The following is a 57,671-nucleotide window of genomic DNA, read 5'->3' as shown; positions in this document are numbered from 1 at the left end:
CTGTGCAAAGACAGAAACGGAAGAGGTCCACATACTCTCCAGATCCAGCATGCCAGCAGGCATTCCCTCTTTATCCATAATATCCGTCTGGCCCGTGCTGAAGAATTGATCGTTAAAGTATAATTCCATCTCTGATCCGCTCCCTTCGGTTGCTAGCCATATGGAATAGTACGTTGGAAGAGTCGAAGATGTTGCATAGGAAATGAATCTCATAGAAATGTTGATTTTTTTGAATAAAGTGTAACAAGTGGGAGAAATGCTGACGAAAGAAAGAATAAACAGGTCGTGAAAAATGGCAGGGACTGATCATATGAGCGTGATGAGATATGAAAGAATAAAGAATTCGATCGCATTGGATTTTAAGGAGTATATAGAGGAAGGGTTAAATGTGGCGCAAGTATCCGCCAGAACATTGGAAGAAGATTGGCAAAGAGTAAATGATAGTTTGTTTACTACAACACTATATTTTGTCGCCATTGCAATAGAGAGCTTGAAATACAATGAAATTGCTGATTTTATCTATATTAAACTAGACGGCTACTTGGACCATACTGAGTTTGAAGAGACAACAGATAAAGATGACATTGATCTGTTGCTGCAAGATATCCGGATTTGTAAAGGGCTCATTGCTGCAAAAGAGTACAAAGTCAGGGAGACAATCTATTCTGCAAAAGCAAGAATAGAATACATTTTAGGCTTGAAGATAGATGAATAGGGGAGCTGTTAATGGACAAGGGACAAGTAGCGAAAGAGATACGTTTGGCTATCAAACGGGGTCATTTAGAAAAAGTTTCCGAACTCATTGGCAATGATAGTGAAGTATTAAACCTCATGACAACATTCGGAAACTGGTTGCATGTGGCTGCATCCGAAGGGCAGCTTGAGATCGCCAAAAAATTAATAAACTTAGGAATTGATGTTAATGGGCTTGGCGGTGTGTTTGGTGGCGGAGCGCTTAATGAGGCTGCTTCGGAAGGACATATAGATATCGTTAGGTATCTATTGTCATGTGGTGCAGAGTTGGATGTTAGTGAGCCTGAAAGAAATCCCTTGTTTGGAGCGATCAGCAATGGACATACAGATATCACCCATTTATTAATCAAAAGTGGCATTGATATGAGTGTTAAATATAGCGGTGAATCTATGAAAAATATGGATGCTCTGCATTTCGCTCGAGAAATGGGGCAAATGGAAGTTGTGAAATTATTGGGAGGCAACAGGAAGTCCTTTAACTCGAAGGAGCAATGATAATTCCGATAAACTGGGCTATCCAATGCTTATTAGTGGATTAGGCTTGAATTAGGAGGAGTACGAATGACTATCGACAAAGAACTCGTAGAGAGAATTAGCAGCATCACTTGGTTTTCAAACTGTGGCAATCCGCTTGGGGATAGGATTCAACTTGAGGTTGTTTATGAATCCAACTGGAAAAAGGCTGCAAAACGTGCTCAAAGCAATCACTGGGAAGCGGTCACTCTGGAGGCAGGAAACGAATTAACTGAATTTCTATCCCTGAACTACCCGGATCTATATAAGCAGTGGAATCATCTGGTTAGAGAAGGGAAAGAAGTAATCGAACTCCATATAGTTCCTAAAATAAATGAATACATAAAGGTGAGGGAATTGTCTCCCGCCCTATTGGATCATGTGAAATGGGATATGGTTAGTGCGATTATGGAGCATAACTATATGGCTCAAAAAGAGCCAGGGTTTTTTATAGAGTTGCTTAAAGTATATGAATCGGGCAACTTCCCATGTGGATGGAAGGGAAAGTGGCCAAAAGGTAAACTCATTATTTATTAGTTGTCGCGGACAAGCCATCTGGCGGGGAGCCGCAGTATCTTGAGCTGAATTAGCCATAATCCGGCCGATGTTACCATTTGAATATAATTGATCTTTCCATACCTGAGGTTATATGGGATGTGGTAGGTTTAACCTATATGACAAGGGTATCGGGGGAGTTAGATGAATATTGCCTTGAGGGAATGGATTGTAGAAGCGGATATGATGAGCCTGCAATCTGCGATGGAATCGGGTCAGTACAGTTCGGAGCAGCTGACCGAGGCTTACTTGGAGCGAATACAAGAGATGAATTCTCTTATTAACGCTGTTCTGGAGCTGAATCCGGATGCTATAGCGATTGCAAGGTCGCTAGATAACGAGAGAAGAGAGAAGGGGAGCCGAGGCAAGCTGCACGGCGTTCCGATTCTGCTGAAGGATAACATCGATACAGGTGATCGCATGCATACGAGCGCTGGATCCGTCGCATTGGCTAATCATTTGGCGGCGAAGGATGCATTCGTGGCGGCCAAGCTTCGTGAGGCAGGCGCGGTATTGCTAGGAAAAGCGAATATGACGGAATGGTCGAACTTTATGTCCAGCTGCATGCCGGCAGGTTATAGTTCCCGAGGCGGGCAAGTGCGCAACCCTTATGGTCCGGGCGAGGTGTTCGTCAGCGGTTCCAGTTCGGGATCGGCGGCAGCCGTTGCTGCCAGCCTGGCGGCAGCTGCAATCGGAACAGAGACAGCAGGCTCAATTGTAGGGCCGGCTTCTCAACATGCGTTGGTTGGCATTAAGCCTACCGTAGGACTTGCAAGCAGATCGGGTATCATCCCAATCTCGTTTAATCAGGATACGCCGGGGCCGCTTGCCAGAACAGTCGAGGATGCGGCTATCCTCTTGGGAGCGATAGCCGGGCCGGACGAGCGTGATGAACGGACAGAGGCGGGGAAAGAAGCGGTAAGTTTGGACTACACGGCATTCCTCGACGCAGCATATCTGGCGCAAGCACGAATTGGGATTCCGCGTCCCTACTATGAGCATCTGGATGAGGAACGGCTTGCCATTATGGAAGATGCCATTGCGGCGCTGAGGCGCGAAGGTGCAACGATCGTAGACGATGTTGCTTTGCTGGTGGAAGACAGCAATTGGAATCAAGGGGTAGTAGGTTATGAGTTCAAGCTGGGAATCAACGCTTATTTATCGCAACTGGATGATGATACGTCTCCCGTACATTCCTTAGCAGAATTGATTGCGTATCATCAGGATCATGAGGAATTGGCATTGAAATACGGTCAGGATACGCTGGAGCAATCGGAAGCTGTGGAGATGACCGCAGAGCAGTATGAGCGGGAGCAAACCTCGTATAAGGAGAGGGCGCGACGCGAAGGAATCGACTTTCTGATGAAGGAGCATCAGTTGGACGCGTTGCTTTTGCCTGGCGATGCGGATGGGAAATATATGGCGGCTCGAATGGGGTATCCGCTAGTGTGCGTTCCGGCAGGATATTCGGCGAATGGCATCATGGATCAAGATGGCGATTCAACAAAGGGGCCATTTGGCGTAATCTTCTCCGGTACGGCCTTTAGCGAGCCGACATTAATCAAGCTGGCGTATGGATTCGAGCAAGCGACGTGCCACCGAATCCCGCCGAAGCTATAGAAGAGGAAGTGAGCGGGATGAATCAGGTTTACAGCCTGCCCATTATTTTTGAACATGGCGGACAACGGCAGACTATTACACCCGTCATTCTGCGGGGGGATCGCCATATGGTGCTCGTAGATTGCGGCTATCCCGGTTTTTTGCCGCTGTTGGAGGAAGCAGCCGGTCTGCAGGGCTTGTCGTTCGATGATTTGACGCATGTATTTACGACTCACCATGATATGGACCATATCGGAGCTCTTGCCGAATTGCAGGACGCTTACCCGCAGACGGAGACTGTTGCATACGAGCTGGATGCGCTCTATGTAGCGGGCAAGCGCAAGTCGTTGCGCCTGCTCCAGGCGGAAGCCTCGTTGGAAGAGATGGCGGGGGAGGACAAGCTGCAAGCCGAGGGATTTATCGCCTTCTTGAAGGACATTAAGCCTGCGCTTGTGCATCGTACAGTTGCCGATGGTGCGCTGTTGCCATGGTGCGGCGGCACGGAGATCGTGCATACGCCCGGACATATGCCGGGCCACGCTTCCTTATTTGTACGGGAGAGCGGTACGATGATTGCAGGAGACGCCGTTGTAATCGAGGACGGCAAACTGGGCATTGCCAATCCTCAATTTACACTGGATTTGGAGGCAGCTTTAAGCTCTGTCGAACGAATGTTAACCTATCCAATTCGTCAGCTGATCTGTTATCACGGCGGCCTGTTCCAGGGCGATGCCAGAGCTGCCCTGATTGATTTGTTGAAAGCACACGGCTTGACGCATTCGGAATGAGGCGGTCGTGAGTGCTTTTGGATATAGTGATGGGATCGATACGGGTCAGCACTTGGATGCCCGGTAGTTAGAACCGGTTTATGAGTTTTTTCTCATGGGAAGGAATGATTCATCCTGATCGGGTTGGGTTAAGTAGGGAGAGAAGACGTTAAGCTCTACACCCCAAAAACAATCAATCAGGAGGAAGATAACGATGAACAAACTTATGAATAAACAAAGAATGACAAAGGTGCTTTTGACTGCTACGATGTGTGCGATTATGATTTTTACGGCAGCAGCCTGCAACAGTGATACGAACGGTGCTTCCAATAATCTAAACAACAACGCGCCGATAGTGTCGGATGATCCCATTGTGACAGATGATCCTATCGTACCTGGCGATGACGATGATTTGGTGACGGAATAACCATAAATGAGACAAATGTAAGAGCCTCCCTGCGACAGGGAGGCTCTTTGATCGTTCATGATAAAGTCAGCTGGTGTGAACAGGAGCGAAACTAAGTCTACTATATGAAGGTTGTAGCTCTTCTTACCCTCGGAGCGGGCTGTTGAATTGCGTTGCCGATCCGGTTTTTGCCCGGATACTTGTTTCAAGCTACTCTGAACGGGTTAAGAACAAACAAGCCGGCGAGCATAATCGCCAGCAATCAGAAAGGCGGTGATTCCTATGCTGGGATGGACGTTGATGTTCTTTATTTTCGCACTGATAGCTGGAATCTTCGGTTTCATGGGTATAGCTTCTGCTATGGCAGGAATAGCCAAAGTCCTTTTCATTATTTTTGTAGTCTTGTTCTTGGCTTCCCTGATTCTAGGTAGAAGAAAAGTATCATGATAGCCAAGCGGCAGATTGAAGCAGCACGACTATTTCAATTATTCGGGAGGGATTTATATGAAAACAGCAAATACAGAGCAAACCAAAGTACGTACGGTGATGACGCGAGATGAAGTGCAGGAGCAGGTAAGACAATTCAGACATGAAGGTTATGCCGATGATCGTATCTTCGTCCTGACGCATGACAAGACGAGAACGAAGCGGTTGGCAGAACGAACGGATGCTGAGGAGATCGGAGTAGCCGAGCAGGGACTGGGCACATCGATTGCCAATATGTTCCGCTCTACAGGCGACGGATTAAGAGCCAAGATGAGGTCGCTCGGTGTTGCGAAGGAAGAAGCGGAGAGGCTGGAGTCAGCCATGGACCGGGATGCGATCGTCGTTATCGCTTGGGGAGGCAGGGAGTATGAGGACGATGACTTCGATCGTGAAGTCTACTTCTATCCTTATGTATTCCCGATGCATAACCAGCCGCCTTACAAATAGGTTGAAATAGCCTGCCCACAAGGGTAGGCTATTGCTATATACCTCTCTCTAGCAACTTGTCATAGGAGGATAATCTGTTGAGTATTATAATCGTAGACGACAATGTGACCAACCAGATGATTATAAGAACGATATTAAGTAAGGAAGGCTATACGGAGTTGCGGATTGCCTCATCCGCACGTCAGTTGTTCGGCATGCTGCACTTGGATTCGGATTGCCGCGCAGAGGAACAAGTAGATCTCATATTGCTTGATATGATGATGCCGGAGATTGACGGCCTTGAAGCATGCAGACGTATCCAGGCGGATGACCGCTACCGTGACGTGCCCATTATATTCGTAACCGCGGTTGGCGACTCTCTGAAGCTGGCGGAGGCGCTTGATGCGGGCGCTACCGATTATGTGATGAAACCGATCAATAAGCTGGAATTGCTGGCGCGCATTCGCTCTGCTCTTCGCCTGAAGCACGAAAAGGATTGGCATAAAGAGAGAGACAAGCGCATTCGCTATGAGCTCGAGCTGGCCAAGCAAGTGCAGAGAAGTGTACTAAGCTCGCCCATTCAGGATGAGCGAATCAGCATCGTAGCTGATTATCGGCCATCTTTTGAACTGGCAGGCGATTATTACGCGTGGTTCCGCATCGATCGGGACCGTTATGCCGTCATTCTGCTGGATATGATGGGCCATGGCATCTCTTCTTCGCTTGTATGCATGTTCATCTCCTCCGTTCTGAAGGATATGATGCTGCGCATTACCGATCCGGAGGAAGTGATTCTGGAGCTGAATCGTTATATGGGGCAGCTTTATCGCTCCGATGAACTGATGAATTATTATTTTACAGCGATCTTCGTATTGATTGATACGGCGAACCATACGGTGGAATACGTCAATGCCGGGCATCCGCCAGGTCTTGTCGTCTCGGGCGAGTCGCATGCGATGCTGAATCCCAGTGGTCCGGCGATCGGGCTTTTCGAGCATATCCGTGTGAGCAAAGGCGTTGTTCCCTATGAGCCGGGAACCGTCATTGCGCTGTATACGGACGGGCTGTTGGAGTCGATGGGGCAAGAGGATGATGACTCGCTTATATCCCGAATCGCAGAGCATATCCGGATGAATCCTGGCGTCGAGCCGGCTGATCGAGTGGAAGGTTTGATTCAGCGAGAGGATGGAAGCAGCAGGCAGCGCGACGATATTTGCTTGGTGCAAATGACACTGAAGTAGTCTAGCGGGATGTTTCAAAAGACGTGGAATGGTTTATACATGATTATAGGAACCTTGAAAGCTAAGCTAAGCAAAAGCAGCCATAGCGGGAGGGAGTTCATCATGAGAGCGATCATTCTTTACGTTTTTATAATAGGCAGTGTTGTTGTAATGAGCATTCAATCGTCAGAGCAGTCCGTGGATGCCCAGATGTCGGTAAAGGGGGCTGTACAGGTGCCTTTGAAAATTGTGCCTGTCCTGCATGAAGCAAGCGGGATACTGAATCATGCGGAGGAAGTGGCGGTTCACTTGCAGAAGGCCGAGGAGTCGGCACCCGCGGTGGAGTCATCGGACAAATCTAGCGTTGAAGTGAACGGCGGACTGGAATTGAATAGTGTGAATGGGATCAGCTTATACGATAGTCCCGAAGCCGTCGTATCCAAGCTCGGCGAGCCAGTGAGCAAATCGGTAGATCAGCTATGGGGAGATTTGGCTGTCTATGAATATCCGGATATGGAGATCGCCTTCTACGGATCATTTATTCAGTATGTAAATATTGAGAGGGATCAACCTTTAATGATAGATGGCGAGACGCTGTCCATTACGGAGTCCTCTCTCCATAAGGTCTTCGGTCAGCCGGATTATATCGCTGAGGACGGTATCGTATACCAGCGGGATGACGCGGTCCTTAAGCTATTTCTAGATGAAGAAACGCATGAACCGCAGTATGTCAGCTACTATCATATCGCAACGGTATAGTTTGTCTAATAGGGATTCAATTAGTAGGATCAATATAAGGTTAATCAGAGCGGAGTGAATGGATAGAATGAAAATGGAACCTTTTCGTATGGAGCAATATGAGACGAATGAACAGTTTGTATTAAAGCTTGGCGGGGAGCTTGACCTGGCCGTCGTTCCCCAGCTACAAGTGGCAGTAGAGCCTTACTTGAGACGCACAGATCTTGCCATGGTTCTGGATCTGGAGGGATTGGTCTATATCGACAGCACAGGCATCGGCATTATCGTCTCGATTCTGAAGACGAGGGATAGCGTAAACGGACCGTTCTATGTGCGGAATATTCCGCCGACCGTACGGAGGCTGTTCGACATGACGGGATTGACGGGTTATTTGAAGTAAGAGGCCGGGGCATGAAAGCTGTTCACTTGCAAATACCGGCTGATGCGGACTACATCGATTTAGTTCGGAATTGTCTCCTGGGTGTTGCGACCAAGCTGGGCTTCTCCTACGAAGATATTGAAGATATGAAGGTCGCGGTCTCGGAAGCTTGCAGCAATGCTGTCTTGCATGGAACAAGGGAGGATGGAGGCGGCAATGCTGTGATCGATGTCGCATTCGAAGCCAATGGAGAGAGACTCATGATCCGCGTAGTCAATTACGGCAACCCATTTGCCCATGCAGATGCCAGAAAATCCGCTTCAAGCATACAGGGTGATCAACCGAGCGAGCTGCGCGTAGGCGGGCTGGGCATATACTTGATGGAAGCGTTAATGGATGAAGTACAGATGAATTCTGACGAGCAGCGGACGGAAGTTCGTTTGATGAAATACCGAGGATGATCAAAGCTGCCACCATGCTTTGTGGTCGATGGCATGCAGGAGCAATTATCCTAGTTATAATGGAATGGCGTGCGATTGGATGACCAATACGACACGCCATTTTTTGTTGTGTGAATCGTTTTATAGTTTGCGGAAGATCCGCTCTTCCGGAGCATGCTCCGCGAATCTGGATTTGTACGGGGACAGGAACGATTCCTTCCCGCCTAGTGCAAGGAAGCCGTCAGGCGCGAGGCTGTCCGTTAGTACATGGTGTACCCGGCTTTGCAGCTCGGAATCGAAGTAAATTAGCACATTGCGGCATAGAATAACGTGAAATTCGTTAAAAGAACCATCCGTCGCCAAATTATGTTCGGCGAACATCATATGTCGCTTGATGTCAGGTTGGAAGAAGGCATAAGAATGGTCGGTCTTGTAGTAAGCGGAAAATTCGCGCGTACCGCCCGCCTGCAAGTAGTTACGCGTGTAGGTTTGCATCCGCTTGAGCGGGAATTCCCCTTGCTTGGCTTGTGCGATAGCAGCCTTGCTCATATCCGTCGCGTAGATAATCGAGCGCTCCAGCAGCCCTTCCTCCTGCAGCAGAATCGCCATGGAGTAGACTTCCTCGCCCGTCGCACATCCGGCATGCCAGATACGCAGCTCGTCTAGTCCCTGCAGCTGAGGGACGACCTTCTGACGGAATGCAAGGAAAAATTCGGGATCACGGAACATCTCCGTTACCTTAATCGAGAAATCCTCCAGCAGCTTCTCCAAAACGCCATCCTCATGCAATACTTTGCCCAGCAATGCGGAGATCGTCGGAAGCTTCTCCAGGCTCATACGGTGCCGGACGCGTCTACGCAGGGAAGAGCGCAAATAATGGCGAAAGTCAAAGCCTCTTAGCCGAAAAATAGCCTCTAGCAGCAGATCGAGCTCAAGCTCCTCGACCTCCCCATACTCCGTTAGCTCTTCTTCCATGTCCTTTAAGGAATCGTCATGCCGCAATATGCTATCGTCTACCATGTTAATGTTCCACCTGCTTTGTTAGCCAAACCCTCATCAACGAGAATAATTGCTCCATTTGGATTGGCTTGCTAATATAGTCGGACGCGCCAGCTGCCAGGCAGCTCTCCTGATCGCTCTTCATCGCTTTGGCCGTTAGAGCGATAATAGGCGTATTCTTCATAAGCGGATGCTTCCGCAGCGCTTTTGTGGTCTCGAAGCCATCCATGACTGGCATCATAATATCCATTAATACCAGGTCATAGTTGGCGTCAGTGTCGATAATCTCCATGCACTCCTGACCATTGCGTGCGACGGTTACTTCCAATCCCTTGGTCTCCAGCGCTCTTACAATGGCGAAGACATTGCGCGCATCATCTTCTACGAGAAGGACACGCTTATTTAGGATGGTGGAGTTGCCTTCCGGATGCTCTGATCGTACCTCATGTGAATGTGCCGGAACTTCTGAACCCGAAATATCGATTGGCGGTGCGATTAATTCCGCTTGTCTTGCCGGTGATCCCATGGAGGAGGAGGCGGCTTCCAGCCAAGCCTGATGAAGCTCCAATTGTGCTTCATCAATCTGATACGGCAGATACAGTGTGAACGTGCTGCCCTTATGGGGTTCGCTGTCTACTACGATGCAGCCGCCAAGCAGATGTGCGAACTCACTGCATATCGATAGACCCAGTCCCGTACCGCCATAGATGCGGTTCGTATTGCCATCGACTTGCTGGAACGCTTCGAAGATCAGCTCTTGCTTATCCTTCGGTATTCCGATCCCTGTGTCGATAACCGCGAAGGCAATAAAGCTGTCCGTATCCGCACCCGGCAATCTCTCCTGAATGATGGCGGGGTCAGCCTGGTGAAGCTTCAGTGTAACTGTACCGCTCTCGGTAAATTTGAAGGCATTGGACAGCAGGTTTTTCAAAATTTGCTGCAGACGCTGGCCGTCCGTTCGGATGATTGGCGGCAGCACTCGCTGCTGCTCGATCAGGAAGGTCAGTCCTCTCTTCTCGGCAACAGGATCAAAGCTGAGCTTCAGCATTTCCGGAATTTCCGAGACATTGACTTCATCCACTACCAAAGTGAGCTTGCCTGCTTCAATCTTGGACAGGTCGAGAATATCATCAATCAATGCCAGCAGATCGTTGCCTGAGGAGTAAATAACGCGCGCATAACCTTCCTCCTCGGAAGAAAGCGACTTGCCGTCATTCTCGTATAGCATTTGGGATAGGATGAGAATACTGTTGAGCGGCGTTCGCAGCTCATGGGACATATTCGCAAGGAAGTTCGTTTTGTACTGGGCGCTTTGCCTTAGCTTCTCCGCATACTCCTCCAGCTCCGCTTTGGCTTGCTCCAGTTCCTTCGTCTTCTGCTCGGCATACAAGTTCTGCTCTTCCAGATGCTCGGTCGTCATGCGCATCTCTTCCTGCTGCATCTGTAGCTCCTCGGACTGCGCTTGCAGTTCCTCTGTTTGGGCTTGCAGCTCCTCCGTCATGGCTTGGGATTCGCCGAGCAGCCGCTCGACCTCCATGCGTCCCGCTACATTATCAATCGCAACGCCGAAGTGATCCTCAATCGCCTCCAGCAGCTTCAAATGCTGGGCAAGGAAGGGCTCCAGCGATGCGAACTCGATTACGGCAATGACCTTATCCTCGAATTCGACAGGAATGACGAGTACGCTTCTCGGTTGCAGCTCCGTAAGGCCGGTTGTGATGCTGGCATTGTAGTGCTCAGGTTCAGGCTGGTTGAGCAGAAATGGTCGCTTGTCCTGCGCACACTGCCCGACAAGCCCTTCGCCGAAGCGGAAGCTGTCCTTCGCCTTTTCTTCCCCCACAGCGGCGTACGCTGAGAGCTTGTCCAGGCGCACATTCTCGCCTGTCCCTCTGCGATAATAGAAGACACCGTAGGAGGCGCCTATCATTGGCGCGACCTTGCTGAGGAATGAAGCAGCAAGCTGCCTCAGGTCGTTCACGCCGTGATTCATCGTTGCTACTTCAGCGACATGCTTCTGTACCCAGGACTGCGCTTCAAGGCTCTCCAACAACACATTGGTAGCGTTGGCCAAATCTTTGATCTCGTCTTTGGACGTGACGTTGATCCGTTTCGTCAGGTCGCCTCGAGAATCGGCGATCTCGGTGATCGTGGAGGATACTTGGCGTATCGTACGCACGATCGCATTCGACACGTAAGCCACGATAAAGAAGGATACGACCGCTACTGCAATAAGGATGCCGATCAGGCTGAATGTAAGCAGCTCGTTCCGCTTATCGAGCTTCTCGATATAAACCCGATTGGATGCCAGATGTTTAAGACGCAGTTGCTCCAGATGCTCGCGCAGCTGGTCAACATCTTCCTTGCCGGGATCTGTTTTGAAATAATCAATGATTGCTTCGGTTTGGTTCTCCCGCTTGAGCGCAATGGTCGGTTCTCCGGATGCCTCGATCCAATGCTGGATCGTGGCCCGAATGTTGTCCAGGTCTTTGCGTTTCTCGGTGTCGTTGACAAAAAAGCTGCTTAAACGATTTAGATTGTCTTCCCATTCGGCCTTGCTCTCCGTGTACGGCTGCAAGTAATTCTCGTCGCCAGTCAGCAAGTAGCCTCGCTGGCTGGTCTCCATGTTAATGACGTTGTACCGGATGCTCGTAATTAAATTATGAATATCCATATCTCTTGTCGTAATCGTCTCGATCTCCCTCTGGAGCGATTGGATTCGCTCCGTGACGGCAATAACTGCTGCTCCCAGGCAGCAAATAATGAGGATATAGCCCATTGCTATCTTGAATCGAATGCTTATATGGCGTGGCGTAAGCATGACAGCCTCCTTTTTGTGCATTCTCTTATCGATATGTCCGCTCGAAGTCGAGTGTTGTTTATCTCCTAGTATAACATGCGGGGCTCGAACGGAAAAATTTGCGAGATTGGAGAATTCATCGTTTCAATGCATGGATTCAGGGGTAATACGAGATAAAGGAAGGTTTGGAAGGGGCCATAATTGTATGAATCTAGTTGTTGAAATTAGTATTGTCGTTGTTGCCATAGCTACGGTTGTCATGCTCTTGGCAGCTTTCAGAACATTGAAGCTGGCGGGAGCGGCAATTGAGGATGTTCAAAAAACGCTTGGCGATCTTCGTGTCGAGATGCTGCAAATTAGCCATGATGCCCGCGAGGTTGTGCGTAATACAAATGCGGTGACAATGGATGCGCAGAAGAAGATGAAGGAGCTGGACTCATTATTTTCCAGTGTGAAAGAGATTGGCCAAGCCACTCGTGCGGTGACGCAATCGGTTAAGGAAGCCGCGACAGGAGCGGTTTCGAAGGTGCAGCAATCCGGCAAGAATAGGGAGAAGTCAGAAGGCGGAAAGATAGCGGCTATTGCTGACGGTATCGCTTCTACCATTCGGATATGGAACCGATTGAAGCAGAATTAAGCTATAATTGAAGGTATGGGAAAGGAATGTGGAAGATGAATCCGTTGCCTATTGTTATTCGTATACCGGCACAAGCCGACTATTTGGATATTGTCAGAGCCGCTTTGTACGCTATTGCGAGCAAAGTCGGGTTCTCGTATGAAGCTATAGAAGATATGAAGGTTGCCGTAACGGAGGCGTGCACGAATGCGATTCGGCATGCCTATGAAGAGAGAGGCGGCTGGATCGAGCTGTCCTTTCTATGGGATAACCACGAGCTGCGCATTACGATCAAGGATGATGGAAGAGGGAAAGAGGAGATACCGACACAACATATGACGCGTTCGGTGCTTCATCAATCACCGATTGCTGATGTTACTGTTGGCGGGCTTGGCATTTTTCTGATGGAGGCTCTGATGGATGAGGTTCACGTACGCTCCGAGAATGGTACGGAGGTTGTACTCATGAAGCGCATGAGCAGAAACGAGGAGATGGTATGAAGGAGTATTCCTCGGGATTGACGCCAGAGCAAGCATCGATGCTCATGGAGCGCTATCGTACGCAGGAGTGCAACGACAGCGCGACTCAATTGCTCCATCATTATGAGTCCATTGTCCGGATGGCGGCAGGGAAGCTGTCGAGGAGCAGACCTGATCTGTACGAAGATCTGTTCCAGGTGGGGCAGATGTCGATGCTCCGGCTGTTCCGGCAATTCGATTCAGACAAAGGCATTCCATTTGAAGGTTACGCGATGAAGAGCATCATCGGCCATCTGAAAAATTTCCTCCGAGATAAATCCTGGTACATCCAAGTACCAAGGCGAATTAAAGAGAAGGGCTTGCTTCTTCAAAAGGCCATCGATGAGCTGACGGTCAGGCTGGGTCGCTCGCCAAAGGTCGAGGACATTGCGGAAGCTTTGGAGCTGAGTGTGGAGGAGACGATTGAAGTCATGACTTCGCGCGAGGCGTATCAATATGTATCGCTGGACATGCCCTTATCCTCTGAAGGGGAGAGCGCTGCCACAGTCGGTGATATGATTGCGGGCGAGTCCGATGGCTTCCAGGCGCTGGAGGGCCGGATGGATCTCCGAGAAGCATTCGGACGCTTGAAGGAGCAGGAGCAGCGTGTGCTGACTCTCGTCTATACGAACGGTTTGTCGCAACGGGACGTAGCCGAACAGTTGGGTGTCTCGCAGATGAGCGTCTCACGGATTCAACGCAGAGCGATCGATCGGTTGAAAATTTTTCTAGCGGATGAAGAAGAGGCGGACGGGAGTTAAGGCTGGCACGAACGCCAGCAAAATGATGAAAGGCAAGCAGTATTCTGTCACATCCAGCATATCCACAACAAGGTACGTCGCTGTATGGCGATAGAATTCGGATTGACCTGTAAGCCATGTATGGCTTACAGGTCAAATGTTTCTACTTTGCGCAACCGCGAAGGCTCAAGGTACAGTTAAGACGAAATGCTGTGTGAGAATTTGAACGGATCAGAGTAGTATCGGCGCGGCTACCTGAACTTCTTATTTATCCGTAGTTGTAAGGTTATACATAATAATTTGGCTTTTCATAACAGGAAATAAGAAGGATTGTGAAAACGACTGTTTTGTATGGTAAGAGTGATTACCTATAATGACGATTGTGTTATTTTCTTTATGTTCTTTATCGGAGAGATACCTTCGATATTTTTTAGTCCAACGATAAAGTTCTATTTTGGGAAGGTCAAATTGAAAATTCAATTGAGAAAAAGTGTCTGGACTATTAGATAGGGATAAATAGCATGCTTCCTTAGGTATAGAAAGTGTACCAGGTTGATTGGCGTTGTTGATTTGCTCAGCTTGTACAATTAATTTACTTGATTCATTAACTAAGTTCATAACGGAGTGGTATGAAGATAGTTTATCTTTGAAGTTATTCCATATATTCAGCTCGGATTCAATTTTTGTTGCTCTAAAAAAACTCAAAGTCATATCCGTATTGGTCGATAATGGTTTAGAACCAATGATCTCTTTACACGAATAACTGTTATAAGTCGTGTATTTGGGATCTTCTTTTTTAGAAAGTTGAATGAGTAAAAATACGGAAATTATTAGTAGGATAATTAAAATCCCTACTACTGATACTAGTCGTTTGTTTTCAAATACGTAATCACGTATTCTATCGTAAAAATTTTCATGTGGGTTATAGAACATACTGCACCCCCTGGATCAATTTTGGGAATATTATACTTTAGATATAGATACGTTCAATTTCTGAGAAGGTAGCAGAGAGTCATCTGTTTTAGCATTGTTAAAGTGAAATAATTGGAAAGTAGACAAACAAATTATGCTTATTCATTCTATGACCTTTAGAAGACACACAAAGATCTCAAAAAAAGGGCCTTGTCGACAATCTGGCCTGCAAGCTATTCTTTTGGCTTGCAGGTTTTTTAATATCTAATCAGCTTGTGACTGTTGGATCGTGTAGTGGAGATTGGTGGCGATTCATGAGTAGATAGAGTGCTTTGGATAGACGTGAAAAAGGAGCGCCTTGTCGGCGCTCCTTATTTTGAAAGGACACTCTATTATTGAGCCGGATCGGGGGTGCGTCCCTTGCTCTCGACCTCTGAATTGGTAGGCATCTGGTCCATTTCCTTACCTAGCTTGACCATATCTTCCTCTGTCGGCGCCATTGAATTCACGTCCGCCTTTACGCCCTCTACAGCTGCTTGGGCGCTGTCCTTAGCTTGCTCGCTAACACTCGTTACCAACTCTTTTGTATGTGTGCTTACGCTTGTTGCCAGCTCTTTGGCGCATAGTCCGATCGACTCGAGCCCATTTCCGATATCTGAGCGAAGCTGCTGGCCTGACTTCGGCGCGAACAATAGAGCTGTGATGGCTCCGACCGCTCCTCCAACCAATGCTCCGACTACAATTCCGCTTGTGGATGTGTTTTTGGACATAGTATCTCTCTCCTTCGATTCCTATTGGGCCATACGAATCTGCATATCGCCTCTTATAGGTAATTAACCCGATGAGGGGCGATCGAAACAGGAAATTCTAGGTGACTGACTATGGGCCAAAGTAAAAAAGCTGTCTTACGCACCGGAAGCGCGAAGACAGCCTGTTATCCAATTATTTGATGACGCCGCAGGCGATGCGAGCGCCGGAATTGCCGGAAGGATCGGTGACGTAGTCATCCGCCTTCTCATGAATGATGAGTGACGTGCCGCCCTCTTTCACCAAAGAGTTCGGTTTGCCCGGCAACAAAGTGACGGTTTCGCTTTCCAGCATGGCGGTGACAGTACCGTCGGCACTTGCCTTGATATTCGGGAGATCGCCGCTGTGGAAGCCTTTCGGATTTTTGAAGCCGTGCTGCTTATGATGCGGATTGAAGTGGTCACCTGCAGACTTGAATTCCGGCGGGTCGCACTTGCCTTCGGCATGGAAGTGAATGCCGTGAACGCCTGGAGTCAAGCCTTTCGCTTCCAGATGAATCAACACTTTATTGCCCTGCTGCTTCAAATGGGCATTGCCGATCTCCGCGCCTTTGCTGTTCACGATGGAAACTAATTGCTCGGTGGGCGAGTTGCTTTCTTCAGCACTGGCAAGGGCCACTGACTGGGAAAGCAGAAGAACGCTTAAGAGCATTATTATTTTTTTCATGGGTTCCTCCTGAAGTAGGGACATGTAGATTTAACCGTTGCTCGAACGGCAATAGCTTTAGGATGTGCATAAATATGGAAATTATTCTGTAGGAAAAAGTTAAAGTCAGATCTTCATTAATTTCCAGCATATTCCGATAGTATTGTATAAGTAGGACTATACTACTAGTGAGGTATGCCATGAGAATCATGTCTAATCTATCTGCGTTGAATGCTTCAAACAATATGAGAGTGACCAATAATAATAAATCAAAGACCATGGAGAAACTTTCTTCAGGTCTTCGGATAAATCGAGCAGCTGATGATGCGGCTGGATTGGCGATTTCTGAGAAGATGCGCGGTCAAATTCGCGGACTTGAGCAAGCTTCGAGGAATATTCAAGACGGCATGTCACTGATTCAAACTGCTGAAGGTGCGATGCAAGAGATACACGCGATGTTGCAACGGATGAATGAGTTAGCCATTCAATCTGCTAACGGAACTTATAGTGATAGTGATAGATCCAACATCCATACTGAGTTGGAACAACTTCAAGAGGAAATGAATAATATTGCCGAGAATACTAAATTTAATGGAATCAAACTCTTAAATGGGGATTTTTCTATTGGTACCGAGGGGAACCATACTCAAATTTCGGGTAGCAAAATATTATCTGGAATAATAAAGGTAGATACAAGCAACGATACCTTTCATTTTAGTCTGGATAATGGAAGCTTTTCAATTGCTTTAAATCATGGAAGTTATTTTCCTGCAGATCTTATTAGCAATATTAACGCACTATTATCAGGTAATAATATTGATTTAAAGGCTTCGCTTATTAATGGGAGGCTAAGTTTTAATCAAGTACTCCCTGGAGATTATCCTATTTATAATATATCGGGCAATGGTATTAATCATATGCTTCTCGGTCAAGTGGGAACGCAACCTCAGTATGTAGTAGCAGGTGAGGCCTTGCTCACTCCCTCTATTACGATAACTGCCGGGGTTAATGATAGATTAACATTTGATGTAGACGGTACAAGTTATTCAATTACGTTAGATGACGGTATATACGAAGTACCTAGGTATGCCGATGCGAAAACATCGCCCCTAACTGTTCAAATAAATAGAAAGCTGGCTGAACTGAATGTACCTGTTGTTGCAGGGTACGGTGGATTTGTCGGAAGGCATCCAAGTATACCGGGAGAGGTTTACAGCACTTGTTTAACTTTTAAGGGGCATGTGGGCAGCATTGACAATATTGGAGGTTCAGCAAGTGATACATTATTTGGAGATCTGTGGGTGGACAAGTTGGAAGGAGGGACACCATCCAAAGTATTTGGCGTCTCGAACCTATCAAGCGGAATAGAAATAAAAAGCGGGATTAATGATGAAATCGTCATTGACATAAATGGCACAATTAAAACTTACATATTATCTGCAGGGGACTATGATGCTGTAAGTTTGATTAATGAATTGAATAGTGAATGGTCTATGGATAATGTTGTTGCAACATTATCAAATGGAAAGATTGAGTTAAGTCAAAATGATGGCTTCAAGATGACTATTGAGGGAGGCGCTCTCGCCAAAGAGCTGTTTTTTTCTTATGTAGGAGGAATTGATGAGGATGAGCAATCAAAGCGAGGAATAGTCATTCAAACTGGCGCGATGACTGGAGAAACTCTAGCCCTTGATATGCCTGACGTAACCAGTGTGTCTTTAGGGATGACAGGTTTGAATGTTTCAACAACGGCTGGTGCCACATTCGCAATTGAGACATTGCAAAACGCAATTAATCAAGTCTCTGCAGAACGTGCTAAAATGGGAGCTTATCAAAATCGATTAGAATATACAGGGAATAACGTAATGAATTATACTGAAAATTTATCTATGTCTGAATCCAGAATCAGGGATGCGGATATGGCAAAAGAAATGGTTAAATTAACTATAAATCAGTTGTTATCAGATTCCGGACAAGCGATGTTAACACAAGCGAATGCTCTTCCTAAGAGCATATTGAATTTATTGAGTTGATTTTTTATATTATCTACATGCTTCCCAAACAGAAGACCATTCCACATTGAGTTAAATAGTGTGGAATGGTCTTCTGTTTCTATAAAGTTTCCGGATTAAAGACTAAAGAATACAAATTGATTAATATGATCTTGCTTAATTTCTATTATATGAAGTAGTTAAATATGTGTAGGTATCTGGAGTTATCGTGGCGATTCATACAGTACTTGGCCTGTCAGGGACAGATCGTAACCGGATATAGCCTGTAGTTCTTGAACGAACTTCTCCGAACGAATAATGGTCAGCAACTCGTGAAGCCATAGCTTGCTGCGGTCATTCTTCAATATGACCAAGTCGTAACGTTCTTGCGTGAGCGGGATAAAATCGACGTGTTCCACAATGGCTGCGGCGCGGGCGGTTCCGACCCCAACATCAGCTTCTCCCGCAGCTACCTTGGAAGCGACAGAAAGATGGCTGGTGTGAATGTTATCATATCCGCTAACGCTGCTTGGCAGGATACCATTCAGTCGCAGCTGCTCATCTAGCAATACACGCGCCCCCGAACCAACCTCTCGATTGGCCAGCCTGAGACCGGGGCGGCCCAGTTCTGTCCAATTCGAAATGCCATGAGGATTGCCCCTCCCCACATATATTCCCGCAGGACGGCTTAACAGATTGACCACGATATAGGGCATGCCAATGAGTAAGCGGCGGATATAGGGGAGATTGTACTCTCCGCTGTCTCCATCAAGAAGATGCGTGCTGACAATATCCGCTTCACCTCTATACATGCTGATCAAGCCTTCGAGACTCCCGACATGAGAGCGCAAAGGGCGCAGTCCCGGCATTCGCTGCTCCAGATGACTGGATAGAATGTCCAGACTGATATCCTGGCCTGTCAACACGGGGGCGCCACTGATTCGTTCTGTGGTGATTGGAGCGGCCTGAGCCAGCATCGCATGCTGCTCACCTGCTCCCTTGGCTTTACTGCGCTGCTTGTAGGCGTCCAGATCGGCAGCGTCAATTCGCATTTGCTTGCCCACCCGATAAGAGAGAATTTCTCCCTTCTTGATCAGATCGTAGACGGTCAGCTTTGATATTTTGAGCAATTGAGCGATTTCTTCCGTAGTGTAGGAGATATGTTGAGACATGAGTGAGTCCTCCTGTTCCGTGTCCAAATTCGATATTGCCATTGTAGCATATGGAAGCAGAGAAGACGGAAGGGGGAATGTTATTTACAGAAGCAAATAGCGATAGGTATAATGCTAAATAGTTATATTTAAATATAAATAGATATAACTAGTTATTGAGATGAGGAGAATGAATGAAATGAAAAGAAAAGCTTTTGCACTTATGATGGCGATTGTAATGGTAGCCGTATTGGCTGCCTGCGGGAAAAATAGTGCTGACACGAAGGTAGAATTGACGATTTCTGCGGCAGCCAGCTTGACTGATGCGCTGAACGAAATGAAAACGAGTTATGAGAAAGAGCACCCAGGCGTCACGCTTCTGTTCAATTATGGAGCTTCCGGTTCGCTGCAACAGCAGATTGAGCAAGGAGCACCGGCGGACTTGTTCCTGTCTGCTTCAAAGAAGAACATGGATGCTTTGGTGGAGAAAGGGCTTATCGATGCCGCTGATCGCGTCAACTTGCTGTCTAACGAGCTTGTTCTGGTGACGCCAGAAGGTAAGGGAGATAGTCTGGGCAGCGTGCAGTATTTGCTGTCGGATTCCGTGAAAAAGCTGGCAATTGGCATACCGGAGAGTGTGCCGGCTGGAGCTTATGCGAAGGAAGCTCTGACGAACGCTGGTCTGTGGGACCAGCTTCAGGAGAAGTCGGTACAGGCTAAGGACGTTCGGCAGGTGCTTCAGTATGTAGAGACAGGCAACGTGGATGCGGGCTTTGTCTACCGTACGGACGCTCTGCAAGCGGAGTCGAAGACAGACATCGCTTTTGCGGCGGATCCGGACAGCTACGCGTCAATTCTGTATCCAATCGGCATCATCAAGGCGACTAAGCATGAGAAGCAAGTCCGTGAATTGTACACCTATCTGCAGACCGAAGAGGCGCTGAATCTGTTCGTGAAATACGGTTTCAGCCTGCCGAAGCAGCCTTAATGAATTGGCAATCGTTCTGGCCGCCAGTCGTTCTGTCACTGCAGGTAGCGCTGGTCGCAAGTGTGATTGCTGCAGTGGCAGGCATTGCTGCTGCCTGGTGGATGTCTAGAAGATCGTTCCGGGGAAAGATCATACTGGAGACGGTTTTTATGCTCCCGCTTGTACTGCCGCCTACAGTAGTAGGATTCCTGCTGCTCGTTCTATGGGGCAGGCAAGGGGTGTTGGGGCGTGCGGCGGAGTGGATATTCTCCGCTCCGGTACTCTTCTCGCCATGGGCGGCTATTATTGCCTCAATCGTAGTGGCGTTTCCGCTGGTGTACCAAACGATGAAGGTCGCGCTGGATTCGGTGGATAAGAATCTGGAGGATGCTGCGAGATCAGCGGGGGCAGGCGAGTGGAACGTTTTTCGCTATGTGACGCTTCCACTGACAATGCGGGCGGTGGTGACTGCGTATATTCTCGGCTTTGCCCGCAGCTTAGGCGAATTCGGGGCGACGCTGATGATTGCAGGCAATATTCCAGGCAAAACGCAGACGATTCCGACTGCCATCTACGTGGCGGTTGATGCCGGTAATATGGCAATGGCCTGGGCATGGACGGCCGGCATGGTCATCATCTCATTTGTGCTGCTGCTAGCGACGGGCGGTCTTCGGAAAAAACAATAAATAGGGCTCGCCTGGAAACTTTTAGCCCACTTCTGCCGTTATAGAGACGAGGGAGTGAAAGAGATGAAGCGCGGAACGAAGATTGGATTATGGGCAGTATCGGCTGTGGCAGTGATCGTATTGCTGGGATGGGCAGGAGGCAAGTTTCTAGAGGATGGCGGACTGATCCATTATATGCGCGAATTTACTGTGCAAGTAAAGAATAACACGGAGCATGACATTATTATCGTAGAAGCGGGTTTGGTCAGCGGGAACTCCAAAGATATCATTAATCGTACGCTCAAAAGCGGGAAGAGCTTCTCTTTTAAACCTAGTCTTAAGATTGAGGGAGAGAACGGCGTCTACATGAGCCATACCGATCCCGGCGGGAAACTGGTAACGACTAGCATATGCGGTTATATGGAGACGCTGTCTGGCACCTCTAAGGTTGTTATAGGCGACGTGGTTACTGTAGAACAGAATTGTTATTAATGGATACATAAACATACAGCCCATCTGTTATGGATGGGCTTTTTTTATTGTGCGCAGGGGAAAGATTCTAATGCGGGTGAGAGGGGTAGTTTTCATCTAGCAGTTGCGTAATCAATAGAGAGAAGCTGCAAAATGAATGTTTGTAAAAATATATGTAACCTAATTAATCATTAATCCGTTTAAATACTATCAACATATTTTACAAACGAAGGGAATGGTTAGGATGGTAAAAATCAATCGTTTCTCAAAAACAACAATTAGTCTCATGCTCGCAATTGTACTTATCATGGTCCCACAACTCGCTGCCGCCGGAGAAGCAACCGTACCACAGACCTCTCCACCCCCTATGATGGTGCAACCTATGGCTGTTTTTGACGGCTATACTTATTTGCATTCTTCGACTGCAGATCTAACAATCAGTACTAACCTTACTGCAACAGTTTCAGCTACCACGCATGCTAGAACGGCCGTAGCAGAGGTTGGAGCGTCTATACAGCTACAGGAATGGAATGGCTCTAGCTGGATTAATCTTGTGCCGGTATCAGCCTATTCTTCGAAGAATACAAATTGGTCATTCGGTGGGATGAACAAAAGCGTTCGAAGCGGCTACTACTATAGAGCGAAGGTAACGCATTTCGTGAAGCATAACGGTATTACGGAGTCAGCGATTGAATATTCGGAGACGATCATGGCTCAGTAATTGATTTGAATAAGTCTACTCTACTTCAAAAAAAGGAAGGGCCAGGCATTGAATCCCGGTCCTTCCTTCTTTATTTGGTCATGCTTTCAATAATCTCCTTGGATATAATAAGCGTTTCCTCACGGCTAAGTGGACCTGATACCGATATATGGATGTCATCAATCAAAAATTCTTGGGCAATGTATCCATCGTTTGTTGTGAAAATATAAGTATCCATAGTACCCATTTTTAAAGTTTCAACATGTACAGATGAACCGCCTCCGGATTGAAATACCGAGTTCTCCATTAATCTTTTGAAGGTGATGGTGTAAACAATCCCTTCCTTATCGGTATAGGTGATCACTGCAATACTTGTAGATTGATTGACATTAAAATAAGCAGATATGTCATGCAGTTGATAGCCATCTGCTATATAGGTGATTGTGGGTGTGCGGAAGTCCATATATTGGGAGGCTTCCTCCCACGTTGAGTAAGTGAAACGATCAAATTTTGTGACTGCTGATAAATCGCCCTCGTTAGAGTGTGTTGTTGAATTAGTTTCGATATAGCCAGGCGGCGGTGGTGTTTTGGGTACAGTCTTTGATGAATTAGGTTGACCAAACACAATTCGAACGACATCGTCCTTGATGGTGACGACGGCTTGGAACAAGGGCTGGAAAGCGTTTGACGCAGTAGGGGTACCGAACAGAAATGCCCCAAGAAGAAAAGAGGCGGCAACGTAAGGCAATGCTCGTAGCTGTGATTTTCTGCGTTTCCTCTTGGCAAGCTGCTTCTGAAGCCGCTCCCAGGACAGCTCAGGACTCGGGGTGAAAGGATGCTTCTGAACACTCTCATCAAAAGCTTTATCAAATAACTGATCGAATTCTTCTTTGTTCACCCTAGTCACCCCATTTCTTGGAGAAAGTTCGTTTCATCGCTTCTCTTGCCCGATATAGTTTATACTTTACTCGCTCTTCGGTCGTCTCCAGCTCGGTTGCTATTTCTCGATAACTGAGATCTCTTTTCCATCTTAGCTCGATCAAAGCTCTGTATTCCGGACGCAGTTCGTTGAGACATTGACTGATCGTCTCTGTCATGAGCTTGATTTCTACTTCCTTCTCGAGCGAAGTCATCTCCGTGGACATCGGTGCGCTCTCATTTATATAAACACTTTCCGAATCGATCTCGTTGCGATTTTTTTTCGTTTTTCGAAAATAATTGTACACCATATTCCGTACAACAACTTTAAGCCAGCTCTTCAGCTGAACTTCATTAGCCGCGCGCGGTACACTGTCTATAATTTTAATAAATGAATTTTGGATAATGTCTTCTGTCGCAGCATGATCCTTCACCATATAAATAATAGGAGAGTAAACGAATTGGTAAAACTCCTCGTAAATCTCCTTTTGAAGCTGCGGGCTGAGCGCATGGTAGTTTGCGCCTGACAAGAGGAATAGCTTGCTTTCCACAGGTAATGCGACCCCCTTACGAATGCATATGAAATTCGATTGTTTGGAAGATCATGCCATCCTTGTTTCTTTTGTCATTATACCTTATATACGAACCAATGTATTACAGAATTATTCGACAATAGGGAGGCTCAGACTTGTACTGGGAGGAGAGATGAGTATGCAAATGTTGAATTTCAATTCCTTCTCCGCAAAAAAATCCCCTCCAAGTAAATGTAGTGTGTCTAATCACACTGTTTTACTTAAAGGGGTAGCATTCGATTTAACGGAGATGAGAGTTATTCCATTATTCTGTATGTACTCTTGGCGCTAGTGTAGCAATCGGATTTTTATTCTCAGGCGGGGGCAATATTTTGTGAATTGAGTCATCTTTATGTAGTTGCTTAGTTGGAGTCCCATATATAACCCTCGTAACATCATCCTTTATGGTGATAACAGCATGTAGGAAAGGCTGGAATGCATTGGATACAGTAGGGGTCCCAAAGATCAATGCTCCAAGAATAAAAGCCGCTGCAATATAGGGAAATAATTTGAACATCGAAGTTCTTTTCATTTTATTGTGTCTTTTTTTGGAATATTGTTTCTGGATCTGTTCCCAGGAGGAGGAAGCGTCAGGGACAAAGTGATATAGCCGTACACATTCTTCAAACGCATGGTCGAAGTTTTTATCGAACTCTTCTGTTCTCACACTACCCCTCCATTCGAAAATCAAGCAGTCCCTTTGCAATTTGCAGTAAAGATAACAGATAATGGATTGCGTTCATTATATAAACACGCAGTGAAAGTATTTCGTTGCAGTTGTTTTAAATATTTTCGAAAAAAACGAATGGCATTTATACAGTCTCCATGTTCATTGGAGATGTGATATACAAATTCTTTATAGTAAGAAAAATTATTCGACAAATTTCTGCTACTTTCTTGTAGTTTCGCGTGTTATAGAGATAAATTATGCGAAGAGACGAGCTGCGGGGGTGAATTATGAAGAGATGGGTGCTGCTGTTGCTATTGATCCTCTTTGTGTGTCTACCCATCGTGTACGAGCAGGATGAAGATGATCTGATCCAGGATATGTTGGCTGAAGAAAGCGGTTTTTATCATATCTATGTCTTTTGGGACGATAAAGATGGAGAAGGAACGTCCGTACCCGCATCCATACTGGGACCATTCCATTCCGAGGCGTACCGCCAATCCTTACATATATCGAGACTTCAGATTGTCCTATCCAACCCTGAGTCCCCGAATTACCGTTATGCTAAACTCTTTGATTTGAAGCGCTCCCCTACTTATCTATTATTGGATCATCAAAGAATCTTGCTGGAGACTGTGCAAATTGAGGATATTCCCTCGTTTATAAAAAACGAGGGTGTATTAGGGCTAAGTTCGAAGTGAGAAGCAAGTGGTGGTGCTGTACACTCCAACGAATGACCTAAGAGCCGTTGCAATTCAGGCAGAATCCTGAGTTTGCAACGGCTTTGCTATGGGGAGCGGAGAAGTGGTTCTCTATCTTTTCCTGGAGGGGAGGGGAGTCAGAATGTGCTATAATAACGAACGACATGGTTTGGGTTCGGAAGGGAACGGGGAGATATGGGCAAGCTGGCACCATTTTTGGAGCGCAAGCATAAGGAGCTTGGCGTCCAGTTGAATGAAGTACAGAGACAGGCTGTAGAGCAGGCAGAAGGACCGTTATTGCTGCTGGCCTCGCCTGGATCGGGCAAAACTACGACACTTATTATGCGAATTGGCTACTTGATCGAAGAACTGGGGACGGACCCGGCACGAATCAAGGCTGTTACGTTCAGCAGGGCATCCGCAAGAGATATGAAGGATCGCTTTACTCGGTTTTTCCCTGGGCTGCAGCCGGTTGATTTCTCGACAATTCATAGTCTAGCCTTTGAGATTGTGCGCACACATTTCTACAAGACGAGAACCGCATATGACATCATTGAAGGAGCTCTGGAGATTGAAGAGGAAGATGAGGCGCAAGGAACGGTGAAGCCGCTGCCTCTTCATAAACGAATCATTTTGCGTAATCTATTCAAGGATATCGTTGGCGAAAATGCAACCGATGATGCCATGGAGGAACTGACCACCTATATTAGCTACGTAAAAAATAAAATGCTGCCTCCAGAGCAATGGGCGAGTGCAAAGGTGGATGTGCCGCAAGCTGATCGCATCTTGCATGAATATGAGGCATTCAAGCGCAGCGGAACGCCCAAGCTGCTTATAGACTTTGACGATATGTTGACGATTGCCAATGATGTGCTGGAGAAGGACGGGGCTATGTTGCGCAAGCTGCAAAGCCGCTACGATTATGTGATGACGGATGAAAGCCAGGATACATCGATGGTTCAGCATGCGATTATCGAGAAGCTGGCGATGGGGCATCGCAATCTGTGTGTTGTAGCGGACGACGACCAGTCTATCTATAGCTGGCGAGGAGCGGAGCCATCCTATTTGCTTAGGTTCAAGGATGTGTATCCGGACGCGGTCATGCTGTACATGGTGCAAAACTATCGTTCCTCGCCAGAAATTGTTCAGACGGCAAACACCTTCATCAAGCGTAATAAAAAACGCTACGAGAAAGAAATGTTTACACATAATGCATCTCATGAGCCCATTGCGTTCAAGACGCTTCGTGATTACCGGGAGCAGGCAAAATACGTGGTACGCGAGATTGCGAAGATGGAGAAGCTGTCGGAGGCTGCAGTGTTGTACCGGAACAATTCGTCCTCAATTGCGCTTATGAATGATTTTGACCGGGCCGGTATTCCATTCTATATGAAAGATGCAGACAATCGCTTCTTCTCCCATTGGGTAATCGAGGATGTATTGAACTTCATGCGCATGTCCTATACGGACAAGCGAGCGGATATATTGGAGAACATACACCTGAAATTTAATGGTTATATCAGCAAGCACCAAATGTCCGTGTTGAAGTCGATTGATAACGGAGAGTCGGTCTTCGACAACTTATTGACGATCGTACAGCTTCATGACTATCAGATTAAACCGCTACAGGAAGCGAAAGAGACGTTCCGTGAGATGAATAGCATGCCGCCTCTGCCTGCTATCCGTGTCATTCGGACGCGGCTCGGGTACGAGAAGGCATTAGAGAAGATATGCGAGCGGCTGGGCTTCCGCAAGGAGTATCTGATCGGCATATTGAACACGCTGGAGGATATCGCAGAGGGACTGGAGACGATGGCTGATTTTGCGGCTCGCTTGAAGTATCTGGAGAAGGTGCTCAAGGGGGCGAAGTCGAGGAAAGGCCAAAACGCGGTGACGTTCTCTACCTTCCATAGTGCCAAGGGATTGGAGTTCGATCATGTCTATATGGTGGATTTGGTTGAAGGAATTATTCCGGGCTCGGAGGATGGTAAGAAGGAAGCGAACGGAGAGTCTTCATCTATGGAAGAAGCGGTTCGTCTCTTCTATGTGGGAATGACGCGCGCACGAAAAACGCTGGAGATGGTAACGTATGGGCAACGCGATGGTGAGCAAGCGACGGAATCCTCCTTCATGACAGCGATAAAGGATATCGTTGATCCTGAGCGGATAACGGCTCGTACGACTGCAGCTTCAGAGCGTCGGTCGGCTTCATTTTCAGAAGGAGAGAGCACGCGCGCGCTCAAGGGAATGAAGAGTACAAGCTTTACGGCCAGAAGAGAGCCCATACAGGCAGAACTGAATCCTCATGCCGTCAAAAACCCCGCTGAAGTGACTGTTGGAGCGAATGTGCGGCATCGGGTATTTGGAGTAGGGTGTGTAGAACGTGCCGATAATGAAAGTATCATGATCAGATTCAGTGAAAACAATGTGAAGACGTTAGCTATGGCTATGTGTATGGAAAGAGGGCTTCTGGAACTGGTGTGAGAAGCGGGAGAAATAGGTTATGCGGTTGAACTTTGGCGAATAGGAAGCAATTTGGGGAAAGAAAGAGGGACGGAGCAGGCTGAGGCCTGTTCCGTCCCTTTTCGTTCAATGATTATACTTTGTCCAGATTATGAGCTTCCAGAATGCGGATGACGATAACAGCTGCTTGAGCTCTCGTCAGATCCGCTTTCGGATCAAAGGTCGTGCTGGACTTGCCGATCATGATGCCTTCTTGAACAGCCAGTGCAACTGCAGATTTTGCGTATGCCGCAATATCCTTGGCGTCAGCGAAGGCGTTCAGCTTCGCGATATCTCCAGTTCTCGTAACGCCCAGGTGAGAAAGGACGTTCGACAGAATAACCGTGATGTCTTGACGGCTAATGGAGCTGTCCGGATCAAAGGTTGTTTCGGATTTGCCTTGAATCAGTCCCAGCTTCTTAGCCGCGGCAATATCTCCCGCGTACTTGGAGTTTGCTGCGACATCTTGGAATGGAGCTGTGCCATTCTCAGGCAGGATGCCTAGACCTTTGATGATCACGGAAATGAATTCAGCACGAGTAATGCTGTTGCTTACGCCAAATGTGTCTGTTGTTTTACCATCAAGCAGCAACTTGGCTGCTGCGCGGGCTACGGAATCTTTTGCCCATGCAGCTGTTGCGTCCTTGTACGTAATGTTGGATTGTACGATGGTGTAAATGCTGTTGCCGCTGCGTTTCAGCTCGGCTCTAACCTTGTCAGTAGACGGCTTAGTAAATAGCGTTGGAACTGGACGGAATGTATTCGTTGTTGGGTCATAAATAACGCCCGTCGCTCTTGCCGTATTCACGTCCGCAGCATCCAGTGTAAAGATTCTGCTGAGCGAATGCTTGCCGAAGTTTGTAATTTCCTCCAGCTTGCCATCCGTTGTATATTTCGAAATTTTGAAGTCAAGCGGTTTAACGAGCAGCTTCAGTCCGCTGTCCTGAGCCAATTTCTCTGCAGCTGTAGCTGCATTTGAAGTTGCTGGTGTAATCGAGATCTGTAAATCAACACCTAGCGGAAGCGCATGTGCAGGAATAACATAGGTTACTCCGTTCCAGATAATGGACAATTGAGACGTAGAGTCTTTAGCCGCCAGAGCAGCTACAACATCTTTCGGTAATTCAATTTCAATTGCTTTTGCCTCTTGACCTACTGTGACTCTGAAGGATGCTGAATTAGAATCTGTAATGTTTTGAATTGATGGACCTGCGTCTACGCTAACCACAAGCTTGCCGTCTTTTTCGAAAGCAGAGAATTGAAGCTCACTCTTGTTTGTGCTTGTATCTGGTCCTGGTGATGGAGTGCTTGGTGATGAAGTTCTTGCCTCAATCTTACTAGCTAAAGAATCATCGATGATGCTGTCATCTTTAACTACAATCGCTACAACTTCAATTGTATAAGCCGTATTTGAAGAGAGTGAGCTAAGTGTATAGCTTGTATTATTAGTTGTACCTGCCAACTGTTCATTTAGATATACTTCATAATCTGTTGCGCCAGTAACAGCATCCCATTTGACTTTAATGGAGCTAGTTGATCTGCTTTCTACGGCGAGATTTGCAGGCGGTGCAACACTACGTGTTACCACGTTAATCAAACCTACTCGAGTCGATTCGTCCGTTACTTCATCCTCGCTTAGAGCAGCAGAAGCAATGTAGAAGTCATAAGATTCACCTGGTGTTAAATCTACAAATTTATAATGTGTATCAGTTGTGTATTCAAGTAATTCGTCAAATAAGTATACAGCATACGTATCTACTTCCGGTGCTGCATCCCATTGAACATCAAGGAAATTGTGTCCTCTAGTAACCACTTTAACGTTAGATGGAGGAGTCAAACCTTCTGTTTTAATGGTTGCATTTTTGCTGGCAGGAGAAACCTCAACGATTTTTCCATTGGCTTGTTTAATGGCATAAACATTAAATATATATTCTGTGCCTGTAATCAAGCCTTCGAAGGATGCTTCAGTTTCAGCTCCGTCAGTTGAATCTACATAAGAATGATTAATAAATACCTCATAGGAAGTGGCACCGGCAACGGCATCCCATGTAATTGCAGCTTCCTCATAACCAACGGAGGCTTCTTTTACATTTTGGGGAGATTTCAAGGCATCTGTATTAACCACGCCATCTATTGGCAAGTCCTTAGCTAGCTGTGGAATTAACGTGTTATTTCTATCTCCACTAATATCCCATGACATAACACCTGCAATATCTAATGTTTTTACGAGTGAAGCGGTGTACATCATCGTTGTTTCGTCATTATAGGAAATAAATTTACCTGTGTTCTTATCGAAAACATAAGATACCTTAGATGCAGGGTTCCAGAAATGCTCGTACTCTGCTTTAGTTAAATAATTGTCTTGAATATCATTGAAGTCGAATAGACCTTTATCGCCTTTCCAAGTTCCCTCAGGTATAGATTCGCACATCTGATATTCTCCTGGTTCAGGACAGCCTATCCAGCCTTTTCCGTAGAACGGAACTCCCAAAACTAACTTATGTGTTGGTACCCCGCCGTTAAGATGGCCAACAGCACCGCCCCTTACATTATTACGAGCTGCAGATGCAGCGGGATGATTCTGATCATAATAGATTGGAGAGTTATGATGGGCTAGCAAACTCCAATCTCCACTATAATCATAGGTCATGATATTAATGAAATCTAAATATTGCACAGAATTTGGAATATCCGCATTGGCAATAAACCGATCTGCTTGCAAAGAGGCTATTGTAAGTAGATAATACTCTCCGTCTTCAGATCCGGCAGCATCCAGTGCTTCACGAACTGTTTTCATTAATAATGTGAAATTCACATTATCTTCTGGACTACGAGTATTACCGTCGTCGCCACCCTCAACTGGGTATTCCCAGTCAATATCTATTCCATTGAGATTATAAGTGCGTACGAATTCAACGGCAGATGCTGCAAAAGTTCTTCTGGTTTCTTCTGTAGCAGCCATATTAGAGAAATATTTGGATAATGTCCATCCCCCTACAGAAATAAGGAGTTTAAGGTCTGGATTATTCGCTAAGACAGGTTTCAACTCTTCAAAGTTTTTAAGTGTGAATTCAATATCTGTTAAAACAATTTCCCCGTCATACACATAATCGGACTGTAAAGGAACCTCATCTGTTTGGCAAACAAATGCTTTCGAAGTTATCTTTTTCCAGCATAGATCTGCAAAAGCATAGTTAATATGTGTCACATTTGAGAAGTCCACGTCACCTGGCTTAAGATCTCTGCCAGTGTCTGATCTAGCCCAAGCGGTATAGTAACTTACATTTGTATAATTTGCTCCAGGCACTAATGTAATAGGTGAACTCTTCTCGGAAGCCCATAGGCTGTTTTTAGCTAAAACAGAAATGGAATAGGATTGTCCTTCATTTAAATCTTCCAATACATATCGAATGTCATTAGTTGTAGCAGCAAGCTTGTCATCTACATAAATTTCATATGCAGTTGCACCATGACTTGCAGCCCATGCCAATGCAGCCGATGTACGTGTGGCTGTTACAATTTGTACAGCTTTAGGAGCTTGAAGCTCTCCCCATTTAAACGAAATATTATTACTTTTATCCGATGCTGTTTTTTCTGTACTATTTTGGGCGGCAACTCTAAAAATATTTGTTGTTCCTGGGACCTTATCAGCATTTGTGAATGAATAAACAAATGTGTTGGAGCCATCCCATATACCGTTCCAGCCGGCGTTTGGATAAAAGTCATATCCATCTGCTCCAGGACTGCCCGTCCACTTAAATGTAGCGGATGTTTCAGAGATGTCGGTTAATCTTAAGTTCAGGGGTGCAGCTAATGGAGCTTTTTTGTATTCATCTGTATCTGCTGGGGTTGTAAATTCAATGATATTACTCTTGTGTTTTAATTCGCCCTTGTCACTATCCCATACAATCATAATTTTATATTCAGTTTCTGGTTCAAGTGGAATGGTTCTGGACCAAAAAGTACCCCAAGTAATGTCTTTCCAATAATATTGGCCAGTAGCGGGGTTTATAATGTACTTATAAAAGAATATGTTGTTATCATCTTCATCTGCTCTAAAATCCCACGTAACATCGACTTTGTTATGTGCTAGACTTCCTTCAACTATTTTAAGATTTTGAGGAGCCAAAGGATCTTGATCCGGTATATCTAATGCCAGTTGTGCCAGTTCTTCATTAACTTCTTCTTCCTGAGGCTCTGTTGATTCATTGACAGGTTCAGTTTGTTCCTCTGTCTGGCCTGGCGTTTCATTGTCTGCTGCATAAGTAATGGATTGCAGTAATGGGCTGAAAAGTACAGCCAGCGCCAGGAATACGATAAATAGCATTTTCAATTCTTTCTTGCGTGCTGCAAAGTACACCATATCACCTCATTGTAATAGTCTGTCCTCGCGGCATGACATGTCAGCCGCTGGCAGGTGTTGCGGCGGATCTGATGAGGGTTTCACTCATGATGTTAGATTCGATGTAATAGGGAATGCTGCTTTGTGTGGTTTACTTTCATGGTGTGTGCTAGCCAAGTCTGTACATGCTGCGATCAAGTCGCGAGTTTGGGTCATGTACCGTTGTTGCACGAGTTGGACAGAAGATGTGACTTGTCCTTTTTTTAATGGGGAGCGTTGTGTGATAGCGTTTTCTTTTCTGAGAAGTTTACTCTGGCTAGCAGGTAAAGATGATCCGCTAACGGTTCATCGGATGCTTGCTTCGCCCCTCCTTCCCAATCCTTTTTTAGTGGACTTGCGGTGTTGCTACTCCTATCATGATTCCAAGTTAGAACAAGCGGAAGGGGTAAATTCGTGGAATAGAAGGGGTAAATTTTTACAAAATATACACACTATTAATGATTGTGTTTATTTCTGTCAATATCGAATGATTTATGATAGAAATCAATTGTGTTTTTGAGCAGTGCAGGGCTGTGAAAGCCGTTCCGGCAGGGAACTTAGATTCACTTGTTCAAGATATGTTACTATGGACTGATCAGGATTACAGGTTTTGATCTACTGAAAAGGAGTGAGAGCAGGATGTCTACCGCATTAAAACCGAAGCTCGATCGGGAATATATGACTCGTCAGCTAAGCCATCTTCTAAGTATACCGAGCCCGAGTGGCTATTGCATGGCGATTATGGATGAATTGCGTAAGGAAGTTGAAAGCATGGGTTATACCATGGAGCAAACGCCCAAAGGAACGGGTATCATTACGATTCCGGGAGAACGAACGGATAAGGTCATTGGCGTGTCCGCGCATGTGGATACGTTGGGGGCGATGGTTCGTTCCATTAAATCGAATGGAATGATCCGTTTTACACCTGTTGGCGGTTATGCGATGGGGACGGTAGAGGGTGAGTATTGTGTCATCCATACAAGGGATGGACGTAAGTATGAAGGGACAGTACTCACGACCAAGCCTTCGGTGCATGTCTACAGCGAGGCTCGCGATATGAAGCGGGAAGAACAGAATATGGAGATTCGTATCGATGAATCCGTTGCATCCAAAGAAGATACGCTTAAGCTGGGCATTTCGGTAGGCGACTTTATTTCGTGGGATCCCCGGACTCGTGTATTGCCGAACGGCTGGATCAAGTCCCGCCATCTGGATGACAAGGCAAGCGTAGCGGCGCTGCTCGGATTCCTCGAATGGCTTAAGCGAGAAGGAAAGACGCCGATGTACACCGTAAAGCTGCTGATCTCCACTTATGAAGAAGTAGGACATGGCTGTGCTTACATTCCGTCAGATATTACGGAGCTGCTTGCGTTAGACATGGGTGCCCTCGGTGACGATCTCTCAGCGACGGAGAAGGATGTGTCCATCTGTGCAAAGGATTCTTCCGGTCCGTACGACTATGAGATGACGACGCGTCTTATTGAATTGGCGAAGCGGGAAGGCATTCCCCATGCAGTGGATATTTATCCTTATTATGGCTCGGATGCATCGGCAGCCTTAAGAGGAGGAAGCAATATTCGTGCTGCGTTGATGGGACCGGGAGTACATGCTTCTCATGGCATGGAGCGCACGCATGAGGAAGCGGTCGTGAATACGGCTGCGTTGCTTATTGCTTATGTAATGGAAGACTAACAGGAAATTTGAAGGCGCTGGCGCTTGGAAAGGGAATACCCCCTTTGAGCGTTCTGCGCCTTTTTTTGATACTGTTGTTAGCTCTGAATAGAGGCAACTGGCTGCTGCTACCGTTGGGATTGGGAATACGCTATGGTATAGTGAATGTACCAAGAGTGGAAACGGAGCGAGCACATGATGACAATAAATGAAGAACGACGATCGGATCATTACTAAGGCGATACCAAGCGAAAAGATGCAAGAAACAGAGGGGAAAGGGAAGGTCAGATATCCCATACAGGCCTGAACAGCGGCAAGACGAAGGCACCCCCTCATTACATTAACATTTATATGCAGAAGAAGTGAAAGCTGCTGATCGTATTGTTGTTACGATTAAGCGAATTAGCATTAATGGCGAGGGAGCAGGATACTACAATCGTGATATGGCTTACGCAGGATGCCCGTGAAGTAAGGGGAATTGAGCTTATTCCAGAGGCTGTTCGAGACGCACGCGATAATGCACAGGCTAGCGGTATCGACCTCGTTTCTTCGAGGGACGTGTGCGGAGGAACTTAGTTTCGATTAACGATATTGCCACACTAAAGAAGCTGTTGAATGAGGAGTAATCTAATTAATAGCACGCCAAACTTCTGGAGTGTGTAATAATAGTGATGGTGCGAAAATAAAGAAATGAGAAGTGACAGATTCGCTTGAAAAAGATGACGGACAAGCAGACTAGTCATGTTGAGTACTGTTCACTAGCCAACTGAAGCAGGAGGTCCCGATTATGCATAAGAAAAAAACGAACCACTCTAAAGTCAACCGTCCCAATTTCAGTCAATATACGGTCAAAGAACCGACGGAACTGCTGCTTTTTTTATTGCAAAAACAATCCAAGCTCGGTCGGAACTCTGTTAAAGCCATATTAGCCCGCGGACAAGTATCGGTCAACGATCGGGTCGTGACAGAATACAATTATCCCCTTGTGCCTGGACAAACGGTTACCATTCGAAAGGATAGGGCTGCTGAAGAACCGCTGTTCGTCGGGCTATCTATCCTGCATGAGGACGAGGATATTATCGTCATCCAGAAGAATGCCGGTTTGCTGTCGATCGCTTCTCCTCAAGAAAACGATATGACAGCCTATCGGCAGCTAATGGCGCATGTTCGAGTTAAAGATCCTGGAAGCAGGGTTTTTGTCGTTCATCGTCTGGATCGAGATACTTCCGGTGTGATGATGTTCGCCAAGAGCGAGAGGGTTCAGCAATTGCTTCAGAACTCCTGGCAGGACACCGTAAAGGAGCGTACATACATTGCATTGGTTGAAGGAAAGATCAAGAAAACGGAAGGTACCATTTCGTCTTGGTTGAAAGAAAGCAGCACACTAAAAATGTATTCCAGCCATCGTCCGAATGACGGTCAACACGCTGTGACACATTACAAAATCATTCAATCCAATAGTAACTTTACCTTATCGGAGGTCCGACTCGAAACAGGGCGGAAAAATCAAATACGGGTCCACATGCAAGACATAGGGCATCCCATTGTAGGGGATAAAAAATATGGCTCGAAGTCAAATGCCATTAAACGACTTGGTCTTCATGCTCAAGTGTTAGCTTTTATACATCCTACAAAAGGCCATCTAGTGCGTTTTGAAACAGAGATTCCCAAGGCGTTTCTTACCCCTTTTCGACAATCTCCTTCTAAATCAAATTAACTGTTGACGAGGCCCTTTAAGATAGTTGAGCCCAATGTCTTCGGAGCGATCTCTGTCACTAGGACGATCCTTATGCCTCATGCTGTAAAAACCAAACAAAGAATACCGTCCACTTGAAGGATGGTATTCTTTGTTTATTTGCACAACTTTAGTTGCAGAATCCTCCTATGCCTTCTTTTTAGCGCCAACCGAGCTGTTCAAGCATAGCTATCCAACATTTCATTTAAATAAACTCGAAATCCTTCCACGTATGATTTGGGCTCTACGATTTTTAGATTTGTGCCGAAACTTGCTAAGAATTGAAATCCTGTACTGTTTTGAGGGACATTAATAGTTGCTAATAGAAATTCAGAGCTATAGGTTTCAATACTCTTTCGACCGTATCTTTCAATGAATTGATCTTTTATGCTTGGCGAAATCAATGCCTTGATAGCGACTAGCTGCGGTTGATAACTTGCTTCGCGTGTTTGTTCTATTACATATTCTCTAGGGTCAAATGTTTTTTCATCCATATTAAGCTTATCGATCCGAGATAATTTAAATGTTCTATAGCTCATACGATCTAAACAATATCCTCTCAGATACCAACTCGTTTCGCTAAAATGAAGTTGATAGGGCTCGACCATTCTATTCGACGTGGCGCCATTTTTATCTATATAGTCAAATGAAACTAGCCTTCTCTTTAATATGGATTCTTGAAACGTCTTCAAGGTTTGAATAATCTCAGACCGCCCCTCCCAATTATAAAAGGACAGCTGCATTGAACTTTTCAGAGCTAATGGGCTAACCATCGCTTCTATTTTTTTGATAGTAATTTCAACTTCTTCGCTAATTAGAATTTGTTCCAATCCGCCGAGGGCAGTTAATATATTCTCTAAGTCGGAGCTGCTTAACAGACGTTTATCAACCTTGTATTCATCCATAATACCGTAGCCGCCATTAACTCCATGGATAGCATAGATCGGGATGTTGGATAAGCTCAGTGTTTCCATATCGCGAAGAATCGTTCTTTTGGAAACATGAAATAATTGCGCGAATTCGTTTGTTGAAACGATGTTCTTTTTCAGCAATATCATAATGATGGAAATAAGTCTCTCAACCTTGTCCATATGTCCTCATCTTCTTTCTCTACTTCATCTTCTTTCTCTACTTCATTTTAGAATGATGACATCATGCTGTCACCTTTTGTAGATTATACTACATTTATCACAAGAAGGAGGTATTGCTTTATGTCAGCTATTGCCTATTTGAATTTCGATGGAATTGCAGAACAAGTCATTGAATTTTATTCGGAGGCTTTAAGCGCAATTGAAGTGAAACAAGTAAAGTTTGGGGATATTCCGCAAGATCCAAACTATCCCCTGCCGGAAAATGAGTTAAATATGATCATGGAGTCTTCCATACAATTCGCAGGCGGGAAGCTCATGATGTCGGACATTTTGCCTTCCATGAAGACGGTAACAGGCGAGTTGATAAAAGGAAATAATGTACTGATCAGTCTAGTCATTGATGATAAACAACAACTGGAACAATACTTTAATAAATTATCGGTTGGCGGCCATGTTTTGATGCCGTTATCTAATACTCCTTGGTCTTCGTGTTTTGGAATGCTGGTTGATAAGTTTGGTATTTCATGGAAATTCAATAGTGATGCAGATAAGTTTCTTGATGGAATAATTTCTAATAAAAAATAATTTATATAATATATAGACTGAATTAAAACGTGTCCGTTGCCTCGTTCATCGCTGTATATCAACACCATTATCTGGGCACATTTACCGGAAGTGAGTATGCGACGATTATGAAAAATCATATTTAGCTTCGAAATAAAAAAAGCTTGAGCGTATGCAGCTCAAGCTTTTAGTTTGTGTACATCTGGCATGGACGTTATTTCTAGGGGGAAAGTCCCGAACGGGGCTGGCGAACGCTAACCTTGGAACCGCTGTATGCGGACCGCATTTATGGTCCCTATTTCGAAATTAGAAATAGCAATAACAAATGAATAGCTGCAATTATTCCCATGGGGTAAATAAATGCTCTGGAGAACGTATTTTTAAATTCATTACGAGGGTGTTTTTCAAAAAACAGGTGTAGTACTGCGTGGATGATGAAAAATATATCCAAAACCCAAAAAGTAATTGTCTGATATGAGCTGAAAAGCAGAGTGAATATGATTGTGTAAAGTGGCAGATGGATAATTGTAAATAATGTATATGCTTTTTTATCTTCCATATCTTTCAGTACAATAAATAGTCTCCACTCGGATCGTCTAATGGCTAGTCCCTCCAACTTTCATAAAATATTCATCCTCTGATTCTTCTACGATGCTCACTGATTTACTATCCTGGAACCTCTCCGAAAATAATCATTTATAAAATTCAGAATGATCTTTTTTTATTGAGGTATAATGATGGAATCGATAGAATGAGAGTGCCTGAGGGAGGTTTGTTAGATGATTAGGATGAAACACAAAATGAATTTGATCACGCTCATTCTGCTCCTCATGTGCATTATCATTATTCCGGTCCTTTCCCAAGGGTATATGCTGGGCAAAGGAGCAGTTAAGCAAGTGGAGGTATTGTACGATAAATCGGTATCCAGCAACATGGAGTCGCTCTCCATCAGCTTGGATTTTTATGTGAATCATATCGAGGATTATATTCGTACTCTGTCGCAGGATCAGGAATTGCAGAGATTGCTGAGTCGCAATGAAAACGCCTCCATCAGCAACAAAGCTGTAAGGGACCGCCTCAAGTCTTTTAACACGGCCTATCGGTTGAGGGTGCCTTTATACGTTCAAATCTTGAATGATCAAGGGGAAGTATTCAGCGATAGCGTCCTCCACGATACAGAAGTCGAGAGGTTCAAGCAAGTCGTGCGCGGGTTTAAGTGGCCCGAAGAAAGGATTCCTTATGACAATAACATCATGTATCGTAATGTAGGCGCAAACTTCCACGATCTTTCGAGCGAGCATAACGCTTTATATTTTACGAAAAATATCGTACAAGGAAATCAGGCTCTTGGCCTCTTGAATGTAGAGGTGAACGATAGCTTATTTCAACGTCTGCTGCGCAAAATCCAGCTAAACAGTTCTACGCTTGCCTTCATTAGCCAAGAAGACGGAGAATTGCTCATTTCGAGCGAAGAAAACGACTCTCATTTACAGGAACTATCGAAAAACGCGATTTCCAAGGCAAAGAAAAATGGGGGAGAATACGAAAGCTTTTACATCAAGTGGAATGGGCAGAGCTACTTCTGTTCCGTGCAGAATATCCCTTTTCTCAGCTGGTATTTAATTGCCCTAACGCCTGAAGAATTTCTAGCCAGTCCGACTAAACAATTGTGGAATCATACGCTGACCGTCACGGTAGCCTCTATTGTATTAATTTCACTCATCCTGTATATTTTCACGAGAAAAGCGATGGTGCCGATCTTGAATTTATCCAAGTCTGTACGCAAAATCCGTTTCAACGACACCGTACAAGGGCAAAATATAAATTTGCAATTCCAGTACAAGGGATTGGAAGAGATCGAAATTCTATTTTCAGGCATTCAACAAATGGTTAGCCGGATAAATGAACAGATGGAGCGAATCCAGACGGATGAACGGGAAAAATCAAATCTGGAACTTAATCTGTTGCTCTCACAGATTAAACCTCATTTTTTGCATAACTCGATCAACTCAATCCGATGGATGGCGGAAATGAAGGGAGAGAAGACGATTGCCCAAACGCTTGTCAATTTGAGCAGTATGCTCAATTATACGTTAGGCAAATCGCTCACGGTCTGGAGTACCGTCGGTGAAGAAATGGATTATGTAAGAAGCTATATCGCTTTTCAGGAAAAACGTATTTTCATGAAGATCGAAACGATATGGAATGTGCCGAAAGAAGTTCAGAGCGCAAGAATTCTGAAGCTGACACTGCAGCCTATCGTCGAGAATGCCATATTACACGGATTTGCTTATCTCGATGGGATAACGCCGCAATTAACGCTGTCGTGCGTCAGGGAAGAGGGACAGTTGCGGGTGGAAGTCACAGATAACGGAGCCGGTATCGAGGAAGCCGCCATTGCTGGAATGCTGCAAAATGACACGGATGGGACAGAGGATGAGGAAAGAATATCAGGTATCGGGTTGAAAAATGTGCACCGTCGTTTGCAATTGGAGTACGGCACGCGTTACGGCATTGAAATTCGAAGCGAAATAGGCAAGGGTACGTCTGTCACACTAACTTTTCCTTATATCGATCATAATGGAGGAGATTCCGAATGAAAGTGATGATTATCGAAGACGATATTCTCGTTAGGATGGGGATCAAATCGCTGATCCCTTGGTCGGAATTGGGACTTGAGGTTGTCTGCGAAGCAAGGGACGGAGCGGAAGCTGTAGAGCTGTATGAGACATTTTTGCCTGATATCGCGCTCGTGGATATTTTACTGCCGAAGATGAACGGGCTGGATTTTATAGAGAAGGTGAAGCCGCGTAATCCTCACGGAGAGTTTATTATTCTTACCTGCAATCAAGATTTCGAAACAGTTCGCCAATCGCTGCGTCTGGGCGTTCATGATTTCATCGTGAAATCGACGATGGAGCTCGAAGAGCTTCAACGTATTTTGAAGCAATTAGTAGACAAGATGAAAGCCAAAGTGTCGAACCATGAGCATCCAAAGGAAACGACATCGGAGGCAGGTTCGAGATCCATTCGGAAAGCGGGCTTGCTCAGAGATTGGTTGCACGGATTGTATAACGGTGCAGAGACGGAAGAATTTGCAGAGACATTGGGCGAGTTTAAATATTTTCTCGAAGAGGGACAATATCAGGCATGGGTTGTAACGTTGAACGATTCCCGGAGCGATTCGATTCTTACTTCCCAGGAAGTCGTGAAAATCGGCCATTCAATCGATCATATGGCTGCGGAGCTTTACCGAGGCAAGCTAATCGGGTTCGTGGAGAACATCAAAGACAACCGCTGGCATGTTCTGCTGCGGAGCGGGAACGATACGGATATCGACCCGGAGCTCTTGATCGACTCTGTGTTGCAGTATCTCGGCTATTCCCTGTCCATCGCGGTAAGCAATCGATTTACGGATTGGCGGGAGTGGATAGAATACGACCGTATAGCGGGCGAACTGCTTAGCCTTAACTATTATCGTGAGGACGATCGTTTGTTCCAGGGGAACCCGCCCGAATCCACGCTTTCCGATGCTGTGTTTGTATGGAAAAAGTCGATGATGAACAAGCTGTCCGCTTTTCAATTCGAGCAGGCGGAAGATCATCTAGCGAATCTGAAACAGGTCATTGGTCCGCCTTATCCGAGGCCGACGCTTGTGTTCAATGTACTGGAGGACGTTCTATTCCAACTCAAGCAGATATCCCAAATGACAGGGAGACGTCTCCCGGAAGCGCAATTCCAGAGAACCGAGCTGCTGAGCTGCGTTTCATTATCGCAAGCCGTTCTGTTGCTCCACAATGCTATACAGGTCTTGCAGGACCCGATATTCAGGGAGAAGAGCGGTCATGAAAGAAAGAAGTTCGTCGATGCCACAGAGTTATTCATTCAGGAGCATCCCTTTGAGGAAATTAGTTTAAACGGCATAGCCTCGCACTTGAAAGTAAGCCCGGTATATCTTAGCCGGATTTATAAAGAAGAGAAGGGAATTTCGTTCAGCACTGCCGTATTGACGGCTAAGGTGGAGCAAGCCGAAACCATGATCCGGAGTGGCATGACCTTAACTGAGATTTCCGATAAGCTGGGCTATTTGAATCTCAGCTCGTTCACCCGGATGTTCAAGAAAATCAAGGGTATCGCTCCGTCGCATTACGGGGAATCTGATTAAAAGATGTTAAGTGCCCTTTATAAAATGATAAATCCGTACCATATTAAATATAAAGTGATAAATCAAATGGTTGGCTTAGGACATTCATTTGCTTAAGGAAAGCTACTACACTAGGCTTCAAGACATCAACTAACGTAAAAGGTGGGCTTTCCATGAAGCTAAGAAATGGGTCGATGGTAACCGTAACATTGTTCATGGTAATAGCACTCTTGCTTAATGGGTGTGGCAATGGGAGAAATGAAAGCGCTTCTCCTGGCGATAGTGGGGGGAAGAAGGTCAATCTCGTTTTCTGGAATTCAGGGTTTGCTACCATTGACGAAAATAACAAATCCAAGAAAAAGGAAGACTTCTATATTTCCCAGGCGGTGGAACGTTATCAAAAGTTGCATCCGAACGTCAAAATTGACGTGCAGGACGTCCCTTCGGGAGATGAGCTATTCGCTAAATTCCAAACGGCGAGTATTGCCAAGAACGGCCCCGATCTGACTGTACTTTGGTCCGGCTCGTATATGCTTCGCTTCAAGCAGTTTTTGGAGCCGATGGATCAATACTTCACAAAGGAAGAAAGAGCCAGAATCGTCGGCTGGAGCGCAACGACGGAAGACTTCACGAATGACGGCAAAGCCTATGGCGTCCCATTCGGGACGGACGGCACGTTCCTTTTGGCGTACAACAAGCAGATTTTTGCCGATGCAGGGATCGATCCTGTTGCCCAGCGTCCGAAAAACTTCGGGGAGTTCGTAGCCATGCTGGAGAAAGTCAAATCGAAAAAGGTTACGCCTCTGGGTTTATTCAAAGACAGCTTTCTCCACGTGCCGAATTATTGGATTGCCCAAACTGTGGACGTCCCGGGACTCGGCACTCTGGTCAAAGGCACAACGAATTTCTCTGATCCTAAACTGGTGAGCATCATGAAGGGCTGGCATGAGCTGTTCGCGAAAGATTTGGTCATTGCGGAAGATTCCGTACGTCAATTGTTTATTCAAGGACAACTGGGCATGACGGTGGGAGCCAATTCAGACATCTTGAACTTCAGCAAAGAGATGGGCGACAATGTGGGCTTTATCAAAATTCCGGACTTTAGTGAGGATGTCAAAATCCATGATGGCGGTCCCGGCGGCGTCGGCGCTGCGTTCGTCGTAACAAATTATTCCGAGCATGCGAAAGAAGCGGCCGACTTCGTCAAGTTCCTGATGAGCAAGGAAGAGCAAGTCAACAAAATCAAGTCGGGCGAAGCTCGAATTACCGTGGTCAACGACGTCGATGTGAACGAATATGTATCTGATCCGCTAGTGAAGACGATGCAGGATATGGCGAATGAACCGAGCACGATTTTCTGGCCTGACAACGTGTACCCTGCAGAGCTGACGAGTGAGATGATGTCGCTGCAATCGCTTGTGTCTAGCGGGAAAATGACAGCAGAAGAATTTATGAAGAAAATAGATCAGAAGCGCGACGAGCTTCTGAAGCGTAAATAAGAGTCCACGACCTCCCAATTGGGAGGTCGTTTTTGTAGGGAGCGCTAACGAAAGAATAAACGCCGAAATTTTTTCTGAATAGTTTTATCAAAGGAATGGTCATGCGAGATGTTATCGATTGTAAGCGGTTTAAAAGATGTCAAGGACGCTTTATAAAAATGATAAATGGACAACTCTTCGGATATAAAATGGTAAATCAAATGGTTGGCTTAGGACATTCACCAGCAGGAGGGAAACTTTTATACTAGGCTCAAGACATCAAATAACAACGAAAGAGGGAAGATTCCATGAAACTAAAAAAAGGCTCTTTTGTAATCGCAGCATGGATCATGGTAATGACACTCGTGCTTAATGGATGTGGCAATGGCACAAATGAAAGCGCTTCTTCGGGCGAAAATGGGGAGAAGCAAGTCAAGCTGGTTTTCTGGAATTCAGGGTTTGCCACCATTGACGAAAATAACAAATCCAAGAAAAAGGAAGACTTCTATATTTCCCAGGCGGTGGAACGTTATCAAAAGTTGCATCCGAACGTCAAAATTGACGTGCAGGACGTCCCTTCGGGAGATGAGCTATTCGCTAAATTCCAAACGGCGAGTATTGCCAAGAACGGCCCCGACCTGACCGTACTTTGGTCCGGCTCGTATATGCTCCGCTTCAAGCAGTTTTTGGAGCCGATGGATCAATACTTCACGAAGGAAGAAAGAGATAGAATCGTCGGCTGGAGCGCAACGACGGAAGACTTCACGAATGATGGCAAAGCCTACGGCGTCCCTTTCGGGACGGACGGCACGTTCCTCCTGGCGTACAACAAGCAGATTTTTGCCGATGCAGGGATCGATCCTGTTGCCCAGCGTCCGAAAAACTTCGGGGAGTTCGTAGCCATGCTGGAGAAGGTCAAATCGAAAAAGGTTACGCCTCTTGGATTATTCAAAGACAGCTTTCTCCACGTGCCGAATTATTGGATTGCCCAAACTGTGGACGTCCCGGGACTCGGCACTCTGGTCAAAGGCACAACGAATTTCTCTGATCCTAAACTGGTGAGCATCATGAAGGGCTGGCATGAGCTGTTCGACAAAGATTTGGTCATTGCGGAGGATTCCGTACGTCAATTGTTTATTCAAGGACAACTGGGCATGACTGTGGGAGCCAATTCGGACATCTCGAATTTCAGCAAAGAGATGGGCGACAACGTGGGCTTTATCAAAATTCCGGACTTTAGTGAGGATGTCAAAATCCATGATGGCGGTCCCGGCGGCGTCGGCGCTGCATTCGTTGTATCGAATTACTCTAAGCATGCCAAAGAAGCAGCTGATTTCGTCAAGTTCCTGATGAGCAAGGAAGAGCAAATCAACAAAATCAAGTCGGGCGAAGCTCGCATTACTGTGGTCAACGACGTTGACGTGAACGAATACGTATCTGATCCGCTAGTGAAGACGATGCAGGAAATGGCGAATGAACCGAGTACGATTTTCTGGCCTGACAACGTGTACCCTGCAGAGCTGACAAGCGAGATGATGTCGCTGCAATCGCTTGTGTCTAGCGGGAAAATGACGGCGGAAGAATTTATGAAGAAAATAGATCAAAAGCGCGATGAGCTTCTGAAGAGCAGTAGCAAATAAGACATCAAGCCAATGGCCTCCCTTCAAAGGAGAACGCTTTCACAACAGGCAAGGAGGAAGATAGGAATGAGTCTAAAGCAAGAGCGCTGGGTAGGATTGTTCTCGTTGCTGCCGGCTTTTCTGCTATTGGCGATATTCGTGGGTTATCCCATGTTCAATACGTTTTTTCATAGCTTTACAAAATGGGACGGAGTCACTTCTGTTTTCATAGGGTGGGACAACTTTCAAAGCATATTAACCAATGGAGATTTGCCGCTCATGCTGCGGAACAATCTGATCTTTCTGCTATCCGTTCCGGGCATTTTGTTAATCTCATTGACGGTATCGGTATTGTTGCATGAGGAAGTTCGGGGCTGGCGCTTCTTCCGTTCCGTTTATTATTTGCCGGCTATTCTATCGTCGGTAGTCATCGGTTTTTTGGCGAAATCCATGTTTACTAACAATGGCATTGTGAATACCTTTCTTGATAAAATCGGACTCGGTCATTTTACCGTGGATTGGCTGAATACGGTCCCGACCGAATTTATGATCTTGATCCTTTGCTTCTACTGGCAAACGCTCGGTCAAGGCACGCTTATTTTCCTGTCGGGTCTTTCCTCCATCTCTAACGAACTGTTCGATGCAGCGAAAATAGACGGAACAAGTTGGCGGCAGAAATTATTTTACATCGTCATCCCTTCTCTCTATCCGGCCATCTTTTATTTTACGATCGTTAACGTCATTTACGTATTCGTCGGGCTGTTCGGACTTGTTTATTCGATTACGGGCGGAGGACCGGGTTATGAGACAACTCCGATCGATTACATGATCTATATTCAAGCCTTCAGAAGCGGCAATATGGGCTATGCGAGCGCGCTTTCGGTTTTCCTGTTCTTCATTGTCATGTTTATTACCTGGATTCAGCTGAAAATATCCAATCGCTTAGAGCAATAGGAGGACATGATGAAAACTGCCTATATCAAATGGATTCGATTTCTGATTTTTATCGTTCTGGCCATCATCGCCGTCATGTCCTTGTATCCCCTTTTTTACATGGCATTTAGCAGTATGAAGCCGACGATTGAGTACATTAAACATCCAATGGGGCTTCCTCAGACCTGGTATTTCGACAATTTTAAAGCGTTGATTTATCGGTTTTCCCTGTTCCGCTTATTCGGCAATACGTTATTGTACGTGGGCCTAAGCATGGTTGCTTGTTTGACCATTTCCATTCCTGCAGCATACGCGTTTGCAAAGTTGAAATTTTCATTTAGAAATGGATTTTATATCGCCATGATTGCCACAATGACCATTCCAGGCGTTACCTTTATTATTCCTAACTATTTGTTGATGTCTAAAATCGGTTGGACCGACCATATCGTTTCCGTTGTCGTCATCTGGGCTGTCTCGGCCATCCCAAGCACCGTTTTCTTGCTCACCTCATTGATGCGAGGTATGCCCGACGAAATATTGGAAGCGATCAAAATGGACGGCGCGAAGTATTACCAGACGATGACGAAGATGATCTTGCCCATGAGTTTGCCTGGCGTGGTCACAGTATCGGTCTTTAACGCGACGAACTGGTGGAACGACTTGTTGACTCCGCTCATTTATTTGCAGTCCGATAATCTGAAGACGGTAACCGTTGCCGTAGCGACCGTGCTCAATAGGTTCAGCTCGGATTATCCGCTGCTGCTGTCCGGGTTGCTGCTTTCCTCATTGCCGCCGATTGCCATTTATATTGTTTTTCAAAGTTATATTCGTAAAGGCTTGGTTGTCGGAGCCGTCAAATAACCCGAATTAGGGAGCTAGAGGATGTCATGCGCATGAGAATAAATCAAACGAAGCAAGGCCGCCTTTATTCAAAAGTAGCCATCGTCACAGGAGCGGCATCGGGAATCGGTAAAGGAACGGCGCTATTATTCGCTGAAGAGGGAGCGAAGCTTGTGCTGGTAGACATCAACGAGGATCAATTGAACGAAGTTGCCGCAGAAATCCGTGAATCGGGCGGAAGCTGCGAAATCGTGTGCGGGAATGTCGGTTTGATGGAAACCGCAGAACGGGCGGTTGCATGCGCGGTGGGCGCCTATGGACAACTCGATATTGTGTTCAACAATGCAGGAATTATGCCCGTCGGCGATATTATGGATTATCCCGAAGAAACGTGGGACGAAGTATTGCAGGTCAACTTGAAATCGATGTTCCTTATGTGCAAAAAAGCGATTCCCGAGATGCTCAAAGGAAACGGCGGCTCGATTATCAATACGTCGTCGGTAATGGCTGCATTGACGGAGCCGGGATATACCGCCTACTCCGCTTCTAAGGCGGGCATTATCGGCTTAACCAAGGAAATTGCTGTCTCCTATGCTGAGAAAGGAATTCGCTGCAACGCGATCTCTCCAGGGTGGGTCGAAACGGATATGAACGTCCGACTCGCCGAAAGCATGGGAGGCATGGATAAATTGTATCCGGTGATCAAACAGCAGCAGCCGCTTGGAAGAATGGCTTCGACGCGCGAAGTGGCTTACGCGGTGCTGTTCCTGGCCTCGGATGAATCCGTCGTCGTCAACGGCTCTAATCTGAGTATCGACGGGGCGGCATCGGCTGCGATTTGACGTCGATGATTGGTAATAAATGAAGTCAATCATAATTGGAGGGACTCCCATGGTAAAAATCAGTATTATCGGAGCAGGCTCGGCTATGTTTTCCCTAAGCCTCATTAAAGATATTTGTCTTACGCCTTCACTTGAAGGCAGCGTAATCAGCTTCATGGACATCGATGAGCAGCGACTGAACAGCGCCTATTCGCTATGCGAACGTTATGCCAAAGAGGCTAATATTCATCTGATTCTGGAGAAAACGACGGATCGGAGGGAATCGCTTCGCGGAGCCGACTTTGTCATGCTCGCTGCATTGATCGGAGGACATCAACGTCTGAAGGACGGATGGGACATCGCGCAGAGACATGGGTATCGTTTTGGCGGTAGTCTTCACGTCATGCATGATGAAGGATTCTGGATTAATTTCGATCAATTGCAATTGATGGAGTCGGTGATGCAGGACATATTGGAAATCTGTCCGAATGCCTGGTACATGCTCGTATCCAATCCGGTCATGGCTGGCGTTACCTATTTGCAGCGCAAGTATCCGGAGGCCAAGCTGGCAGGCTTCTGTCATGGTTCCAATGGAGTGAAGGCTGTCGCGGAGGTCATCGGGCTTGACCCGGAACATATTACGTACGAAATTCCGGGCGTAAACCATTTTATCTGGTTGACGGAGTTCCGCTACAAAGGCGAAGATGCTTTCCCTATTCTGGATCGCTGGATAGAAGAGAAGTCGGCGGATTATATCGAGAAATGCGGTACTTGCGATTGGTTGGGGCCGAAAGCAATCGATCTGTACAAGAAGTTCGGCGTATTCCCGATCGGCGATACAGGAAATCCGGGAGGCGGCGCTTGGCCGGCCTGGCATCACGCGGATGAAGAGACGGAGCGATTCTATAAGGAAGATCCTCAGGCCTGGTGGCGTGACCTGTACTTTGCGGGAGGAGCAGCAGGCGTAGAGAAAATACGGAGGGTTTCCGAGAATACGGCCGAGAAGGTGATGGATAGCTTCCCGCCAGAGCATTCGACGGAACCGATGATTCCATTTATCGAAGCGATTGCATGCGATGTTCCTAGAGTAATGATTCTTAATATTTTGAACGACAGCAATTACGTGCCTGGCATTCCGCTGGATTTTCAGGTGGAGATTCCTTGTTACGTCAGCGGAATAGGCGTTCAAGGCATTAAAACCAAAGGCTTGCCTAAGCCTGTCATTCAATATGCGCTGCGCGATCGCGTCGCCCCGGTCGAGATGGAGCTGCAGGCTTACGGAAGTGGAAGCTATGACGACCTTGTTCAATTAATTCTAATGGATCCATGGACCCGTTCCGAGCAACAAGCGAGGGCGCTCTTGGACGAGATTCTTCAGATGCCAAGCCTTGTCGCGATGAGAGAACATTTCAAGTGAGGTGAGGGGGCGGACTGAATGGCAATCGAAGAGTTTCAGCTTTACGGCGAGAGCGCAATCAGAGCGTGGAACGAGGAGTTGGAGATCGTCTTAGTCCCGTCATGGGGGAGCAACTTATTGTCTTTGCGCTCTATAAGCAAGAACCTTGATTTATTGCGATTTCCGCAGAGCCGGGAAGAGTATGAAGGCGATCCGTTCATGTACGGATTGCCGATTCTCTTCCCTCCGAATCGGATAGCTGACGGAATGTTTGACTATAACGGCACGAAGTATTGCTTTACCATTAACGACCCAACAGAACACAATCACACCCACGGTTTGGTGTTCGATTCGCCGTGGAAGCTCCTGCGGGCCGAGGCCGAGGGAGAACGAATCATGCTGGAGACGGTCATAGATTCGGAGGAACACGAAGGGATTCTAGCGCAGTTCCCTCATCTATTTACCGTTCATATGCAGTACATTTTGGAGCGGACGTCACTAACTGTTGAAGCGACGGTTAGCAGCCAGGATAGCGCTCCGTTTCCTTGGGGGCTAGGCTATCATACGACCTTTAATTTTCCGTTTGACGGTTCGGGGGATTTGACGTCATGCCAGTTTGCGCTTAATGCGGATAAGCAGTGGGAGCTGAACGAACGCTTTTTGCCAACAGGGAAGCTAGTTGATATCCCGTATTTGGAACAACTGCGCCAGGGTACAAGCCTTGTCGGGCATGCGTTGGACGATGCTTTCCAAACGGCCAACATCGGAGCGAATGAAGCGGTGCTGACGGATTCAGGCTCCGGCATTCGCGTTGTGTACAGCGCCGACGAGCAGTTCAAGCATTGGGTGGTGTACAATCATGATTCCAAACAAGGTTATCTTTGCCCGGAACCGTATACTTGGATCACGAATGCCCCTAATTTGGGGCAGCTTCCAGAGGAATTGACCGGTTTCCGCGTTCTTCATCCTGGCGAACAAGCCAAGACGACAACACGAATTTCGATTGTAGAGGTGATCTAGACATGTCTTTGCGCAGCGATCGATGGTTCAAACATCCGTCCAAAGAAACGCGTTTTCAGCATTTATCGGCCATGAGGGCAAATGGACATGTTCCAGAATCGTTCATAGGCAAACCCATTATAGGTATTTTCAACTCGTGGAGCGATTTGAATAGCTGCAATGCGCCTCATAAAGAATTAGTCGAGTTCGTCAAACGAGGGGTGCTGCTCGCTGGAGGCTATCCGCTGGAGATGCATACGATTACGGCGCCTGCCGATTTTATGAAACCTTCGGATTTGCCTTATCGCAACTTGATGGCGATGGATGTCGAGGAATCTATTCGGGCATTGCCGATCGATGGCGCGGTAATGCTTTGCGAATGTGACAAGACGACTCCCGCCCAGCTTATGGGTGCAGCCAGCAGCAATATCCCGTCGCTTCAGCTTGCTGCCGGGCATCGGGCATCCGGAACATTTCGCGGGAAGAAAGTGAATTACGGTACCGATCTTTGGCGGTTAATGGATGATTACAACGCGGGACTGTTGAGTGAAGAGGAATGGACGGAGCTGGAAAAATGCATTTCGTGCACACAGGGGGGGTGCCCCGTTATGGGGACCTCGTCTAGCATGAAATGCTTGTCCGAAATGCTCGGCATGATGCTTCCTGGCACCTCCACAATCCCAGCTGCACATGCAAGCCGCAAATGGGCGGCGGAAGAGACGGGGAAACGAATCGTAGAGATGGTCAAGGAGGGATTGACTCCGTCACGCTTGATGACGGAAGCCGCATTCGATAATGCCATCAAGCTGCTCGCGGCGATTGGGGGCTCCACTAATGCGGTTATCCACTTGACCGCGATCGCGGGACGTCTTGGCATCCGCATTCCTTTGAAGCGTTATGAAGAACTGTCCGCGGGCATTCCGCTGCTCGTTAATCTTCAGCCGAGTGGAGAGCACAGCATGGACGATTTTTTCGAAGCGGGCGGGCTTAGGGCTGTGATAGGCAGGCTGCTGCCTCAACTGGACTCAACCAGTCTTACCGCTTTGGGAACTACACTTGAAGAAGTTTATCGGGGTGCTGCCTCTTACCGTGACGACATTATTTCCACACTGGGCGAACCCTTCAAAACAGAGGTTGGCATTGCCGTGCTCTCGGGCAATTTAGCGCCTTCCGGCGCGATTCTGAAGCGCGCCGCAAGTTCGTTTATTCATGGGAAGCACAGGGGGCAAGCGATTGTATTCGATAGTTATGAAGATATGCATGAACGAATAGATAGCGAAGAGCTGGAAGTTGACGAGACATCGGTGCTCGTTCTGCGAAATTGCGGTCCAATCGGTGCCGGAATGCCCGAATGGGGAGCGTTGCCGATTCCGAAAAAGCTGTTGAAGCTGGGTGTGCGAGATATGGTCAGAATTAGCGATGCCCGAATGAGCGGAACAAGCTACGGAACCAATATCCTGCACGTTTCTCCGGAAGCTCAGCTCGGAGGGCCGCTCGCGGCGATCCGCAGCGGCGATTGGATCGAAGTCGATTTGGTAAGGGGAACTCTTCATGTTGAGCTAACTGACACGGAAATACGCGAGCGAATGAAAGCTTGGTCACCTGTTCGCTTGCACCGACGCGGATATATGCGGTTGTATGCGGATCAAGTCCTGCAAGCTGACGAAGGCTGCGATCTCGTCCATCTGCGTCCGGACTCCGAGGATGAAGTTCCTTTTATCGAACCGACCATAGGAAGAGGCTAATTAATCAGTCATTCTTTTCTGAAGATGACTTTGGAGGACACAACGATGAGTAGAGCGCAAGCATTCGCGGCCAGTCTAGGCTTGCCGTCTAAGGAACAGTATCAGCTCGCGACAAGCGAGAAGAGATTCGAAGATGGCGCGCATTATAGGGTGGAAATTCCCTCCGTGGAAGGACCCGAAATCCTGGAAAGCGTCATCGCGGAGTCCAAGAAATTCGGGATAACGGTAAATCGGGTATCTCAGGGCAGCGGCATTATGCTGTTAAGCGACTCAGAAATCCGCGACATGGCACAGATGGGGAATACGGAAGGGATGGAAGTGTGCCTTTTCGTCGGCCCTCGAATGAGCTTCGATATCGGCGGGATGGCTCTTAGCAGCAACGGTAAGGTGCTTGGCGGAAGACATGCGGGGATGGATCAACTGCTCTATGCGTTGGAGGATGTGTTTCGTGCGACGGATCTAGGCATCCGCAGCGTGCTTGTGGCTGATGAAGGCTTGGTATGGCTGATTGATCAAGCCAAAATCAAAGGACAATTGCCGACCGACTTAGTCGTCAAAATCTCCGCGATGATGAGTCCGACAAACCCGATAAGCGCAAAAATCATAACGGAGCTCGGCGGCAATACGTTGAATTTGACCGGAGATATTACGCTTCCGCAATTGTCGTCGATTCGTACGGTCGTTGATGCGCCCGTCGATCTCTATATCGAGTCCCCGGATGATATGGGCGGGTTTATTCGGAATTATGAAATTCCGGAAATCGTCAGAATAGCCTCGCCTGTGTACTTGAAGTTTGGGCTGCGCAATGCGACAAGCGTCTACCCTGCAGGGACCCATAACAAAGAGGTTGCCAAAATGCAATGTATGGAAAAAGTGAACAGAGCTTATTTGGGTCTGCAATTGCTGGAACGGTATAACTCCGCTTCCGTTCAATCCGGCAAGTTCGCCAAAGGCTTGGGTATCCCTACTGTGAACTAATGCCGCAACCAATGGATGGAGGGAATAGAATAATGACGTTAGAGCAGACTTATCTTAACTATATCGATGGCAAATGGAGCCCCTCTGTAACGGGAAGGGTGACTGCAAGTATTAATCCTGCCCATACGAACGACATCGTCGGCTATGTGCAAGATTCCGATGAAACGGATCTAAATCTTGCAGTGAGCGCCGCTAATCGTGCCAAAGGGGCATGGCGTAAGCTCTCGGGAGCAACGCGAGGCGATTATCTTTTCAAGGCGGCGAACCTGTTGGAGGCAAGATTAGCTGACATCGCCGAAACGATGATGCACGAGATGGGCAAAACCTTGGCCGAATGCAGGGGCGAAACGGCTCGCGGCGTGGCAATTCTCCGTTATTATGCTGGGGAAGGCATGCGGAAGATAGGCGACGTTATTCCTTCGACCGACCATGAGGCGATGATGTTCACCACTCGGGTTCCTCTGGGGGTCGTAGGCGTTATCACACCATGGAATTTCCCGATCGCGATCCCGATGTGGAAAATGGCGCCGGCACTTATATATGGGAATACTATTGTGATAAAACCAGCTATTGAAACGTCCATTACGGCTGCTAAGCTTCTAGCTTGTTTTGAGGAAGCGGGTTTTCCGGCAGGTGTTATCAACATGGTCACTGGTGACGGCGCAGTGATCGGCGGCGGTATTGCACGACATCCCGATATTCAAGGCATCACCTTTACGGGCTCCAACAAAGTAGGGAAAGGGATCGGGCAAACCGCTCTATCCCGCGGCGCAAAATATCAATTAGAGATGGGCGGGAAAAACCCGCTTATCGTCGCGGAAGACGCAAACCTGGATCTGGCGGTGGAAGCAGCTATCAGCGGCGGATTGAAATCAACCGGACAGAAGTGTACCGCAACGAGCAGGATTCTGGTACATGCTTCAATCTATGAAACGTTCCGTACGAAGCTGGTGGATCAAGTGAAGCGGTTGAAACTAGGGAACGGGAACGATTCTGCAACGTGGATGGGGCCTTGCGCGAACGAAAAACAGCGCGATAGCGTTCTTTCTTACATCAAAAAGGGAATCGCGGAAGGCGCGAGCTTGCTCTGTGGGGGAGGTGTGCCTGACGACGAGGAGCTGAGACAGGGATATTTTGTGGAGCCGACCGTATTTGACGAAGTGACTTCGAATATGACGATCGCTCAAGAAGAAATCTTCGGGCCGGTGCTAGCGCTTATTCCTTTCAATCATTTGGAAGAAGCGATCTCGCTTGCAAATGATGTGGAATTTGGACTCAGCGCCTCTATTTTCACGCAAGATATCGGGAATATCCTTGCTTTTATCGCCGACATGGATGCAGGCTTAATCCGGATTAACGCTGAAACTGCAGGTGTCGAGCTGCAGGCTCCTTTCGGCGGAATGAAGCAATCCAGCTCTCATTCGAGAGAGCAAGGACAGGCAGCCATCGAGTTCTTTACTTCCATTAAAACTGTTTTTCTGAAAGCTTAGCAGGATTAAGCATTTTGCATAAATCCCAAAAAGCGTTCCGAAGTAGTCCATATATTGCTGTGCGTGGCTCCATTGAGAAACAGTGAGCAAGAAAAAAGACAATCTCTATCGGTTGTCTTTTTTTCTTTTAAGTAAGTGAAATATTCTGGTGACGCTATTGCGCAGGAATCAAAAGCCAGCGTTCAATCCGCTTCAAGATTCCGCTCAAGCAATGCCCCTAATCGTTGAGCCATAAAGGATGGAGGGAGAGGCTTTCCATTCTTAAACCACCATTCCACCACCCCTACGATAGCCGCTCCTAAAAATTGAATATCCACATTTTCGCCGTCGGTTAATTTTGGGCGGCTTCCTTCGGGCATACTATTCGCTAATTCTTGGAGAAAAAAATCAAGGAATCGATTGCGGAAAAAGGGGCTCCCTTTACTCGCAAGCAACGCGGAGAAGAATAAATAATGACTCTCGAAATACTCAAACCATAACAAACCCATATCTAGATAATCAGCGTCATCGTCTGTGGAATCACAGAGTTCTCGTAGATCGTCAATATGTTCTTCGATGAGCTTATCCAGAAGATCAAATTTGTCCATGTAGTGAAGATAGATGGTTCTTCGGCTGACATCTGCCCTGTCGGAAATATCTTGTATCGTAATCTGATCAAAACTTTTTTCAATCATCAGTTCAATAACAGCCATTTTTATGGCTTCTTGTGATTTGCGTATCCTTCGATCTATCTTTAACACTTGAGTATCACCAGCCTTTCTATTGCTGTTTACTATTATACATAGTTGTTTTTTATTATACTAATGTGCATTTTCTTTGCGTATATGGGGGGGATTTCAATGGAAATTGCGATTATTGGAGCAACAGAAGGAACTGGAAGGAAAGTAATGGAGGGGGCACTTGTCATAGCTATGTTCATATCGGTGAGGGTAACACGTGCTCATGGTCACCGTTGTCCGTTAGAAGCGGAACTGTAGCGAATGGAGATTGTAACGGTCACGGATGTCTCTTACAGGCTGGAAAGGGGGCGATTGAGGGGGGAAACGCATTCTACTGGTCGCGGATGTCCTTAAGAATCGGGATTAGGTAAAAATCAGCCTCTAAAGGTCAGCAGTGGCCGTTAGAACGGGTCCTTTTTTTCGTCGTTGATCGGCTGACTCCGCATCGGTGCTAGTCCTGAAGGACGGGCCGGTTTTTTGCTGAATAAATGATATGTTCACTGTTTGTTTTGTCGATGATAGAATAAGGCACGTCACATTAACTTGGACACAGAGGGGGAGATCGTCCTGCTTGCAAGTATTCTAATTGCTGTTGTAGCTGTGGAACATCTTTATATTCTGATACTGGAGATGTTCCTGTGGACGCAACCGCGAACGAGGAAGACGTTCGGCATATCTGCTGAACTGGCTCATAATACCAGAGCGCTGGCCGCCAACCAGGGGTTGTATAATGGCTTTCTTGCTGCGGGACTCATATGGAGTCTTCTGCATCCGGACTCGGATACAGGACGGCAAATCGCTTTCTTTTTTCTAGGGTGCGTGCTTGTCGCTGCCTTGTATGGGGGCGCAACCGCCAAACGATCCATTTGGGTGATGCAGGGGATTCCAGCTTTAGCTGCCCTGTTTGCGCTGTTGTGGCTGTAAAACGTTTATCCGAGCTTCATACGGGATGTCTGTCCTGACTAAAGGACGCGGTGGGCAGATTGTTGTCTTGAGGGCTCAAGAGAAGTTTATTCAAAGAAGCCATTCCATGGTCTGGAATGGCTTTGTCTTTTACACGTCACTTATTTGGTGTTAGCTTGATTTTCCTTGTGACGCTCGATGATCATGTCCGCAACTAAGTCAACCTGTGCTTTAACGGCAAGTGGGTCAAATGGCCAGAAATACTCACTTTTCAGCGTGAAAACTTGATTGTTTTTTACAGGGCTCAGATGTTTCCACAAGTCTTCTGATGGATCGAAGCTCCCGCTTTGTCCTGCCTCTACAAACAGGTAGTCGCCCATAAAATCAGGTACCTTTTCAAGTGAAATAACGCTCGAGCCCACATTTTGGTTATGCATTTCTTGTACAAGCGGCGGACGTTTTAACTCCAAATGATCGTAAATTGCCTGTGCGCCCCGCCAGCTGTCACCAGCATAGACATATAGAGCCTTATTATGCCCGCCCATTAGAGAAACCGTTTCATCTTCTTTCATTATGCCTTTTAAACGTTCCTTTGCTTTTGCAACAGTGATGTTAAAGGAATCAATCCATTCTTCAGCTTCTTTTTCCCTGCCCAGTACTTGACCGATCGTTCGAACCTCGTTCCGTGCTTCACCTAGTGTATTGTAGGGAAAAACGACAGTCGGAGCAATCAGGCTGAGCTGCTCATATATGGCCGGATCATCACTCAGCGTTATAATTAAATCAGGGTCTAGCGACAATATTTTCTCAACGCTGCTCAAATCAATGTGTCCAGTATCTTCGATCCCCATCCCCTCCGTTAAATGCCGGTTATGAGGCGATTCAATATCCCAGTAGGGCGCGCCGACCGGCTTTACGCCAAGGGCTAAAACAGCGGCCAAATATCCTTGAGCGACTACTCGTTTAGGCTCAGCTGGAACTTCAACCTCGCCCATTACGGTATTCACTTTACGGGTGCTAGGTGGTTTGGCAGCTTGATCTTCTGATTTCTCAGCATCCTGGCTTGCTTGCGATGAGGGGGGTGGCTGCTGGTTTTTGTTGCTGGGATTAGCCGCTTGTCCGCAAGCGGCTAAAGTGAGCGTAAGAACAAGAATGGTACATAAAGCTACTATCTGGCGACTGTTTAATTTCATTGCAAATAGACTCCTTTTATCTTTTTATGAATAGACGTGTGTTGGATATTATCGATAATGATTATCATTATCTACAATACCTCGTTCATTATAACAAGATAAGACAAAAGGAGCTATTGCCATTTTATCGCCCGTTTTTATGCACAAATGTTAGTTGCCTTGGAGCAAATGATTAACCTGAATATCGAGCTGAAGCTCTAGCAGCAGGCCGTCGCAGCACCAAAAATCGTCCAATTGGAGGCGGTATAGCTTGCCCTTGCAGCCAATTGGAAGACGTTGCACGGTCATATCCTTCTCAAGCTGCTTCCATTGTCTGTCGCTACCTGCTCCTCCAGTAATAATAAACATATGATCAGCAGCATAAGCAGGCAGCTCATTTAACGCAATAAAGTGATGCTTATCTGGATCCAGCACATCTCTTTGAATAGCTGCTGGAGCTTGAAAGCCAAGTGCGTTATACAAATTGTAGGCAGCACGGGCCCTGTTGCTCCAAATATACCAGCCATTCTCACGCAGCTCGTACACAGCGGCGGTTTGTCCGCTTGCAAGCAAGCTATCCAGTCTTTCTTTGGCCATCTGCACCTTGCCTGTATAACGCGCAACCCACATATCTGCCTCATGCTCGCGTCGTAACAGCTTGCCCATGTAAAGCAGCTCTGAAATCGGATCACGCTTTCCCCACTCGAGCGACAGAATGGGCGCAATCTGCTCCAGACGGTTCATGCGGCCCGGCATATTGTAATAATAGGTGGGAGCAATAACGAGTTCTGCTTCCAGGGAAGTAAGTGGTTGCCCGTCATAGGCACCATCTACTGTTGGTACATTGCGCAAATAAGGCTGGAGAAGCCGATTATCCCGTGACAGCTCGGCGTCCATAGCTACAGGCGTAAGACCAAGCGCTAAGAGGCATCCGGCAAATTGAAATGCGACGATCCGCATGGGAGCAGCGTGATCTCGAAATTGGCCAGGAGACAAGCCAGTAATTTGCTTGAATTTACGGCTCAAATAGATGCCGCTTGTGTATCCAACCTTGCTGGCAATTTCCTGCACAGTAAGCGAGGAGGATAATAATAGCTCCTTGGCGCGATCAATGCGTACACGGTTAACATAAGCCGAAAATCCCCAGCCCGTAGACTGGGTGAATAGGGTGGAAAAGTAGCTCGTATTAAAGCCCGATAGCTTCGCGAGCTGCTCTCTGCTGAGTGGGGTCGCATAATGCTCATTAATGTGAGAAATCACGGCATTTAAAGATATATCTCTGACGAGCTCCAACTGCTGGGAGGAATGGATGGAGAGACCAAGCAGCTCATCAAAAATAGTCGAGGCAGCTTTTGGATATAAGCCATTTTG

Annotated in this window: 54 protein-coding genes and 1 pseudogene (2 of these 55 cut by a window edge); 39 read left to right on the top strand and 16 right to left on the bottom strand. The window is 46.6% G+C overall.

The genetic code is table 11. The features are described from left to right. Positions 1 to 129 carry the 5' portion of an LURP-one-related/scramblase family protein gene (locus DX130_RS22790; RefSeq protein WP_116049314.1) on the bottom strand. It extends 378 nt beyond the left edge of the window, so 129 of the gene's 507 nt are visible here — the first part of the coding sequence; its start codon is at positions 127 to 129; its stop codon lies off the left edge, out of view. A 163-nt stretch (positions 130 to 292) separates the two neighbouring features. On the opposite strand from DX130_RS22790, the gene DX130_RS22785 reads away from it, so the two are divergent. From DX130_RS22785 to DX130_RS22730, 12 genes and pseudogenes are all read left to right on the top strand, one after another. Next, positions 293 to 715: a hypothetical protein gene (locus DX130_RS22785; protein WP_116049312.1), complete on the top strand. Its 423-nt coding sequence runs from the start codon at positions 293 to 295 to the stop codon at positions 713 to 715. An 11-nt stretch (positions 716 to 726) separates the two neighbouring features. Then, positions 727 to 1,224: pseudogene (locus tag DX130_RS22780) on the top strand (ankyrin repeat domain-containing protein); the annotation flags it as partial. 90 nt (positions 1,225 to 1,314) lie between these two features. Next, positions 1,315 to 1,803 carry a hypothetical protein gene (locus DX130_RS22775; protein WP_116049309.1) on the top strand — a complete coding sequence of 163 codons (489 nt, stop codon included), beginning with the start codon at positions 1,315 to 1,317 and terminating at the stop codon, positions 1,801 to 1,803. A 162-nt stretch (positions 1,804 to 1,965) separates the two neighbouring features. Beyond that, on the top strand, positions 1,966 to 3,441 hold the full coding sequence (locus tag DX130_RS22770; protein WP_116049307.1) for an amidase family protein: 1,476 nt from the start codon (positions 1,966 to 1,968) through the stop codon (positions 3,439 to 3,441). 17 nt (positions 3,442 to 3,458) lie between these two features. Then, a complete protein-coding gene (locus DX130_RS22765; protein WP_116049306.1) occupies positions 3,459 to 4,208 on the top strand; it encodes an MBL fold metallo-hydrolase in 750 nt (249 codons plus the stop codon). Positions 4,209 to 4,401: 193 nt separating this feature from the next. Next, positions 4,402 to 4,614 carry a hypothetical protein gene (locus DX130_RS22760; protein WP_116049304.1) on the top strand — a complete coding sequence of 71 codons (213 nt, stop codon included), beginning with the start codon at positions 4,402 to 4,404 and terminating at the stop codon, positions 4,612 to 4,614. A 261-nt stretch (positions 4,615 to 4,875) separates the two neighbouring features. Next, positions 4,876 to 5,040, top strand: coding sequence for a DUF1328 domain-containing protein (locus DX130_RS22755; RefSeq protein ID WP_116049302.1), 165 nt, complete (start codon positions 4,876 to 4,878; stop codon positions 5,038 to 5,040). A gap of 57 nt (positions 5,041 to 5,097) precedes the next feature. Next, the gene (locus DX130_RS22750; protein ID WP_116049300.1) at positions 5,098 to 5,526 is read left to right on the top strand and encodes a YflT domain-containing protein; all 429 of its coding nucleotides are present in this window, start codon (positions 5,098 to 5,100) and stop codon (positions 5,524 to 5,526) included. 77 nt (positions 5,527 to 5,603) lie between these two features. After that, positions 5,604 to 6,746 carry a PP2C family protein-serine/threonine phosphatase gene (locus tag DX130_RS22745; protein WP_116049298.1) on the top strand — a complete coding sequence of 381 codons (1,143 nt, stop codon included), beginning with the start codon at positions 5,604 to 5,606 and terminating at the stop codon, positions 6,744 to 6,746. Positions 6,747 to 6,848: 102 nt separating this feature from the next. Next, positions 6,849 to 7,484 carry a hypothetical protein gene (locus DX130_RS22740; protein WP_116049296.1) on the top strand — a complete coding sequence of 212 codons (636 nt, stop codon included), beginning with the start codon at positions 6,849 to 6,851 and terminating at the stop codon, positions 7,482 to 7,484. 73 nt (positions 7,485 to 7,557) lie between these two features. Next, positions 7,558 to 7,863 (top strand): STAS domain-containing protein, encoded by a 306-nt coding sequence (locus DX130_RS22735; protein WP_240644660.1) that lies wholly within the window; start codon positions 7,558 to 7,560, stop codon positions 7,861 to 7,863. A gap of 11 nt (positions 7,864 to 7,874) precedes the next feature. Beyond that, complete coding sequence (locus DX130_RS22730; RefSeq protein ID WP_116049291.1) at positions 7,875 to 8,303, top strand: ATP-binding protein; 429 nt, start codon at positions 7,875 to 7,877, stop codon at positions 8,301 to 8,303. A gap of 120 nt (positions 8,304 to 8,423) precedes the next feature. Here the strand turns inward: DX130_RS22730 and DX130_RS22725 are convergent, their stop codons facing one another. Further along, positions 8,424 to 9,302 (bottom strand): CheR family methyltransferase, encoded by an 879-nt coding sequence (locus DX130_RS22725; protein WP_420818550.1) that lies wholly within the window; start codon positions 9,300 to 9,302, stop codon positions 8,424 to 8,426. A 1-nt stretch (position 9,303) separates the two neighbouring features. Next, entirely contained in the window at positions 9,304 to 12,099 is a 2,796-nt protein-coding gene (locus DX130_RS22720) for a CHASE3 domain-containing protein (protein ID WP_116049290.1), read from the bottom strand. Positions 12,100 to 12,283: 184 nt separating this feature from the next. Here DX130_RS22720 and DX130_RS22715 point away from each other — a divergent pair, with 184 nt between their 5' ends. From DX130_RS22715 to DX130_RS22705, 3 genes are read left to right on the top strand one after another with little or no spacing between them, the layout of a single operon-like run. Beyond that, positions 12,284 to 12,715: a DUF948 domain-containing protein gene (locus DX130_RS22715; RefSeq protein WP_165861422.1), complete on the top strand. Its 432-nt coding sequence runs from the start codon at positions 12,284 to 12,286 to the stop codon at positions 12,713 to 12,715. Positions 12,716 to 12,750: 35 nt separating this feature from the next. Beyond that, the gene (rsbW, locus tag DX130_RS22710; RefSeq protein WP_116049462.1) at positions 12,751 to 13,194 is read left to right on the top strand and encodes an anti-sigma B factor RsbW; all 444 of its coding nucleotides are present in this window, start codon (positions 12,751 to 12,753) and stop codon (positions 13,192 to 13,194) included. Beyond that, entirely contained in the window at positions 13,191 to 13,973 is a 783-nt protein-coding gene (locus tag DX130_RS22705; protein WP_116049288.1) for a sigma-70 family RNA polymerase sigma factor, read from the top strand. The genes rsbW and DX130_RS22705 overlap by 4 nt, the downstream gene beginning before the upstream one ends. 243 nt (positions 13,974 to 14,216) lie before the next feature. On the opposite strand, the gene DX130_RS22700 is transcribed toward DX130_RS22705, so the two are convergent. From DX130_RS22700 to DX130_RS22690, 3 genes are all read right to left on the bottom strand, one after another. Beyond that, positions 14,217 to 14,885 carry a hypothetical protein gene (locus DX130_RS22700; RefSeq protein ID WP_116049286.1) on the bottom strand — a complete coding sequence of 223 codons (669 nt, stop codon included), beginning with the start codon at positions 14,883 to 14,885 and terminating at the stop codon, positions 14,217 to 14,219. A 371-nt stretch (positions 14,886 to 15,256) separates the two neighbouring features. Continuing rightward, positions 15,257 to 15,634, bottom strand: coding sequence for a YtxH domain-containing protein (locus DX130_RS22695; protein WP_116049285.1), 378 nt, complete (start codon positions 15,632 to 15,634; stop codon positions 15,257 to 15,259). A gap of 172 nt (positions 15,635 to 15,806) precedes the next feature. Continuing rightward, positions 15,807 to 16,337 carry a superoxide dismutase family protein gene (locus DX130_RS22690; RefSeq protein WP_116049283.1) on the bottom strand — a complete coding sequence of 177 codons (531 nt, stop codon included), beginning with the start codon at positions 16,335 to 16,337 and terminating at the stop codon, positions 15,807 to 15,809. Between the two features lie 179 nt (positions 16,338 to 16,516). Here DX130_RS22690 and DX130_RS27115 point away from each other — a divergent pair, with 179 nt between their 5' ends. Continuing rightward, positions 16,517 to 18,349: a flagellin N-terminal helical domain-containing protein gene (locus tag DX130_RS27115; protein ID WP_116049282.1), complete on the top strand. Its 1,833-nt coding sequence runs from the start codon at positions 16,517 to 16,519 to the stop codon at positions 18,347 to 18,349. A 182-nt stretch (positions 18,350 to 18,531) separates the two neighbouring features. Here the strand turns inward: DX130_RS27115 and DX130_RS22680 are convergent, their stop codons facing one another. Then, positions 18,532 to 19,479: a helix-turn-helix transcriptional regulator gene (locus DX130_RS22680; RefSeq protein WP_116049280.1), complete on the bottom strand. Its 948-nt coding sequence runs from the start codon at positions 19,477 to 19,479 to the stop codon at positions 18,532 to 18,534. A 169-nt stretch (positions 19,480 to 19,648) separates the two neighbouring features. On the opposite strand from DX130_RS22680, the gene modA reads away from it, so the two are divergent. The 4 genes from modA to DX130_RS22660 all read left to right on the top strand — a co-directional run bounded on the left by modA (position 19,649) and on the right by DX130_RS22660 (position 22,282). Beyond that, complete coding sequence (modA, locus tag DX130_RS22675) at positions 19,649 to 20,446, top strand: molybdate ABC transporter substrate-binding protein (protein WP_116049278.1); 798 nt, start codon at positions 19,649 to 19,651, stop codon at positions 20,444 to 20,446. Further along, entirely contained in the window at positions 20,446 to 21,111 is a 666-nt protein-coding gene (modB, locus tag DX130_RS22670; protein WP_116049276.1) for a molybdate ABC transporter permease subunit, read from the top strand. Before modA ends, modB begins: the two co-directional genes overlap by 1 nt. Positions 21,112 to 21,174: 63 nt before the next feature. Continuing rightward, entirely contained in the window at positions 21,175 to 21,582 is a 408-nt protein-coding gene (locus DX130_RS22665; RefSeq protein ID WP_116049274.1) for a hypothetical protein, read from the top strand. A 361-nt stretch (positions 21,583 to 21,943) separates the two neighbouring features. Next, complete coding sequence (locus DX130_RS22660; RefSeq protein WP_116049272.1) at positions 21,944 to 22,282, top strand: hypothetical protein; 339 nt, start codon at positions 21,944 to 21,946, stop codon at positions 22,280 to 22,282. A gap of 70 nt (positions 22,283 to 22,352) precedes the next feature. Here the strand turns inward: DX130_RS22660 and DX130_RS22655 are convergent, their stop codons facing one another. The 3 genes from DX130_RS22655 to DX130_RS22645 form a co-directional block, all read right to left on the bottom strand. Beyond that, positions 22,353 to 23,159 (bottom strand): DUF4367 domain-containing protein, encoded by an 807-nt coding sequence (locus tag DX130_RS22655; RefSeq protein ID WP_116049271.1) that lies wholly within the window; start codon positions 23,157 to 23,159, stop codon positions 22,353 to 22,355. Between the two features lies 1 nt (position 23,160). Continuing rightward, positions 23,161 to 23,730: an RNA polymerase sigma factor gene (locus DX130_RS22650; protein ID WP_240644659.1), complete on the bottom strand. Its 570-nt coding sequence runs from the start codon at positions 23,728 to 23,730 to the stop codon at positions 23,161 to 23,163. Between the two features lie 286 nt (positions 23,731 to 24,016). Then, entirely contained in the window at positions 24,017 to 24,418 is a 402-nt protein-coding gene (locus DX130_RS22645) for a hypothetical protein (RefSeq protein ID WP_116049268.1), read from the bottom strand. Positions 24,419 to 24,708: 290 nt separating this feature from the next. On the opposite strand from DX130_RS22645, the gene DX130_RS22640 reads away from it, so the two are divergent. Together DX130_RS22640 and DX130_RS22635 are read left to right on the top strand one after the other, a co-directional pair. Then, entirely contained in the window at positions 24,709 to 25,119 is a 411-nt protein-coding gene (locus DX130_RS22640) for a hypothetical protein (RefSeq protein ID WP_116049266.1), read from the top strand. A gap of 195 nt (positions 25,120 to 25,314) precedes the next feature. After that, on the top strand, positions 25,315 to 27,603 hold the full coding sequence (locus DX130_RS22635) for an ATP-dependent helicase (RefSeq protein ID WP_116049265.1): 2,289 nt from the start codon (positions 25,315 to 25,317) through the stop codon (positions 27,601 to 27,603). Positions 27,604 to 27,715: 112 nt separating this feature from the next. Here DX130_RS22635 and DX130_RS22630 read toward each other — a convergent pair whose 3' ends face one another. Beyond that, on the bottom strand, positions 27,716 to 31,984 hold the full coding sequence (locus tag DX130_RS22630; RefSeq protein WP_116049263.1) for a glycosyl hydrolase family 18 protein: 4,269 nt from the start codon (positions 31,982 to 31,984) through the stop codon (positions 27,716 to 27,718). A 657-nt stretch (positions 31,985 to 32,641) separates the two neighbouring features. On the opposite strand from DX130_RS22630, the gene DX130_RS22625 reads away from it, so the two are divergent. The 3 genes from DX130_RS22625 (at position 32,642) to DX130_RS22620 (ending at position 35,390) form a co-directional block, all read left to right on the top strand. Then, on the top strand, positions 32,642 to 33,694 hold the full coding sequence (locus tag DX130_RS22625) for a M42 family metallopeptidase (protein ID WP_116049262.1): 1,053 nt from the start codon (positions 32,642 to 32,644) through the stop codon (positions 33,692 to 33,694). Positions 33,695 to 34,111: 417 nt separating this feature from the next. Next, the gene (locus DX130_RS26610) at positions 34,112 to 34,249 is read left to right on the top strand and encodes a hypothetical protein (RefSeq protein ID WP_165861413.1); all 138 of its coding nucleotides are present in this window, start codon (positions 34,112 to 34,114) and stop codon (positions 34,247 to 34,249) included. 211 nt (positions 34,250 to 34,460) lie between these two features. Further along, complete coding sequence (locus tag DX130_RS22620; RefSeq protein WP_116049260.1) at positions 34,461 to 35,390, top strand: RluA family pseudouridine synthase; 930 nt, start codon at positions 34,461 to 34,463, stop codon at positions 35,388 to 35,390. 197 nt (positions 35,391 to 35,587) lie between these two features. Here DX130_RS22620 and DX130_RS22615 read toward each other — a convergent pair whose 3' ends face one another. Beyond that, positions 35,588 to 36,499, bottom strand: coding sequence for a helix-turn-helix transcriptional regulator (locus DX130_RS22615; protein WP_116049258.1), 912 nt, complete (start codon positions 36,497 to 36,499; stop codon positions 35,588 to 35,590). 120 nt (positions 36,500 to 36,619) lie between these two features. Between DX130_RS22615 and DX130_RS22610 the strand changes: the two genes are divergently transcribed. After that, positions 36,620 to 37,084: a VOC family protein gene (locus DX130_RS22610; RefSeq protein WP_116049257.1), complete on the top strand. Its 465-nt coding sequence runs from the start codon at positions 36,620 to 36,622 to the stop codon at positions 37,082 to 37,084. Between the two features lie 274 nt (positions 37,085 to 37,358). Here the strand turns inward: DX130_RS22610 and DX130_RS27345 are convergent, their stop codons facing one another. After that, positions 37,359 to 37,679 carry a DUF6713 family protein gene (locus DX130_RS27345; protein WP_338068657.1) on the bottom strand — a complete coding sequence of 107 codons (321 nt, stop codon included), beginning with the start codon at positions 37,677 to 37,679 and terminating at the stop codon, positions 37,359 to 37,361. Positions 37,680 to 37,842: 163 nt separating this feature from the next. On the opposite strand from DX130_RS27345, the gene DX130_RS22600 reads away from it, so the two are divergent. The 12 genes from DX130_RS22600 (at position 37,843) to gucD (ending at position 53,506) form a co-directional block, all read left to right on the top strand. Next, positions 37,843 to 39,663 carry a sensor histidine kinase gene (locus tag DX130_RS22600; protein ID WP_116049255.1) on the top strand — a complete coding sequence of 607 codons (1,821 nt, stop codon included), beginning with the start codon at positions 37,843 to 37,845 and terminating at the stop codon, positions 39,661 to 39,663. Then, a complete protein-coding gene (locus DX130_RS22595; protein ID WP_116049254.1) occupies positions 39,660 to 41,228 on the top strand; it encodes a response regulator transcription factor in 1,569 nt (522 codons plus the stop codon). Before DX130_RS22600 ends, DX130_RS22595 begins: the two co-directional genes overlap by 4 nt. 152 nt (positions 41,229 to 41,380) lie before the next feature. Then, the gene (locus tag DX130_RS22590) at positions 41,381 to 42,706 is read left to right on the top strand and encodes an ABC transporter substrate-binding protein (protein ID WP_116049252.1); all 1,326 of its coding nucleotides are present in this window, start codon (positions 41,381 to 41,383) and stop codon (positions 42,704 to 42,706) included. A 287-nt stretch (positions 42,707 to 42,993) separates the two neighbouring features. Then, complete coding sequence (locus tag DX130_RS22585) at positions 42,994 to 44,325, top strand: ABC transporter substrate-binding protein (RefSeq protein ID WP_116049251.1); 1,332 nt, start codon at positions 42,994 to 42,996, stop codon at positions 44,323 to 44,325. Positions 44,326 to 44,391: 66 nt separating this feature from the next. Continuing rightward, positions 44,392 to 45,258 carry a carbohydrate ABC transporter permease gene (locus tag DX130_RS22580; RefSeq protein ID WP_165861421.1) on the top strand — a complete coding sequence of 289 codons (867 nt, stop codon included), beginning with the start codon at positions 44,392 to 44,394 and terminating at the stop codon, positions 45,256 to 45,258. 9 nt (positions 45,259 to 45,267) lie between these two features. Next, positions 45,268 to 46,098 carry a carbohydrate ABC transporter permease gene (locus DX130_RS22575; RefSeq protein ID WP_165861420.1) on the top strand — a complete coding sequence of 277 codons (831 nt, stop codon included), beginning with the start codon at positions 45,268 to 45,270 and terminating at the stop codon, positions 46,096 to 46,098. A 32-nt stretch (positions 46,099 to 46,130) separates the two neighbouring features. Next, complete coding sequence (locus DX130_RS22570; protein WP_165861419.1) at positions 46,131 to 46,919, top strand: SDR family NAD(P)-dependent oxidoreductase; 789 nt, start codon at positions 46,131 to 46,133, stop codon at positions 46,917 to 46,919. Between the two features lie 49 nt (positions 46,920 to 46,968). Beyond that, positions 46,969 to 48,315: a family 4 glycosyl hydrolase gene (locus DX130_RS22565; protein ID WP_165861418.1), complete on the top strand. Its 1,347-nt coding sequence runs from the start codon at positions 46,969 to 46,971 to the stop codon at positions 48,313 to 48,315. Between the two features lie 18 nt (positions 48,316 to 48,333). Beyond that, positions 48,334 to 49,314, top strand: coding sequence for an aldose 1-epimerase (locus DX130_RS22560; protein ID WP_116049243.1), 981 nt, complete (start codon positions 48,334 to 48,336; stop codon positions 49,312 to 49,314). Between the two features lie 2 nt (positions 49,315 to 49,316). After that, positions 49,317 to 51,038, top strand: a complete 1,722-nt coding sequence (locus DX130_RS22555; protein ID WP_116049241.1) for a dihydroxy-acid dehydratase — start codon at positions 49,317 to 49,319, stop codon at positions 51,036 to 51,038. Between the two features lie 45 nt (positions 51,039 to 51,083). After that, positions 51,084 to 52,016, top strand: a complete 933-nt coding sequence (locus DX130_RS22550) for a hypothetical protein (protein ID WP_116049239.1) — start codon at positions 51,084 to 51,086, stop codon at positions 52,014 to 52,016. Between the two features lie 32 nt (positions 52,017 to 52,048). Further along, positions 52,049 to 53,506, top strand: coding sequence for an alpha-ketoglutaric semialdehyde dehydrogenase GucD (gene gucD / locus DX130_RS22545; protein ID WP_240644658.1), 1,458 nt, complete (start codon positions 52,049 to 52,051; stop codon positions 53,504 to 53,506). A 182-nt stretch (positions 53,507 to 53,688) separates the two neighbouring features. On the opposite strand, the gene DX130_RS22540 is transcribed toward gucD, so the two are convergent. Next, on the bottom strand, positions 53,689 to 54,246 hold the full coding sequence (locus DX130_RS22540) for a TetR/AcrR family transcriptional regulator (protein WP_116049235.1): 558 nt from the start codon (positions 54,244 to 54,246) through the stop codon (positions 53,689 to 53,691). A 522-nt stretch (positions 54,247 to 54,768) separates the two neighbouring features. Between DX130_RS22540 and DX130_RS22535 the strand changes: the two genes are divergently transcribed. Beyond that, positions 54,769 to 55,149 (top strand): DUF1304 domain-containing protein, encoded by a 381-nt coding sequence (locus DX130_RS22535; protein ID WP_420818549.1) that lies wholly within the window; start codon positions 54,769 to 54,771, stop codon positions 55,147 to 55,149. Between the two features lie 140 nt (positions 55,150 to 55,289). On the opposite strand, the gene DX130_RS22530 is transcribed toward DX130_RS22535, so the two are convergent. Together DX130_RS22530 and DX130_RS22525 are read right to left on the bottom strand one after the other, a co-directional pair. Beyond that, on the bottom strand, positions 55,290 to 56,321 hold the full coding sequence (locus DX130_RS22530; RefSeq protein WP_116049233.1) for an ABC transporter substrate-binding protein: 1,032 nt from the start codon (positions 56,319 to 56,321) through the stop codon (positions 55,290 to 55,292). 150 nt (positions 56,322 to 56,471) lie between these two features. Then, a protein-coding gene (locus DX130_RS22525; RefSeq protein WP_116049231.1) for a helix-turn-helix domain-containing protein crosses the window boundary here: on the bottom strand, positions 56,472 to 57,671 show its 3' portion. 390 nt of this gene lie beyond the right edge of the window; the window shows 1,200 of its 1,590 coding nt (coding positions 391-1,590); its start codon lies off the right edge, out of view; its stop codon occupies positions 56,472 to 56,474.

This window comes from Paenibacillus paeoniae (assembly GCF_003388735.1).
Lineage (GTDB): Bacteria > Bacillota > Bacilli > Paenibacillales > Paenibacillaceae > Pristimantibacillus > Pristimantibacillus paeoniae.
This window is presented reverse-complemented; position numbering and strand designations above follow the sequence as displayed.

Bases quoted from the DNA above. Each gene is read 5' to 3' on its own strand.
- DX130_RS22550 (WP_116049239.1), top strand. From the start codon at position 51,084: ATGAGTAGAGCGCAAGCATTCGCGGCCAGTCTAGGCTTGCCGTCTAAG.
- DX130_RS22625 (WP_116049262.1), top strand. From the start codon at position 32,642: ATGTCTACCGCATTAAAACCGAAGCTCGATCGGGAATATATGACTCGT.
- DX130_RS22720 (WP_116049290.1), bottom strand. From the start codon at position 12,099: ATGCTTACGCCACGCCATATAAGCATTCGATTCAAGATAGCAATGGGC.
- DX130_RS22615 (WP_116049258.1), bottom strand. From the start codon at position 36,499: ATGGACAAGGTTGAGAGACTTATTTCCATCATTATGATATTGCTGAAA.
- DX130_RS27115 (WP_116049282.1), top strand. From the start codon at position 16,517: ATGAGAATCATGTCTAATCTATCTGCGTTGAATGCTTCAAACAATATG.
- DX130_RS22755 (WP_116049302.1), top strand. From the start codon at position 4,876: ATGCTGGGATGGACGTTGATGTTCTTTATTTTCGCACTGATAGCTGGA.
- DX130_RS22665 (WP_116049274.1), top strand. From the start codon at position 21,175: ATGAAGCGCGGAACGAAGATTGGATTATGGGCAGTATCGGCTGTGGCA.
- DX130_RS22610 (WP_116049257.1), top strand. From the start codon at position 36,620: ATGTCAGCTATTGCCTATTTGAATTTCGATGGAATTGCAGAACAAGTC.
- DX130_RS22765 (WP_116049306.1), top strand. From the start codon at position 3,459: ATGAATCAGGTTTACAGCCTGCCCATTATTTTTGAACATGGCGGACAA.
- rsbW (WP_116049462.1), top strand. From the start codon at position 12,751: ATGAATCCGTTGCCTATTGTTATTCGTATACCGGCACAAGCCGACTAT.
- DX130_RS22725 (WP_420818550.1), bottom strand. From the start codon at position 9,302: ATGGTAGACGATAGCATATTGCGGCATGACGATTCCTTAAAGGACATG.
- DX130_RS22695 (WP_116049285.1), bottom strand. From the start codon at position 15,634: ATGTCCAAAAACACATCCACAAGCGGAATTGTAGTCGGAGCATTGGTT.
- modB (WP_116049276.1), top strand. From the start codon at position 20,446: ATGAATTGGCAATCGTTCTGGCCGCCAGTCGTTCTGTCACTGCAGGTA.
- DX130_RS22640 (WP_116049266.1), top strand. From the start codon at position 24,709: ATGAAGAGATGGGTGCTGCTGTTGCTATTGATCCTCTTTGTGTGTCTA.
- DX130_RS22620 (WP_116049260.1), top strand. From the start codon at position 34,461: ATGCATAAGAAAAAAACGAACCACTCTAAAGTCAACCGTCCCAATTTC.
- DX130_RS22705 (WP_116049288.1), top strand. From the start codon at position 13,191: ATGAAGGAGTATTCCTCGGGATTGACGCCAGAGCAAGCATCGATGCTC.
- DX130_RS22680 (WP_116049280.1), bottom strand. From the start codon at position 19,479: ATGTCTCAACATATCTCCTACACTACGGAAGAAATCGCTCAATTGCTC.
- DX130_RS22760 (WP_116049304.1), top strand. From the start codon at position 4,402: ATGAACAAACTTATGAATAAACAAAGAATGACAAAGGTGCTTTTGACT.
- DX130_RS22635 (WP_116049265.1), top strand. From the start codon at position 25,315: ATGGGCAAGCTGGCACCATTTTTGGAGCGCAAGCATAAGGAGCTTGGC.
- DX130_RS22530 (WP_116049233.1), bottom strand. From the start codon at position 56,321: ATGAAATTAAACAGTCGCCAGATAGTAGCTTTATGTACCATTCTTGTT.
- DX130_RS22560 (WP_116049243.1), top strand. From the start codon at position 48,334: ATGGCAATCGAAGAGTTTCAGCTTTACGGCGAGAGCGCAATCAGAGCG.
- DX130_RS22770 (WP_116049307.1), top strand. From the start codon at position 1,966: ATGAATATTGCCTTGAGGGAATGGATTGTAGAAGCGGATATGATGAGC.
- DX130_RS22690 (WP_116049283.1), bottom strand. From the start codon at position 16,337: ATGAAAAAAATAATAATGCTCTTAAGCGTTCTTCTGCTTTCCCAGTCA.
- DX130_RS22595 (WP_116049254.1), top strand. From the start codon at position 39,660: ATGAAAGTGATGATTATCGAAGACGATATTCTCGTTAGGATGGGGATC.
- gucD (WP_240644658.1), top strand. From the start codon at position 52,049: ATGACGTTAGAGCAGACTTATCTTAACTATATCGATGGCAAATGGAGC.
- DX130_RS22575 (WP_165861420.1), top strand. From the start codon at position 45,268: ATGAAAACTGCCTATATCAAATGGATTCGATTTCTGATTTTTATCGTT.
- DX130_RS22660 (WP_116049272.1), top strand. From the start codon at position 21,944: ATGGCTGTTTTTGACGGCTATACTTATTTGCATTCTTCGACTGCAGAT.
- DX130_RS22590 (WP_116049252.1), top strand. From the start codon at position 41,381: ATGAAGCTAAGAAATGGGTCGATGGTAACCGTAACATTGTTCATGGTA.
- DX130_RS22565 (WP_165861418.1), top strand. From the start codon at position 46,969: ATGGTAAAAATCAGTATTATCGGAGCAGGCTCGGCTATGTTTTCCCTA.
- DX130_RS22585 (WP_116049251.1), top strand. From the start codon at position 42,994: ATGAAACTAAAAAAAGGCTCTTTTGTAATCGCAGCATGGATCATGGTA.
- DX130_RS22580 (WP_165861421.1), top strand. From the start codon at position 44,392: ATGAGTCTAAAGCAAGAGCGCTGGGTAGGATTGTTCTCGTTGCTGCCG.
- DX130_RS22700 (WP_116049286.1), bottom strand. From the start codon at position 14,885: ATGTTCTATAACCCACATGAAAATTTTTACGATAGAATACGTGATTAC.
- DX130_RS22750 (WP_116049300.1), top strand. From the start codon at position 5,098: ATGAAAACAGCAAATACAGAGCAAACCAAAGTACGTACGGTGATGACG.
- DX130_RS22630 (WP_116049263.1), bottom strand. From the start codon at position 31,984: ATGGTGTACTTTGCAGCACGCAAGAAAGAATTGAAAATGCTATTTATC.
- modA (WP_116049278.1), top strand. From the start codon at position 19,649: ATGAATGAAATGAAAAGAAAAGCTTTTGCACTTATGATGGCGATTGTA.
- DX130_RS22600 (WP_116049255.1), top strand. From the start codon at position 37,843: ATGATTAGGATGAAACACAAAATGAATTTGATCACGCTCATTCTGCTC.
- DX130_RS22740 (WP_116049296.1), top strand. From the start codon at position 6,849: ATGAGAGCGATCATTCTTTACGTTTTTATAATAGGCAGTGTTGTTGTA.
- DX130_RS22570 (WP_165861419.1), top strand. From the start codon at position 46,131: ATGAGAATAAATCAAACGAAGCAAGGCCGCCTTTATTCAAAAGTAGCC.
- DX130_RS22735 (WP_240644660.1), top strand. From the start codon at position 7,558: ATGGAACCTTTTCGTATGGAGCAATATGAGACGAATGAACAGTTTGTA.
- DX130_RS22555 (WP_116049241.1), top strand. From the start codon at position 49,317: ATGTCTTTGCGCAGCGATCGATGGTTCAAACATCCGTCCAAAGAAACG.
- DX130_RS22775 (WP_116049309.1), top strand. From the start codon at position 1,315: ATGACTATCGACAAAGAACTCGTAGAGAGAATTAGCAGCATCACTTGG.
- DX130_RS22730 (WP_116049291.1), top strand. From the start codon at position 7,875: ATGAAAGCTGTTCACTTGCAAATACCGGCTGATGCGGACTACATCGAT.
- DX130_RS22785 (WP_116049312.1), top strand. From the start codon at position 293: ATGGCAGGGACTGATCATATGAGCGTGATGAGATATGAAAGAATAAAG.
- DX130_RS22715 (WP_165861422.1), top strand. From the start codon at position 12,284: ATGAATCTAGTTGTTGAAATTAGTATTGTCGTTGTTGCCATAGCTACG.